Origin of the sequence: Desulfovibrio sp. SGI.133, from assembly GCF_050313955.1 — a bacterium.
Classification (GTDB): domain Bacteria; phylum Desulfobacterota; class Desulfovibrionia; order Desulfovibrionales; family Desulfovibrionaceae; genus Desulfovibrio.
The window spans coordinates 55,016-112,686 of record NZ_JBNPMK010000004.1 but is presented as its reverse complement, the minus strand read 5'-3'; the positions used below and the strand labels follow the sequence as shown (position 1 = coordinate 112,686).

General features: G+C 62.9%; 43 protein-coding genes (2 of these 43 running past the window's edge). 21 read left to right on the top strand and 22 right to left on the bottom strand.

Features of this window, described 5'->3' with window-relative positions:
* A protein-coding gene (locus ACQRBR_RS07375; protein WP_427812674.1) for a DUF6056 family protein crosses the window boundary here: on the top strand, window positions 1-193 show its 3' end. It extends 1,154 nt beyond the left edge of the window; the window shows 193 of its 1,347 coding nt (coding positions 1,155-1,347); its start codon lies beyond the left edge, outside the window; the stop codon is at window positions 191-193.
* Window positions 194-321: 128 nt separating this feature from the next.
* On the opposite strand, the gene ahbC is transcribed toward ACQRBR_RS07375, so the two are convergent.
* From ahbC to recA, 3 genes are all read right to left on the bottom strand, one after another.
* The gene (ahbC, locus tag ACQRBR_RS07370; RefSeq protein ID WP_168934661.1) at window positions 322-1,503 is read right to left on the bottom strand and encodes a 12,18-didecarboxysiroheme deacetylase; all 1,182 of its coding nucleotides are present in this window, start codon (window positions 1,501-1,503) and stop codon (window positions 322-324) included.
* Window positions 1,504-1,759: 256 nt separating this feature from the next.
* Window positions 1,760-4,429 (bottom strand): alanine--tRNA ligase, encoded by a 2,670-nt coding sequence (gene alaS / locus ACQRBR_RS07365; protein ID WP_427812673.1) that lies wholly within the window; start codon window positions 4,427-4,429, stop codon window positions 1,760-1,762.
* 75 nt (window positions 4,430-4,504) lie between these two features.
* Window positions 4,505-5,587, bottom strand: a complete 1,083-nt coding sequence (gene recA, locus ACQRBR_RS07360) for a recombinase RecA (protein WP_006008777.1) — start codon at window positions 5,585-5,587, stop codon at window positions 4,505-4,507.
* A gap of 567 nt (window positions 5,588-6,154) precedes the next feature.
* Between recA and ACQRBR_RS07355 the strand changes: the two genes are divergently transcribed.
* From ACQRBR_RS07355 to ACQRBR_RS07345, 3 genes are all read left to right on the top strand, one after another.
* A complete protein-coding gene (locus ACQRBR_RS07355) occupies window positions 6,155-7,303 on the top strand; it encodes a tRNA(5-methylaminomethyl-2-thiouridylate) methyltransferase (RefSeq protein ID WP_321128141.1) in 1,149 nt (382 codons plus the stop codon).
* 109 nt (window positions 7,304-7,412) lie between these two features.
* The gene (dksA, locus tag ACQRBR_RS07350) at window positions 7,413-7,775 is read left to right on the top strand and encodes an RNA polymerase-binding protein DksA (RefSeq protein WP_168934659.1); all 363 of its coding nucleotides are present in this window, start codon (window positions 7,413-7,415) and stop codon (window positions 7,773-7,775) included.
* A gap of 127 nt (window positions 7,776-7,902) precedes the next feature.
* Window positions 7,903-9,717, top strand: coding sequence for an NFACT RNA binding domain-containing protein (locus ACQRBR_RS07345; RefSeq protein ID WP_427812672.1), 1,815 nt, complete (start codon window positions 7,903-7,905; stop codon window positions 9,715-9,717).
* Window positions 9,718-9,968: 251 nt separating this feature from the next.
* Here ACQRBR_RS07345 and ACQRBR_RS07340 read toward each other — a convergent pair whose 3' ends face one another.
* From ACQRBR_RS07340 to ACQRBR_RS07330, 3 genes are all read right to left on the bottom strand, one after another.
* Window positions 9,969-10,340: a WG repeat-containing protein gene (locus tag ACQRBR_RS07340; RefSeq protein WP_303879957.1), complete on the bottom strand. Its 372-nt coding sequence runs from the start codon at window positions 10,338-10,340 to the stop codon at window positions 9,969-9,971.
* 201 nt (window positions 10,341-10,541) lie between these two features.
* Complete coding sequence (locus tag ACQRBR_RS07335; protein WP_006008791.1) at window positions 10,542-10,889, bottom strand: cupin domain-containing protein; 348 nt, start codon at window positions 10,887-10,889, stop codon at window positions 10,542-10,544.
* A gap of 52 nt (window positions 10,890-10,941) precedes the next feature.
* On the bottom strand, window positions 10,942-13,611 hold the full coding sequence (locus ACQRBR_RS07330; protein ID WP_427812671.1) for a mechanosensitive ion channel family protein: 2,670 nt from the start codon (window positions 13,609-13,611) through the stop codon (window positions 10,942-10,944).
* A gap of 187 nt (window positions 13,612-13,798) precedes the next feature.
* Between ACQRBR_RS07330 and ACQRBR_RS07325 the strand changes: the two genes are divergently transcribed.
* From ACQRBR_RS07325 to ACQRBR_RS07315, 3 genes are all read left to right on the top strand, one after another.
* Window positions 13,799-14,794, top strand: coding sequence for a DUF362 domain-containing protein (locus ACQRBR_RS07325; RefSeq protein WP_427812670.1), 996 nt, complete (start codon window positions 13,799-13,801; stop codon window positions 14,792-14,794).
* 37 nt (window positions 14,795-14,831) lie between these two features.
* Complete coding sequence (gene thiE, locus ACQRBR_RS07320) at window positions 14,832-15,473, top strand: thiamine phosphate synthase (protein ID WP_303954202.1); 642 nt, start codon at window positions 14,832-14,834, stop codon at window positions 15,471-15,473.
* Between the two features lie 74 nt (window positions 15,474-15,547).
* Window positions 15,548-16,222: a hypothetical protein gene (locus tag ACQRBR_RS07315; protein ID WP_427812669.1), complete on the top strand. Its 675-nt coding sequence runs from the start codon at window positions 15,548-15,550 to the stop codon at window positions 16,220-16,222.
* Window positions 16,223-16,326: 104 nt separating this feature from the next.
* On the opposite strand, the gene ACQRBR_RS07310 is transcribed toward ACQRBR_RS07315, so the two are convergent.
* From ACQRBR_RS07310 to ACQRBR_RS07295, 4 genes are all read right to left on the bottom strand, one after another.
* Window positions 16,327-17,937: a glycosyltransferase family 9 protein gene (locus ACQRBR_RS07310; RefSeq protein ID WP_303880600.1), complete on the bottom strand. Its 1,611-nt coding sequence runs from the start codon at window positions 17,935-17,937 to the stop codon at window positions 16,327-16,329.
* A 316-nt stretch (window positions 17,938-18,253) separates the two neighbouring features.
* The gene (gene traT, locus ACQRBR_RS07305) at window positions 18,254-18,889 is read right to left on the bottom strand and encodes a complement resistance protein TraT (RefSeq protein ID WP_303880602.1); all 636 of its coding nucleotides are present in this window, start codon (window positions 18,887-18,889) and stop codon (window positions 18,254-18,256) included.
* Between the two features lie 171 nt (window positions 18,890-19,060).
* Window positions 19,061-19,336 carry a hypothetical protein gene (locus tag ACQRBR_RS07300; protein ID WP_303880603.1) on the bottom strand — a complete coding sequence of 92 codons (276 nt, stop codon included), beginning with the start codon at window positions 19,334-19,336 and terminating at the stop codon, window positions 19,061-19,063.
* Window positions 19,337-19,365: 29 nt separating this feature from the next.
* On the bottom strand, window positions 19,366-20,013 hold the full coding sequence (locus ACQRBR_RS07295) for a hypothetical protein (protein WP_303880604.1): 648 nt from the start codon (window positions 20,011-20,013) through the stop codon (window positions 19,366-19,368).
* Window positions 20,014-20,331: 318 nt separating this feature from the next.
* On the opposite strand from ACQRBR_RS07295, the gene topA reads away from it, so the two are divergent.
* The 6 genes from topA to ACQRBR_RS07265 all read left to right on the top strand — a co-directional run bounded on the left by topA (window position 20,332) and on the right by ACQRBR_RS07265 (window position 30,620).
* Window positions 20,332-22,584, top strand: a complete 2,253-nt coding sequence (topA, locus tag ACQRBR_RS07290) for a type I DNA topoisomerase (protein ID WP_303880605.1) — start codon at window positions 20,332-20,334, stop codon at window positions 22,582-22,584.
* A complete protein-coding gene (locus ACQRBR_RS07285; RefSeq protein WP_427812668.1) occupies window positions 22,568-23,686 on the top strand; it encodes an XdhC family protein in 1,119 nt (372 codons plus the stop codon). The genes topA and ACQRBR_RS07285 overlap by 17 nt, the downstream gene beginning before the upstream one ends.
* A 252-nt stretch (window positions 23,687-23,938) precedes the next feature.
* A complete protein-coding gene (locus ACQRBR_RS07280) occupies window positions 23,939-25,063 on the top strand; it encodes an efflux RND transporter periplasmic adaptor subunit (protein ID WP_204626396.1) in 1,125 nt (374 codons plus the stop codon).
* 10 nt (window positions 25,064-25,073) lie between these two features.
* Window positions 25,074-28,274, top strand: a complete 3,201-nt coding sequence (locus tag ACQRBR_RS07275) for an efflux RND transporter permease subunit (RefSeq protein ID WP_427812667.1) — start codon at window positions 25,074-25,076, stop codon at window positions 28,272-28,274.
* Window positions 28,271-29,806: an efflux transporter outer membrane subunit gene (locus ACQRBR_RS07270; RefSeq protein ID WP_427812666.1), complete on the top strand. Its 1,536-nt coding sequence runs from the start codon at window positions 28,271-28,273 to the stop codon at window positions 29,804-29,806. The genes ACQRBR_RS07275 and ACQRBR_RS07270 overlap by 4 nt, the downstream gene beginning before the upstream one ends.
* Before the next feature lie 208 nt (window positions 29,807-30,014).
* Window positions 30,015-30,620, top strand: coding sequence for a hypothetical protein (locus ACQRBR_RS07265; protein ID WP_303880613.1), 606 nt, complete (start codon window positions 30,015-30,017; stop codon window positions 30,618-30,620).
* Between the two features lie 221 nt (window positions 30,621-30,841).
* On the opposite strand, the gene ACQRBR_RS07260 is transcribed toward ACQRBR_RS07265, so the two are convergent.
* From ACQRBR_RS07260 to ACQRBR_RS07240, 5 genes are all read right to left on the bottom strand, one after another.
* Entirely contained in the window at window positions 30,842-32,176 is a 1,335-nt protein-coding gene (locus ACQRBR_RS07260; protein ID WP_427812665.1) for an MFS transporter, read from the bottom strand.
* A 24-nt stretch (window positions 32,177-32,200) separates the two neighbouring features.
* Window positions 32,201-33,034 (bottom strand): amidohydrolase family protein, encoded by an 834-nt coding sequence (locus ACQRBR_RS07255; RefSeq protein WP_427812664.1) that lies wholly within the window; start codon window positions 33,032-33,034, stop codon window positions 32,201-32,203.
* A gap of 537 nt (window positions 33,035-33,571) precedes the next feature.
* Window positions 33,572-34,405, bottom strand: coding sequence for an amidohydrolase family protein (locus ACQRBR_RS07250; protein WP_279135918.1), 834 nt, complete (start codon window positions 34,403-34,405; stop codon window positions 33,572-33,574).
* A gap of 66 nt (window positions 34,406-34,471) precedes the next feature.
* Window positions 34,472-36,328, bottom strand: a complete 1,857-nt coding sequence (locus tag ACQRBR_RS07245; RefSeq protein WP_427812663.1) for a TRAP transporter large permease subunit — start codon at window positions 36,326-36,328, stop codon at window positions 34,472-34,474.
* Between the two features lie 76 nt (window positions 36,329-36,404).
* A complete protein-coding gene (locus ACQRBR_RS07240) occupies window positions 36,405-37,403 on the bottom strand; it encodes a TRAP transporter substrate-binding protein (protein WP_289616469.1) in 999 nt (332 codons plus the stop codon).
* A gap of 503 nt (window positions 37,404-37,906) precedes the next feature.
* Between ACQRBR_RS07240 and hpsG the strand changes: the two genes are divergently transcribed.
* From hpsG to ACQRBR_RS07225, 3 genes are all read left to right on the top strand, one after another.
* Window positions 37,907-40,402 carry a (2S)-3-sulfopropanediol dehydratase gene (gene hpsG / locus ACQRBR_RS07235; RefSeq protein WP_303880616.1) on the top strand — a complete coding sequence of 832 codons (2,496 nt, stop codon included), beginning with the start codon at window positions 37,907-37,909 and terminating at the stop codon, window positions 40,400-40,402.
* A 135-nt stretch (window positions 40,403-40,537) separates the two neighbouring features.
* Entirely contained in the window at window positions 40,538-41,479 is a 942-nt protein-coding gene (gene hpsH / locus ACQRBR_RS07230) for a (2S)-3-sulfopropanediol dehydratase activating enzyme (protein ID WP_303740429.1), read from the top strand.
* 81 nt (window positions 41,480-41,560) lie between these two features.
* A complete protein-coding gene (locus ACQRBR_RS07225) occupies window positions 41,561-42,973 on the top strand; it encodes a sigma-54 interaction domain-containing protein (RefSeq protein ID WP_427812662.1) in 1,413 nt (470 codons plus the stop codon).
* A gap of 91 nt (window positions 42,974-43,064) precedes the next feature.
* Here ACQRBR_RS07225 and ACQRBR_RS07220 read toward each other — a convergent pair whose 3' ends face one another.
* The 4 genes from ACQRBR_RS07220 to ACQRBR_RS07205 form a co-directional block, all read right to left on the bottom strand.
* A complete protein-coding gene (locus tag ACQRBR_RS07220; RefSeq protein WP_427812661.1) occupies window positions 43,065-44,603 on the bottom strand; it encodes a Na+/H+ antiporter NhaC family protein in 1,539 nt (512 codons plus the stop codon).
* 274 nt (window positions 44,604-44,877) lie between these two features.
* Complete coding sequence (locus ACQRBR_RS07215) at window positions 44,878-45,198, bottom strand: DUF3467 domain-containing protein (RefSeq protein ID WP_297230551.1); 321 nt, start codon at window positions 45,196-45,198, stop codon at window positions 44,878-44,880.
* Window positions 45,199-45,207: 9 nt separating this feature from the next.
* A complete protein-coding gene (locus ACQRBR_RS07210; RefSeq protein WP_427812660.1) occupies window positions 45,208-45,768 on the bottom strand; it encodes an OmpH family outer membrane protein in 561 nt (186 codons plus the stop codon).
* Between the two features lie 217 nt (window positions 45,769-45,985).
* On the bottom strand, window positions 45,986-50,089 hold the full coding sequence (locus tag ACQRBR_RS07205) for an autotransporter domain-containing protein (RefSeq protein WP_427812659.1): 4,104 nt from the start codon (window positions 50,087-50,089) through the stop codon (window positions 45,986-45,988).
* A gap of 370 nt (window positions 50,090-50,459) precedes the next feature.
* Here ACQRBR_RS07205 and ACQRBR_RS07200 point away from each other — a divergent pair, with 370 nt between their 5' ends.
* The 3 genes from ACQRBR_RS07200 to ACQRBR_RS07190 all read left to right on the top strand — a co-directional run bounded on the left by ACQRBR_RS07200 (window position 50,460) and on the right by ACQRBR_RS07190 (window position 53,045).
* Window positions 50,460-50,801 (top strand): hypothetical protein, encoded by a 342-nt coding sequence (locus tag ACQRBR_RS07200; RefSeq protein WP_427812658.1) that lies wholly within the window; start codon window positions 50,460-50,462, stop codon window positions 50,799-50,801.
* Between the two features lie 498 nt (window positions 50,802-51,299).
* A complete protein-coding gene (locus ACQRBR_RS07195; protein WP_427812657.1) occupies window positions 51,300-51,896 on the top strand; it encodes a helix-turn-helix domain-containing protein in 597 nt (198 codons plus the stop codon).
* A 336-nt stretch (window positions 51,897-52,232) separates the two neighbouring features.
* A complete protein-coding gene (locus tag ACQRBR_RS07190; protein ID WP_427812656.1) occupies window positions 52,233-53,045 on the top strand; it encodes a MinD/ParA family protein in 813 nt (270 codons plus the stop codon).
* A gap of 118 nt (window positions 53,046-53,163) precedes the next feature.
* Here the strand turns inward: ACQRBR_RS07190 and ACQRBR_RS07185 are convergent, their stop codons facing one another.
* From ACQRBR_RS07185 to ACQRBR_RS07175, 3 genes are all read right to left on the bottom strand, one after another.
* Window positions 53,164-54,276, bottom strand: a complete 1,113-nt coding sequence (locus ACQRBR_RS07185) for a DUF362 domain-containing protein (RefSeq protein ID WP_427812655.1) — start codon at window positions 54,274-54,276, stop codon at window positions 53,164-53,166.
* Between the two features lie 66 nt (window positions 54,277-54,342).
* Complete coding sequence (locus ACQRBR_RS07180; RefSeq protein ID WP_427812654.1) at window positions 54,343-54,915, bottom strand: flavin reductase family protein; 573 nt, start codon at window positions 54,913-54,915, stop codon at window positions 54,343-54,345.
* A gap of 165 nt (window positions 54,916-55,080) precedes the next feature.
* On the bottom strand, window positions 55,081-56,358 hold the full coding sequence (locus ACQRBR_RS07175) for an MFS transporter (protein ID WP_297230750.1): 1,278 nt from the start codon (window positions 56,356-56,358) through the stop codon (window positions 55,081-55,083).
* A 274-nt stretch (window positions 56,359-56,632) separates the two neighbouring features.
* Between ACQRBR_RS07175 and ACQRBR_RS07170 the strand changes: the two genes are divergently transcribed.
* Window positions 56,633-57,349, top strand: coding sequence for an AzlC family ABC transporter permease (locus tag ACQRBR_RS07170; RefSeq protein ID WP_278882185.1), 717 nt, complete (start codon window positions 56,633-56,635; stop codon window positions 57,347-57,349).
* A protein-coding gene (locus ACQRBR_RS07165) for an AzlD domain-containing protein (protein ID WP_303880628.1) crosses the window boundary here: on the top strand, window positions 57,346-57,671 show its 5' portion. It continues 16 nt past the right edge of the window; 326 of the gene's 342 nt are visible here — the first part of the coding sequence; the start codon lies at window positions 57,346-57,348; the stop codon falls past the right edge of the window. Before ACQRBR_RS07170 ends, ACQRBR_RS07165 begins: the two co-directional genes overlap by 4 nt.

Genomic DNA, 57,671 nt, shown 5'->3' with positions numbered 1-57,671 from the left:
TGAAAATGACTTGAATTTAAAAAAGGCAGCTAAAAATAATGCGACTGAAGTTGTTTTTTATAAACTTCCAATGCGCTGGTATCATGAATGTATGCCCTATGATAATAGAGGGTATATTGAAAAATGGATAAAACAGTATTATAAACTCGATATGGATACAAAAATAATATATAAAGAGTATGAAAATAGATGAAAAAATAAGTAAGCGTAAGAGATTTTTTACCTAATCTTGTGAATAAATATTCAGACGAGGTTCATTGATGTAAAAATGCCCCGGCATCCTGGGATGTCGGGGCATTTTTTGTCTTTTGAGAAAAGGGCCTACAGGCCGATCTCTTCGTCAGTGAGGTAGCAGGCGGGGTCCTGGGCCCATTCGTCGCCGTAGTAGGCTTCGGCACGGGCGCGGAAGTTGCCGCCGCAGATGTTCAGGAAGCGGCACTTGGCGCAGCGGCCGCCCACATGGGCCTTCTTGTCCTTGAGCTTGTGCAGCAGCTCGATGTTGGGGTCGTCCCAGATCTCGGAGAAGGGGCGCTCCAGCACGTTGCCGAAGGTGTGGTTACGCCAGAACTGGTCGGCATGCACCTTGCCGTCCCAGGAGATGCAGCCGATGCCGCGGCCGGAGTTGTTGCCTTCGTTGTACTGCAAAAGCTCGAAGATCTCTTCAGCGCGCTTGGGGTCCTCACGCTTCATGCGCATCCACACATAGGGGCCGTCGGCGTGGTTGTCCACGGTAAGGATCTCTTTGGGCTTGCCGGCGTCGAACAGGGCGCGGGTCTCGTCCATGATGAGGTCCAGCACCTGACGGGTCTCGGCGTGATCCAGGTCTTCCTTGATGAGCTCGGAACCGCGGCCCGAGTACACCAGGTGGTAGAAACAGGCGCGGGGCACTTCCAGGTCGGCCAGCAGACGGAAGATGCCGGGGATCTCGCCCACGTTACGCTTGTTGATGGTGAAGCGCAGGCCCACCTTCAGGCCTTCGGCCTGGCAGTTGGCCACGCCTTCCAGGGCTTTACGGAAGGCACCGGGCACACCGCGGAAACGGTCGTGCACTTCTTCCATGCCGTCCAGGGAGATGCCCACGTAGGAGAGGCCCACGCCCTTGAGTTCACGGGCCTTTTCCTTGGTGATGAGGGTGCCGTTGGTGGAGATGACGGCGCGCATGCCCTTGGAGGTGGCGTGGCTGGCCAGTTCCACCAGGTCCTTGCGCACCAGGGGCTCGCCGCCCGAGAAGAGCATGACCGGCGCGCCGTAGGCGGCCAGGTCGTCGATCATGGTCTTGGCCTGTTCGGTGCTGATGTCGTCGGCGCCGTCCACGGGCACGGCCTGGGCGTAGCAGTGCACGCACTTCAGGTTGCAGCGCTTGGTCATGTTCCAGACCACCACGGGCTTCTTGTCCTTGGAGAACTGGAGCAGGTGCGAGGGCAGGTTGCCGGATTCACGGCCGTAACGCAGGGCGTCGGAGGGCTCCACCTGACCGCAATACAGTTTGGAAATACCGATCATCGTACGATCCTTTACAGCGAGTCGCCGTTTGTGCCCCGCCGGGATAGCGGACACGGGGCGGGGGAGTATGGCGCGGGGAAGCCCGGAGGAACACCCGGCCGGAGTGTCTGGGGACGGGACAGGATGATCCTGCCGTCATGGTGCCTGTCTGCCAGGAAGGCCGCGGGGCCTGCCGGAAGCAGAGGGAAAAACGGTGGCTGCGGGGCCGGAATGGGGAGGGGCGCCCATGCGGCGGCCCCTCCCGGCAGTCACGAAGTTAGCCGGCGATCTTGGCGCGCAGCACGTCGAACGCGGCTTCCACGCCGTCGGCCTTGGTGCCGCCGGCCTGGGCCAGGTCGGGACGGCCGCCGCCGGAACCGCCGCAGGGCGCGGCCACGTCCTTGATGAGGGCGGGCGCGGTGAAGCGGCCGTGCAGGTCCTTGGAGACGTAGAGCAGCAGGCCCACCTTCTCGCCTTCCACCGTGGCCAGACAGGCCACGCCGGAGGGGATGCGGGAGCGCACGTCGTCCATGATGTCGCGCAGGGCCTTGACCGGCACGCCGTCCAGCTTGGCGGTGAGCAGCTTCACGCCGTTGACCTCGGTGGCCTTCTGCACCAGGTCGGCGCCGGTGGCCGGGCTGGCGGCCGCCTTTTCGGAGGCCTTGCGCAGCTTCTTCACATCGCTGTGCAGGGCCTGCACGCGTTCGGCCAGCTGACCGGGCTTGGCCTTGAGCAGAGCCGAAAGGTCGTGCAGTTCGGCACGCTGGGCCACGGCCAGGTCATAGGCGTTCCAGCCGGTGACGGCTTCGATGCGGCGCACGCCGGCGGCCACGCCGCTTTCGGACACGATGAGGAAGCTGCCCGCCTGGCCGGTGTGGCTCAGGTGGGTGCCGCCGCACAGTTCCACGGATTCGGTATGGGCGTCGTCGCCCATGCTGACCACGCGCACGGTGTCGCCGTATTTTTCGTTGAACAGGGCCATGGCGCCGCTGGCCACGGCCTCGTCATGCTTCATTTCCTTGGTGCAGACAGGGTAGTCGGCCATGATGGCGCGGTTGACCTGACGTTCCACGGCGGCCAGTTCCTCGGGGGTCAGGGCCGCGATGTGGGAGAAGTCGAAGCGCAGGCGCTGGCTGTTGACCAGCGAACCGGCCTGCTTCACATGGGTGCCCAGCACGGAGCGCAGGGCGGCGTGCAGCAGATGGGTGCAGCTGTGGTTGCGGGCCGTGGCCATGCGGGCGTCTTCTTCCACGCTCAGGGCCACTTCCTGGTCGATGCGCAGCAGGCCCTGTTCCACTTCGATGTTGTGGACGATGAGGGTGGGCGCGGGCTTCTGGGTATCCAGCACGCGGGCGGCGCCGTCGGGGCCTTCCATGCGGCCGGTATCACCGGCCTGGCCGCCGGACTCGCCGTAGAAGGGGGTCTGGTTGGTGACCACATAGCCCTTCTGGCCGGCGGGCAGTTCTTCCACGCTCAGGCCGCTCTCGTCCAGCAGGGCCACGATGCGGCCCTGGCCGTTCAGGCCGCTGTAGCCGGTGAAGACGCTCTGCAGGCCGTCGTCGGCCAGCTGCTGGAACAGGGAGGAGCCGCTGCCGTCCTGGCCCAGCAGGCCGGATTTCTTCTGGCTTTCGCGGGCGCGGCGGCGCTGTTCGGCCATGTGGGCTTCGAAACCGGCCACGTCCACGCTGAAGCCGCGCTTTTCGGACACGTCGGTGATGATGTCCAGCGGGAAGCCGTAGGTGTCGGACAGCTTGAAGCAGAACTCGCCGGGGATGACCTTGTCGCCGGCCTTTTCCAGTTCGGCCAGCTGGTCTTCCAGCAGGGCCAGGCCCTTGCCCAGGGTGAGGGAGAAGCGCTGTTCTTCCTCATGCACGGCGCGGGCGATGAAATCGGCGTGTTCGGTCAGTTCGGGGTAATCCTCGCCCATGATTTCGGTGACCTTGCGGGCCACCTTGTACAGGAAGGGCTCGTGCACGCCCATGAGCGTGGCGAAGCGCAGGGCGCGGCGGATGAGGCGGCGCAGCACGTAGCCGCGGCTCTCGTTGGAGGGCAGGGTGCCGTCGGCGATGAGGAAGGCGGCGGCGCGGGCGTGGTCGGCGATGACGCGCAGGGCCGTGTCCACGTCATTGGTGTCGGGCGCGCTGAAGCTGTACTTCACGCCGGCCAGTTCGGCGGCGTACTGGATGATGTCCTGGAACAGGTCGCAGTCGAAGTTGGAGCGCTTGCCCTGGCAGACGGCGGCGATACGTTCCAGGCCCATGCCGGTATCGATGTTGGGACGGGCCAGACGGTCACGGGTGCCGTCGGCGTGCTGGTCGAACTGGGTGAAGACCAGGTTCCAGATCTCCAAGAAGCGGTCGCAGTCGCACTTGCCGATGCCGCAATCCGGGCCGCAGGCCATGTCTTCGCCCTGGTCGATGTAGATTTCGGAACAGGGGCCGCAGGGGCCGGTATCGCCCATGGTCCAGAAGTTGTCCTTCTCGCCCATGCGCACGATACGCTCGGCGGGCAGACCGGCCACTTCCTGCCAAATGGCGGCGGCTTCGTCGTCCTCGCGGAAGACGGTCACCCACAGGCGGTCCTTGGGCAGTTCCAGTTCTTCGGTCACGAACTTCCAGGCCCAGGTGATGGCCTCGCGCTTGAAGTAATCGCCAAAGGAGAAGTTGCCCAGCATTTCAAAGAAGGTGTGGTGGCGCGCGGTGCGGCCCACGTTTTCGAGGTCATTGTGCTTGCCGGACACGCGCAGGCACTTCTGCGAGGTGGTCACGCGCGGCACGTCGCGCACTTCTTCGCCCAGGAAGAACTTCTTGAACTGCACCATGCCCGCGTTGGTGAAGAGCAGGGTGGGGTCGTTGGGCGGGATCAGGGGCCCGGAGGGCAGGATGTCATGCCCGTTGCGGGCGAAGAATTCCAGATAACGGCGACGAATCTCTTTGGCGGTGAGCATAGGGGCTCCATGTTGCTGCCCGGAAGGGCGATAAAAAAACGGGCGGCCCCGCAGGGCCGCGTTGCACACAAAAAACTAGTCCAGATCGGACATGGCGGCGCTGCCGTCGTCCAGATCCTCTTCGCTGGGGATGAACTCCTGCGGATGCATGCCCAGGAATTCCGTGACCTTGGCTTCGATCTGGCGGCGCAGTTCCGGATCCTCGTCCAGCAGGGCACGGACCTTTTCGCGGCCCTGACCCAGCTTTTCGGAGCCGAAAGCGAACCACGAGCCGCTCTGCTCGATGATCTTGGCTTCCAGGCCCAGGTCGATGAGCTCGCCCGAGCGGGAGATGCCCTGACCGTAGAGGATGTCGAAGGTGGCGCTGCGGAACGGCGGGGCCACCTTGTTCTTGACCACCTTCACGCGGGTGCGGGAACCGAAGGACTCTTCCTTGTCCTTGAGGGTCTGGATGCGACGGATGTCCATGCGCACCGAGGAGTAGAACTTGAGGGCGTTACCGCCGGTGGTGGTCTCGGGGCTGCCGTAGCCGGTGACGCCGATCTTCATGCGGATCTGGTTGATGAAGATCACGGACGTGCGCGACTTGTGGATGGTGCCGGTAAGGCGGCGCATGGCGTGGGACATGAGGCGGGCATGACCGCCCACCTGGCTTTCGCCCATGTCGCCTTCCAGTTCGGCCTGCGGGATGAGGGCGGCCACGGAGTCCACCACCACCAGGTCCACGGCGCCGGAACGCACCAGCATGTCGGCGATGTCCAGGGCCTGCTCGCCGTAGTCGGGCTGGGAGATGAGCAGTTCGTCGGTGTTGACGCCCAGGCGCCGGGCGTAGTTCACGTCCAGGGCGTGTTCGGCGTCCACGAAGGCACAGGTGCCGCCCATTTTCTGGCATTCGGCGATGATGTGCAGGGTAAGGGTGGTCTTGCCCGAAGATTCGGGGCCGAAGATCTCCGTGATACGGCCGCGCGGGATACCGCCCACGCCCAGGGCCAGGTCGAGACCGATGGAACCCGTGGGGATGACGGGGATATTGACATGGGCTTCGTCGGAAAGCTTCATGACCGCGCCTTTGCCGTACTTGCGTTCGATGGTGGCAAGTGCGGTGCCCAGGGCTTCGGCGCGGGCTTCTTCAGGAGAAAGGGCCGGTTTTTTGGCCATAGAGACGCTCCCTGTAGGAAATTTAAGCAACGCAGTATAGCAAAGCGCGCACGGCAAGGCAAGGAAGGCGGCAGGCCTCCCGGGACGGGCCCTTGCGGGCTGCGGGGATGCCGCCTTCGTCACGGCACGGGCCCCTGCCGTATGCCGGGCATCACAGGATACGCCTTGGGCAGGGGGACGGCTGTGCGGGCGCGCACAAAAACTGTGTTATTCAGGAATAAATCTCAATAATTGTCAAGGGGAGAAAGGAGGGGACACGGCGGCAGGAGCGGGGCGCGCTGTTACGGTGCTCTGCTCCCCGCATCCCGCTCCAGATCCCCGATACCGTGCAGGCGCGCCGGAGCGGACGGCGCAGCGCCTTCGGTCCACGCCGTCAAACGGTACGCTCATCCGACGGGAAAGGAGCGCCGCGGCAGGTGATGCGGCACGCGTGCGGCTCCTCAAGAACTCCCCCAGCCTGCGTGGCCCGCAGCGGTGCGGCAGAGCGAAAAAAATCCTATCCAAAAGCTGCGAAAATCCGGGCCGGGCTCTTGCCTCCTGCCCCCGCTTTCGCGTAGAAGGCGGGCCATGATGAACACTCCCTCCGATTTCCAGACCCCCGCCGCGCCCGGCATGGTCAATGCTGACCAGCGGCCGGTGGATGTGGTCGTACTTTTTTCCGGCGGCCTGGACAGCATCCTGGCGGCCAAGGTCCTGGAGGAACAGGGCCTGCGGGTCTGCTGCCTGCACTGCCATTCCCCCTTCTTCGGTGATCCCGGCGCCGTGGAGCGCTGGAGCAGCCTGTACGGGCTGGACATCCGCACCCTGGACGTGAGCGACGATTTTTGCGCCATGCTGCGCGCCCGCCCGGCCCACGGCTTCGGCAAGGTCATGAACCCCTGCGTGGACTGCAAGATCCTGCTCCTGCGCCATGCCCGCCTCTACATGGAAAGCATCGGCGCGCGCCTGCTGGCCACGGGCGAGGTCATGGGGCAGCGTCCCATGTCGCAGCGCCGGGACGTGCTCAACGCCATCCGCCGCGATGCCGGGGTGCAGGACATCCTGCTGCGTCCCCTGAGCGCCCTGCACCTGGCGCCCACCCCCGCCGAGGAGGAAGGCTTCGTGGACCGTTCCCGTCTGCTGGGCATCAGCGGGCGCGGCCGCAAGGACCAGCTGGAACTGGCCAAAAAGTACCAGCTGCCCGAGATTCCCACGCCCGGCGGCGGCTGCCGTCTGGCGGACAAGGAGAACGCCCGTCGCTACTGGCCCGTGCTCTCCCGCTGGCCCGAGCCCGATACGCGGGCCTTCAAGCTCTCCAATCTGGGGCGGCAGTTCTGGGCGCAGCAGGACGGCCGGGACTACTGGCTGGCCATCGGCCGCACCAGCGCCGACAACCAGGCCCTGCACACGGTGCTGGGCAAGGACGATGCCAAGATCCATCTGGCCGACATCCCCGGCCCTCTGGCCGTGGCCTGTGGCGGCCGTACCTGGCCGGAAGAGGTGCTGCGCGCGGCGGCGGCCCTGATGGCCTCTTACTCCGGCAAGGCCGTGCGCCTGGGCGCTCCCGTGGGCGTGCGGGCCAGCTGGTTGGGCGGCGGCTGGCAGGGCGAGGTGCTGCCCTCGCGTGAGGGCATCTGGCAGGAACCGGCCTGGGTCCCGGCGCGTGAGGAACTGCGTGCCGAGCAGAAAGCACGCCTGCACGGCATCCCGCCGCAGGAGGACGAGGCGGGGGAATAGGCGCGTACCGCTTTACAAGATGACTTTTTCCGGGTAATGAGGAGCGATTCCTCATTATGGGGCAACAATGCCAAAATCGTGCCTACAGGGCCAGTTTTGGGAGGCTTATATGGACCAGAAGGATATAGAGTATTTCCGCAAGCTCCTCACCAGCATGCTGGAGGAAGCCAAGCAGAAGGGCGACTCCACCATCGAAGAGCTCACGGACAGCAATGAAGTCTTTGCCGACCCTGCTGACCGGGCCACCGCTGAATCCGACCGCGCCTTTACCCTGCGCATCCGTGACCGCGAACGCCGCCTGATCCGCAAGATCCAGTCCGCGTTGCAGCGCATCGACGACGGCACCTACGGTATTTGCGACGAATGCGGCGAAGAGATCGCCATCCCCCGTCTCAAGGCCCGTCCCGTCACCCGTCTGTGCATCAACTGCAAGGCCAAGCAGGAAGAGGACGAACATCTGCGCGGCGACTAGCGCGCATCCCTGACCTGTGCCGCCGGAGCGCGGCATCCTTTGACCTTTTCACAAAAAACGGGCTCCGGCCCGTTTTTCTGTTTTTTGCCCCGGCTTCGCGCCGGTAAGGACATCCCCGGCAGTATCTATGGACGCCCATCTTTTTTCCCGTTTTTGCGAGGAGCTCGCCCCGCGCATCATCGGCGGCTGGCTGGAAAAGGTGCAGGAACCGGCCCCCGGCCTGCTGGCTTTCAACATCAATCTGGCCACGCGCGGCCAGACCTACGGTCAGGCAGGCGGCAGCCGCAAGTGCCAGCTGTGCCTGCGCGCGGCACGCAAGGAACCCTTCCTCTTCCTTTCCCGCAGCCGTCTGGCCGCCGGACGGGCCCCCTCGGCCCCGGTCATGCGCCTGCGCAAATATCTGGCCGGGCACCGCATCCTGGCCACGGTCTGCTGCTTCAGCCGCCGCCGGCTCTGGTTGCTGGTAGGCGGAGAGGCCGCGGCTGAAGAGGCCCTGCGCCGCCAGATGGTGCTTTGGAGCCCGGCGGAAGGCGAAGAGGACGGCCTTTCCCCGGAAAGTGGGGCGCAGCCGGACATGGCGGACATGACACCGGAGAGCGGCGAGGCCGCGGAGCGTGAGCCCCTGGCCACCTGGCTGCTGCTGGACTTGCGCGAAGGGGCCTCGGTGCGCTTCTTGCCCGTGAGCCGCAGCCCGCAGGAAGAATCCCTGCGCTGGCCGGAGCCCGGAGAGCTGGAAGAAGCCCTGGCGCACTGGCGGGACTGGCCGGTACTGACCCCGGCCCTGCGCCGCGCCCTGCCCCTGTATGACGAGCTGGACCGGCAGGCCCTGCTGGAAGACCTGCGCCTGGGCGGCGGGGACGTGTTCTACTACACGCCGCCGGATGGAGAGGCGGAGGAGAAGGCCGGGAGCGAGCGGCCCTCCTGCCGCATCGCGGCCTGGCCCCTGCCGGATGCCCTGGCCCAGGGCTGGCATGAGGAACAGGGGGAAGACATCCTCGGCCTGGTGGAGAAGGCCGGGCAGAAGCTGGTGCTGGAAAAGGCCGCACGCGACGCTGCCGGTGCCGCGGCCCTGCCCCTGTCGCGCCGTCTGCGCAAGCTGGAACAGCTGCTGGCCAAACTGGACGAGGAAGAGCAGCGCCTGCTGGGCATGTGCGCCGCCCGTGAGGACGGCCTGCTGTTGCAGGCCTGGCTGTGGCGCTGGCCTGCGGATTTCCGCGCACCGGAGCTGGTGCTGCCGCCGCCGGAGGAAGGCGACGGGGACACGCCGCGCAAGACCGTGAAGCTGGATATGCGGCGCAGCGTGCGGGACAACATGGAGCGCCTGTTCCATACGGCCCGGCGCGGCCAGCGTGGCCTTGAGCATCTGGCGGAACGGCGTGCCGTGCTGCGGGCCGAACTGGCCACCGTGCAGGCGGCCCGGCAGGAAGCCCTGCTGGGCGGTATCGGGCACGCCGCCGGAGAGGCCGGGAAGCCCGACAGGAACACGGTGGCGCTGGGGGCCCTGCGCGGTGCGGCCCTGCCGCGCAACGTGCAGCTCTTCGTCAGTGATGACGGTTTTGCCCTGCTGCGCGGCCGTGACGCCAAGGGCAACATAGCGGCCCGCAAGCTGGCCGCAGCCCATGACATCTGGCTGCATACCGACGGCGGCCCCGGCTCGCACGTCATCATCCGCCGGGCCCATGCCGGGCAGGAAGTGCCGGAACGCACCCTGGACCAGGCCGGGGCGCTGGCGGCCTGCAAGAGCTGGCAGAAGGACGCGGCCCGGGCGCGCATCCTCTACGCCGAGGTGCGCCACATCCGCAGCATGCGCGGCGCGGGCACAGGCACCGTGCGCATGGACAAGATCCTCTACAGCCGCGAGGTGCCGGTGGATGCCAGTCTGGAGACCCGTCTGCTGCCGGAAAGCCCTGCGGGGAAGACGGACGGGACGGGCAGGGACTGAGCCTGCCGCGCGCCTTCTAGCGCTTTGGCTGCTGTGTTCCCGGCTATCTGGAGGATGATGGGCCCTGTGCGTGCGACCTGGGCGGACTGCTGCCTGACGGGGCCTGTGTGGTTTGCGTTCTGCTGCTGCCGGCAGGAAGGGGTACGCTGTCCCGGGCAGACCGGCGGGCACGGGCAGATCTGGGGATGCGCGCAGGACCGGGCCTGCCGGTAAAAGGGCCCGCTGGCGGCAACGGGCGGTCGTGCCTGCCTTTACGGCAGTGGGGTATCGTCGCGCGCCTGGGGCTCGTCCGTCTTTCGGCCCGTTGTGTCGATATAGTACCAGGCATCGCTTTCCCAGGACCAGTGCTCGCCGCCGGAGCCCGGGATTTCCTTGCGTTGTCCCGTGTCCGTGACTTTCGCCTTGCCGCCTTCGAAGGGGAAGGCAAAGGCGAAACGGGGCGCTATCACCACCCGGCCGCTCTCGTCCGCATAGCCCATGCGGCCCTTATCATCCACGATGCGGTACAGGCCTTCGCGGACGTAGTCGGGGCCGTTGTCATAGCGGAAGGGGACGACAGCTGGTGACGCGGCGCAGCCGCACAGGAGCAGGGCCAGCAGCAGGGAACAGCCTGTATGTTTCATGGGGCTCCTTGATGGGTGCCGGTGAGCGCTGACAGACGGGGATGGTCCCGGGCTCCGGCCCCGCCATCATGACGATGGAACAGCGTGTGTCCGGGATGGCCACCGGGCAGACAGCGGCGGCATCTTGTAGATAAACGGTATGGAAAAGCCACCCTTGCGGGTGGCTTTTTTTGTCGGGATACAAACAGGTGTTCTGCCGCCCTATTTGGTGAACAGGATCAGGCAGACCATCTCCATGTCGCCGGGGCCGTCGTTATAGACGGCATGCCATTCCCCGTCGGGACAGACGGCCGTGTCTCCGGCCTGGAGCATGACCTCGGTACCGTTGTCGTCATAGCGGCACTGGCCCTTGAGGATGTGGTAAACCTCCATGTCGCCCACATGCTGGTGACGGCCCACGGCCTCGCCGGGCCCCAGGCGCACGATGTTGAACAGGCGTCCCTTGTCGTAGAACTCGCCTTCGTTGAGGAGCTGGGTGGCGTGGATCAGGCCCGGGCCTCCGGCGATCTGTTTGTCGAAGCGGATGTGGTCTTCCTTGCGGCGGATCATGGTTCCCTCCTGGAGGTTGGACGGGGCTTGTGCCCCGTCATGGGCGCACGGATCAGGCCGTCAGCTGACGGTCCTCATCAGTAGGCATGTCGTCATCGACCGCAGGCCGGGGCCGCGACACCAGCTTGCCGCCGGGACGGGGCTTGCGGTTGCGCAGGGGACGCTGGGGCCGGGCGCTGCCGCGCGGGGCGCGACGGTCGGCAGGCGAGTCGGGCAGGGCCGCCGTGGGGCGCGTGGCCATGTCACGCGGGCTCCGGGCACGGGGCGGCATGTCCTTGATATGCACGTCCATCTGCGGGAAAGCAATCTCGATGTTGTGCTTGCGGAACAGCTGATCGATCTCGAACAGCAGTTCCGAAGCCGTCTTGACGCTGACATCGTAGTCCCGCACCCAGAAACGCAGGGTGAAGTCCAGGGTGCTGGCGCCGAAGTTGGAGAACAGCACCACCGGTGCGGGGTACTTGAGGATGTCGCTGTGTCCGTTGGCCACGGAGGCCAGCAGTTTCATGACCAGGCTGGTATCGCTGCCGTAGGCCACGCCCACCACCACGTCACGGCGCACCGTACGGCTGTTGCGTGTCCAGTTGATGAGGCGCGTGGACACGAACTCGGAGTTGGGCACGTAGATGACGGCGTTATCGTAGGTCTCCACGATGGTGGCGCGCACGCTGATCTTGCGCACGCGACCCGTGGTGGTACCCACTTCCACCACGTCGCCCACCTGCATGGTTCGGCTGAAGATGAGGATCAGGCCGGAGAGGAAGTTGTTGATGATGGTCTGCATGCCGAAACCGATACCGACGGACAGACCACCGGCAACCATGGCCAGGTTGCTCAGTTCCATGCCCAGCGAGCGCAGGGTGAACAGGCCGAAGAACGCCCACAGGGCGTAGGTGAAGGCCGTCTGCAGAGGCTGGATGAGCGTGGGGTCGATGCGCAGACCGCGGCTGGGCATGCGCGAGAGGAAGAGCGTGCCCATGCGTACGGCGGTACGGGTCAGGAAGAAGACGCTGATGATGAGCAGCACCTGCACCATGTTGAAGCGCGTCTCACCCACATTGACACCCTGGAGCACGAAGTCCTGCAACAGGGAAAGGCCGCCGGGCAGGGTGCAGACCCACAGGGACATGCCGCCGATGGCCAGCAGCAGGATGACCGGCGCGGCCAGGGCCAGCATGAGGCTGGAGAAGGCCGCCGAGCCGCCCTCGTCGGGCAGCTGGTCATTGTAGCGGTTGATGGCCGACATGCTGGCCACACTGATCTGCAGGGCCAGCGAGCAGGAAACGTAGAACAGGTACAGGCCCATACTGAAGATGTGCAGGCCCATGATGGCCAGCACCAGGGTCACCCAAAAGATGAAGGCGCTGCCCGACAGGAGGGTGGACTCGAGCTGGGTGCTGGCTTCCAGGGTGTGGCTCTTGGCGCGCCACAGACGGTGCAGGAGCATGAGCACCACCCAGGCGATGAGGGTCACCACCGGCGGCAGGGGCAGATAGATCAAAATGTAGGAAAAGAGCGTCAGGGGGATAAGCTGCCACAGGGGGTTGTTGACGGCGGCCTTGTCCGGGTGCTGCAAGCGGCGCAGGTCCCAGGCCAGGAAGACTTCGCCGATGATGATGCTCAGGTTGCCCAGGGCCAGGAAGCAGCGGAACACATCGCCGTGGGCGGACAGCGACGAGGCCAGCAGGGACAGGCCCAGGCCGATCCAGGGCAGGCTCACATGGAACATGTGGCGGCCCACCTCGCCGTGGGTCTCGGAATTGCGCCAGCGGCGGTAGAGCACCATGCCGGTGAACAGCACCAGCAAGAGGCAGATGGTGAAGCGCAGGCCGGCCGTATGCCAGTCATCGGCGCTGACGGGGATCTCCACGGGCAGGCGCAGCTGGATGCCCTGCCAGACATATTGCAGGCGCTTGGGCACGGTCTCCCAGGTCTCAAGGCTGAGATAGGGCACCGGGCTTTGCAGGTAGTAGTCCCGCCACAGCTGGGGCAGCATGGTGGCGATGTCCTTCTGCGCTTTTTTCAGGTCGGCCATCATGTCCTGGGTGGGCGACAGCACGGAATCATAGCGCTTGATGACATCGGTCAGGCTTTTCTGAGCCTTGGTGACCTGACGCGAGTACTCGCGGATCTCGGCGTTGGACGGCAGATCCTTGGTCTCGGGCAGGCTCTCGGCCAGATGATTGACGCGCTCCAGCAGGGAATTGACGCTGTTGCGGGCCAGCAGCACGGGATCGATGACCTGCTGCATCTGCTGCACGGTGAAGGAAATACGGCGGTCCAGGGCTTCCAGCGGGTTGGGCCAGTTCTTGAACGTGTTGATGAGCAGGAGCAGGCGGCGGGCCTCCTCGACGATGGGCCGCGCCTGCTTGGACATGGTCTCCGCCTGCTTGTTGATGTCACGCACCAGGCCGCGCGTGCTGCTGTTGATGTCGTCCAGCATGTCCTTCTGGCCGGCCCAGATGTTCTCCAGCGGGTCCACCGTGGGAGCGGCGTCGGCTTCGGCAGGGGCGCTGGAAGCGGCTTTTTTGTCCTGGGCCTTGTCGTCCTTTTTGGTGTCGGCTTTGCCGTCGTTTTTCTGGGGCGCTTCATCGGCCAGGGCACAGGTCGGGCCGACGAGGGAGGTCAGCTCCCGGCAGGCGTCTCCGGAGAGAGCCGGCACGAGGCTGAGGACGGTCAGCAGCATGAGAACGGGCAGGGAACGGAGCAGGCAGCGATACATGGTCCACCTCAGGGAAAGGCCCCTGCCGGAAAGGGACAGGGGCATCATGGCATTGAAAAGCCAGCAATAGCGCAAGATGTGCTGGTTGAAAAGAGCATCTGCCCGGTAAAAGCGGCTTTTTTCCCTTTCCGGGAACAGGCGGATGGCCCGGCTTTACAAGCCCTTCCGTGCCCGGCATAGTGGGCGCATGTCCCAGAGCCTCTCTTCTTCCCCCCATCTGGATGTCCCGGCCTCTGCCCCCAGGGTAGCTGTTGCCCTGCAACGCTTTTCCCCCGCCGACAGCGGAGCCGTGCCCCAGGCCCTGCCCCTCCTTCTCGACCGCGCGGGCCTGGCCTCGTCCTTTTCCCTGCGTTCGGCTCATGTGCTGGTCAAACCCAATCTGCTGACGGCCACGCCCCTGGCCTGCACCAGCCCCATGGTGGTGGCCGCCGTTTGTCGCTGGCTGCTGGACCAGGGGGCCCGCGTGCGGGTGGGGGATTCGCCCGGTTTCGGGACGGCCACGGCCGTGGCCCGGCAGACAGGCGTGGAAGAGGCCCTGCGGCCGCTGGGCCTGCGGGTGGAGTCCCTGGCCGATCCCCGTCCCCTGGAGCTGCCCCTGCGCCGGGGCGGGCCCGTTTCCTTCGGGGTGGCCCGGGTGGCGCTGGAAAGCGACGTCATCTTTTCCCTGCCCCGGGTCAAGGCCCATTCCCAGATGCGTCTGACTCTGGCGGTCAAGAACCTGTTCGGCTGCGTCTGCGGTCTGCGCAAGGCCCTCATCCATACGCGGCAGGGACAGGAGCCCGACTTTTTCGCCGACTGCATCGCCGCCCTCTGGGCCGGTCTGCCGTCGGTGGCCGCCGTGGCCGACGGCCTGACCGCCATGCATGTGACGGGCCCCAGCAAGGGGCAGCCCTTCCCCCTGGGGCTGCTGGGGGCCAGCCCCTCGGCCGTGGCCCTGGACGAGGCCCTGTGCGCGGTGCTGGGACTGCCCCTGGCCGGCACGCCCCTGGGCGCGGCCCTGGAACGCCGGGAAGCGCCGGGGTGCCGCCGTGCTGGCTGGCAGCCCGACTATGTGCTGGCCCGGCCCGAAGATTTCGACAGTACGGGCTTCATCCTGCCGGACGAGCTGATGCACACCTCGTTCCGGCCCTGGCGCCTGTTCAAGAGTTGCCTGCGCCGCCTGTGGCTGGCGCGCCGAAAATAACGAAAGCTGCTCCCCCACGGGGAGCGAGGAGTTGACCATGCCTGTGATCCTGCCGGGCCAGACCGACATCTACGCCCTGACCGATGCCCGCCTTTCCTGCGGCCGCACGCTGGAGACCGTGGTCTCCGCCCTGCTGGGGGCCGGGGTCAAGATCATCCAGTATCGTGAAAAGCATATGAAATCCGGTGAGATGCTGGAAGAATGCCGTCTGATGCGCCGCCTGACCCGCGAGGCCGGGGCCTGCTTCATCGTGGACGACCATGTGGACCTTGCCATCCTGGCCGAAGCCGACGGCGTGCACATCGGACAGGAGGACTTCCCCCTGCCTGCGGTGCGCCAGCTTGTGGGTCCCAACATGTGCATAGGCCTGTCCACCCACAGCCCGGAACAGGCCAAGGCCGCCGTGGCCGTGGGGGCCGACTACATCGGCGTGGGGCCCATCTTCGCCACCAAGACCAAGGAAGACGTGGTGGCCCCGGTGGGCTTCGATTATCTGGACTGGGTGGCCGCCAACATCAGCATTCCCTTTGTGGCCATCGGCGGCATCAAGGAACACAACATCACGGATGTGGCCCGGCACGGGGCCCGCTGCTGCGCCCTGGTCTCCGAACTGGTGGGCGCCCCCGACATCGCCGCCAAGGTGCAGGCCGTACGCGCCGCCATGCAGCGGGGGATGTAGGATATGATTTCTTGAGGGGCGGGGGACCCCCTCCCCAGCGCGCTTTATTCCGTCTTTCCTGAGCGAGGAGATGTATGGATAATCCGTGGTGTCTTCTTCCAGAAGCGCGGCCTTTCGTCTTGCAGGCCGATGCGGCAGTGGTCTCTGCATTCAACCAGAAATATGCCGGGACTCCCTATGAGCTGCATACCGAATTGCCCCCGGAACCCTTTTCAGGCCGTCTGGACGCACCTGTCGTCCTACTGAACTTGAATCCGGGATACAGCGAAGATGATGCGGCTATCATGCTTGGCAATGCAAAATTTCAGCAAGCCATGAAAAATACGCGTGGATTTTCCGCACAGGACTATCCATTCTACCACTTGAATCCTTGTTTTAAACAAGGGAACAAGGGATATGATTATTGGGTGGATAAATTTAGGAAACTCTTTGAAATTGATTTTGATTTAAAGAAATGCGCCAATAGTTTTTTACTCTTGCAGGCATATCCATATAAGTCAAAAGAATTTAAGAAGATGCCACTCTTACCTTCTTTCGACTTCACGCGGCGCATCCTGCTCGCTGCAATGAACAGAAGGGCGTTAGTCGTTCAATTGCGGAGCAAAAAAATATGGGAAGAGGCTGTTCCGGGGCTGGCGACATATCCCCGGCGGATCGAGTGTCGTAATCCAAGGCGTCCAACGCTCAGTCCCGGGAATCTGGGCAGTGAAGGCTGGCGGATTCTGCTCTCTGCCCTTGATGCAGGATGATCGAAAAGAAAAAAGAAAGAGGCGACTGTCAATGACGGTCGCCTCTTTCGTTTCAGCTAGATAATGGAATAACGCGCGTCCCCGGCGAAGTCCGATGACAGGCCTTAATCGAAGCTCTTGGCCCAGCGCAGGATATGAGCGTGCAGCAGGCGCACGGCCTGAAGGAAGCGGGGGCCGCGGCCCTGGTAGTGCTGGCAGAGCTGGTGCCAGAAAAAGGCCATGCTGGCCAGCTCCGGGCAGGACTGCATGTGCTGGAGGATGGTCATGCACAGGGGGTGGCCCGTGGGATCGAAGCTCTCCGGCAGGGGGGCGCATTCCTGCAGCAGGGTCTGGAGCAGGTGGGCGCAATGGCTCAGGGCTTTGCCCACGCGGGCCGCGAACTGGCTGGAATAGTTGGGGCAGGCCATGCTCAGGGGCACATTGGTCAGGGGCGTGGGCTCCGTGGCCCCGGAGGTCAGGTCATCCAGGATGCGGCGCCAGTAGACGCGCTGCTGGCAGAGCCAGAGGGTGCGGTCATCGGCCTTGTGGTCGGACAGGCAGGTGGTGGTGATGAAGCCGCGCGAGTCGGTGGCCGTCTGCCAGATGCGGGCCTCACGGCAGGCCGAGATGGTGATGCCTTCGCTCCACTGGCCGCTGGTGAGCTTGGCCAGCACCAGGTCGGCCACGATGGAGGCGCTGATGTGGTGACGGCACTTCTCGCCCAGGACGCAGTCGTGGTCATGCGGGCAGGGATGGCAGGGCAGGGTGGGCTCCAGGCAGCAGCTGCCGGGCAGGTAGGGGCCGGTATCGCAGGGCTGGGCCGTGGCCAGGAAGATGGAGAGCAGGGGCAGGCCAAGACCGGCAGCCAGATGCATGGTACCGGTATTGTTGGTGACCAGCATGGCCATCTCGCGCAGGACGGCGCCCAGCTCGAAGATATTGGTCTGCCCCACCACGTCCACGAAGGGGGTGCTGGTCAGGCGGGCGTATTCGTCGGCCAGGGGGCGTTCCGAGGCCTCGCCCAGCAGGACGGGGCAGATGCCCTCTTCCTGCCAGATGCGCTTGCCCAGCTCCACGAAGTGACTCACCGGCCACTGGCGGCGTTTTTCGCTGGCGCCCAGCTGCATGCCGATGAAGCCGTGCCGGATCACCGGCGCGTGGGCCAGCAGGCGGCGGGCCGTCTCGCGGGCCTCGGTGCCCAGTTCGCTGAGCAGGCCGGAGCCGGGCTGGGAGAGCAGCTGGCTGGAAAGGCCGCCCAGCAGGGGAGCGCCGGTCATGCGGAACATGTCGGCCAGGTTGAAGGGCGCGTTGCTCTGGCGCAGCTCGGCGGCATGGAGGAAGGCGGGCCAGAGGCCGTCCACGCGCGGACGCCCCTTGTGATCCAGACCGAAGCCCAGCACGGCCTCGGGCGCGGGGGCCAGGGCGGTGGCCAGCAGACGGGCGGGCATGCTGGGCGTCAGGTTGATGATGTGGTCGGCCTGCACGGTGGCGCGCAGGTTTTCGGCCCACGCCTGCAGTTCGTGGCGGGTGGCGTCGGCCTGTTCGGGGCTGACCAGGTGATCAGGCACGGTGAGCAGAGGGCTGGCAAATTGCAGCAGGCCCTCGGTGTCCGCGTATTTTTCCAGACAAAGCAGCGTGGTGCTGCGCCCGGCCTTGTGCAGGTCGTGCAGCAGGGGCTGGCTGAGCAGCAGATCCCCGAAGCGGTTCAGATTGATGACAAGAGCATCCAGACGCATGACAGTTTCCTTGCGGAGGGTGAAGATTCCCGTGGTGCGGGGCACGCTGACGGGGGGAGCTTTCTAGCAGAACTGGGCGCGGACGTCCAGACGGGGACGGGGATCGGAAAGGGATCAGCGGGAAAAGCGGCAGCGCGGCAGGGGACCGGGGAGGCCGCCCTATCTCGACACGCCGTCCATACCCGGCGGCCGTCAGGCACGCACGGATCGTCCGTTGCCGGACGGACGCAAAAGATGGCCCCGCCTCTCCGGAAGGTACCGGGGCGGACCAAGGTCAGCGCTGCGGGCCAGCGCCGGCGCCGGATGCAGGTGCCTGTCAGGGACGCCGTTCGTCCTGCGGCTGTGCCGGGGCCTGTTCCTGGGGGGCCGTGCTGAAGGGCGAGGTGATCTCCCTGGCCAGCAGGGTCACGAAGAGGGCCGGGATCCCGGAATCCACGCTGAACTCACGGCGGGCCAGCAGGCCTGTGCGCATCTGGCTGCTGCCGCGGGCATTACGGCTGCCCACGTTCTGGAGCATGAAGCGCTTGGGGCGTTTGTCGCTGGGGACGCGGCGCTGCACCAGCAGGATGTCCGAAAGGACGAGGGTCGCGCCCTTGCCGGAAAGTTCCGACGGTGCCCCGTAGCCGCCTTCGACCATGCGATGGGCCGATGCGGCGTCGGTGATGCCGGCTTCCAGCACGCTGGCCTGGATGATGAACCCGGCCTGGCTGGGGTTGTCGGTGATGTCGTACTTTTCGGCGCGCAGCAGGCGCTCCACTTCGGCGCGCAGGCCGAAGACATGGCGGCTCTGGTCGCGGACGCTGACGTAGACCACAGGCGTGGTGTCATCGTCGGCCGGGGCCAGAGAGCCCTGGCGCAGGACCTGGATGTCGGTGGGGGCGGGCTGCCGGTGCTTGCAGCCCGGAAGCAGCAGCAACAGCAGCGCGAGGAGGAGAAAAAGCGTTTTTTTCATGCGTCTCCGGGACGGCGACAGGGCTTGCGGCCCCTGCGGGAGAGCTGCCCACGCCACGCGGCAGCGGGCACGATGGCAGGGGGACCGGCGCGTCCGGAGCGGACGCGGTACTGTCTCCGAGGTCAGCCCTATACCGCAGAAATCACAGGCATGTCCAGCAGGGCCGGAAAGCTATGGTTCGACACAGTGGAAGACGATGGCCGCGGTTGTATAGGTATTGCTGCTGTGGAGGTCGATGGTGTCGACAGACAGGGCCTGTCCTTTGCTGCGGCAGAATGCTTGAGCTTCTTCAAAGGCCTGCTTGCGTGCTGAGGTCGGTCCATAGAATTCGCTATCGACATCGACGGAAAGGGAATACCGGTTGGGGGAAAATTCCATAACCCCGGATGATGAGGTGCAGGCGGTGAGGAAAAGGCAGATGATGGCGATAAGATGGCCAGGTTTCATAAAGGTTCCTTGTCAAGCAGGTATCCGGATCACAGGACCCTGATGGATTCCAGGATGGTACGGCACAGGGCGTCTTCCAGTCCGGCAAAGGCCTCTTCCTTGCTGCGGGGATTGCCGCGGCTGGTCACGGCAACGGTATGCAGGCTGTCCTTGTCGGGGATGCGGCGGGCAGCCGTGCCCACGGCGGCTTCCATGGCCCAGCTGGTGTAGCTGTCGCCCGCGTCGTGCAGGGTGGCGCCCACGCCCACCGTGGCGCCGATGCCGGCCCCCACGATGGCGCCGCCGCGCCCGTCCACCAGGCCGCCCAGCAGTACGCCCAGCATGGTGCCGGTGCCTACGTTGCCCAACGTACGTCCGGCGCTCACCCGGCTGCCGTCGCTGGTGGCCCAGACATCGCGGATCTCCACCAGGATCACCAGGTCGGCTTCCTTGACGTCCGAGGCCGGGTTCAGGCCGCGTTCGCTCTGCAGGTAGGCCGTGAGCATGGAGTGCAGGTCTTCCGTCATGCTCTTGCCGTTTTCGATCTTGACGAAGACTCTGTCGCCTCGTTCCAGGGTGACGGCGGGCAGGGGGGCGCCGGGTTCCGGTGCCGGGCGGGCATCGTGCGAGGCGCAGGCCCCCAGGGCCAGGGACAGAAGCAGGAGGAAAAGCAGGCTCAGGATACGGTGCGGATGCATGGCGGCTCCTTGGAGGAGAAGGACGATCCCGGTCATTTATATGTTGTATCCCAGGCCGGTAGGCCTGTCCAGACGTCGGAAAAGGCGCGTCCGAAGCCCTTGCGGCGGCGTAGCGGGCTTGACGTGGCTGCATTTTGCCGTATCCTCCGCGCACACGGCAGGCCTGAGGGCCCTTGCCGCGGACCTGGCAGCCCGGCTTTTCCTCTGCTTCTTTTTCCTTCCGGGCAGCCTCAAGGCAGCATGAACGGTCCACAGGACCGTCTTTTTTCATTCAACTCCTGCCACTGCCGTCCGGCAGTCGGATGGACAAGGGACATCATGGGCAAGCAGCTGATCATCGTGGAATCGCCGGCCAAGGTGAAGACCATCAAGAAATTTCTGGGACCGCAGTACATGGTGCAGGCCAGCGTGGGCCATGTGCGCGACCTGCCGTCCAGCAGTCTGGGCGTGGACGAAGCCAACGATTTTGCCCCCCAGTACGAGATCATCGACAATAAGAAGAACGTGGTCAGCGAGCTGCGCAGCGCCGCAGCCAAGGCCGACACCGTCTATCTGGCCCCCGACCCGGACCGCGAAGGGGAGGCCATCGCCTGGCATGTGGCGGAGCTGATCCGCGACAAGGCCAAGGACATCAAGCGCATCCAGTTCAACGAGATCACCGCCCGCGCCGTCAAGGAGGCCCTGGCCCATCCGCGCGAGCTCAACCAGCATCTTTTCGATGCCCAGCAGGCCCGGCGCGTGCTGGACCGTCTGGTGGGCTACAAGATCTCGCCCCTGCTCTGGAAGACCATCAAGCGCGGCATCTCCGCCGGGCGCGTACAGTCCGTGGCCCTGCGCCTCATCGTGGAGCGCGAGGCCGAGCGTGCCGCCTTCAAGCCGGAAGAATACTGGCTGTTCAAGGCCCTGCTGGGCGCCGAGGTGCCGCCCTCCGTGCGTGCGGAACTGGCACGCATCGGCGGCAAGAAGGCCGTGATCCGCAATGCCGAGGAGGCCAACGCCCTGGAGGCCGAGCTCAAGGGCCAGCCCTTCGTGGTGGAGAGCGTGGAGCAGAAGGAGCGCGAGCGCGCGCCGCAGCCGCCCTTCATCACCTCCACCCTGCAGCAGGCCGCCAACCAGCGCCTTTCCTACACGGCCAAGCGCACCATGAACATCGCCCAGCGCCTCTACGAAGGCGTGGAGATGGAAGACGGCAGCATCACGGCCCTCATCACCTACATGCGTACCGACTCCACCCGCATCGCCGACGAGGCCCGGCAGGCGGCGCACGACTTCATCCAGCGCGAGTTCGGCAACGATTATTTGCCGGCCAAAAAGCGCGTTTACAAGACCAAGAGCGGCGCGCAGGACGCCCACGAAGCCATCCGGCCCGTGGATGTGAACATCACGCCCGAGATGGTCAAGGCGGCCCTGCCCCCGGACCAGTACAACCTGTACCGCCTGATCTGGTCGCGCTTCGTGGCCTCGCAGATGGCCGGGGCCCGCTTCCACGACACCACGGTGACCGTGGCCTGCGGCCGCACCCAGTGGAAGGCCAAGGGCGAGCGCCTGCTCTTCCCCGGCTTTTTGGCCGTGCTGCCCCGCGGCAAGGACGAAGGCGATGCCGAGCTGCCGCCCCTGGAGCCCGGCCAGACCCTGAAGCTGGAGAAGCTGGACAAGGAACAGAAGTTCACCCAGCCCCCGGCCCGCTACAGCGAAGCCAGCCTGGTGCGCGAGCTGGAAGAGCAGGGCATCGGCCGTCCCTCCACCTACGCCAGCATCATTTCCACCCTGCAGGACCGCGAATACGTGAGCCTGCAGGACCGCCACTTCATCCCCACGGATCTGGGGCGCGTGGTCTGCGAGCAGTTGGTGCAGCATTTCCCGCATCTCATGGACGTGGGCTTCACGGCCGAGATGGAAAGCCTGCTGGACAAGGTGGCCGACGGAGACCAGCAGTGGGTGGACCTGATGCATGCCTTTGCCGCGGATTTCAACCCCACGCTGGCGGCTGCCGCCAAGAACATGCAGAGCGTCAAAGGCGGCCTGCCTACCGATCTGGCCTGCCCCGACTGCGGCAAACCCCTGATGATCAAGTTCGGCAAGGCCGGGCCCTTCCTGGCCTGCAGCGGCTATCCCGACTGCCGTTTCACCAGCAATTTCCAGCGCACCGAGGACGGCCGTCTGGAGATCGTGGCCCCGCAGAAGCCCGAACTGGAAAAGGTGGGCGAATGTCCGCGCTGCGGCAAGGATCTGGTCATCAAGCACGCCCGTACGGGCAGCCGCTTCATCGCTTGCACGGGCTACCCGGACTGCAACTATACCGCGCCCATGGCCACGGGCGTCATGTGTCCGCGCTGCGGCGAAGGCCGCATGGTGGAAAAGAGCACCAAGCGCGGCAAGCTTTTCTATTCCTGCGACCGCTACCCGCAATGTGATTTCGCCCTGTGGGACAAGCCCGTGCCCGGTCCCTGCCCGCGCTGTGATTCCTCCTATCTGGTGGAGAAGCGCGGTCGCGACGGCAGCGTCAAGATCATGTGCCCCACCAAGGGCTGCGGCTATGTGAAAGGAGGCGACGATGGACAGGATGCCTAACGCGCCGGCCTCGCCGGTGCTGGTGAGCGCCCCGGTGGATGGCCTGGGCGTACCGCTGAATCTGGAGGCCCGTGCGGCCCGGCTGCTGGACGAAGGGCAGGCCGTGGTCCTGCTGACCGTGGTGGAGCGCGAAGGCTCGGCCCCGCGTGCCGCCGGTACCCGTGCCCTGCTGACCGCTGCCGGTCTGGAAGGCACCGTGGGCGGCGGTCTGCTGGAGGCCCGCGCCGTGGAGGCGGCCAACGTCTGCCTGAAGGAAGGACGCTCCGCCCGGGTGCGTTGCGACCTCACCGGTCTTGGCCCCGACAGCGACATGATCTGCGGCGGCAGCATGGATCTGCTCTGTGAATATCTGATGCCTGCGCAGGCGCCCCTGTTCCGTGCGGCGGACGCGGCCCTGAAAGCCGGGCTTACCGGCATCTGGCTGCTGGACGTGAGCCGTGCCGACGCGCCCGTGCGCGACCTGTATCTGGATGCCCTGCCCGAAGGCCGGCCCCTGGTGGCGGGCCTGCATGAAGGCGCGGAGGATGTCCGCCCCCTGCTGGCCGGTCGTAAGGGTCGTCCCGGCCTGGTGCGGGAAGGCCTGGTGGAACGCTATGTGGAGGCCCTGGATGCGCCGCCGGTGCTGCTGCTCTGCGGCGGCGGCCATGTGTCGCTGGAGACGGCCCGTCTGGCCCATGCCGCCGGTTTCGTGGTGGACGTGGTGGACGACCGCGCGGAGTTCGCCGATCCCCGGCGTTTCCCCATGGCCCGGCGTTGCCTGACCCTGCCTGCCTTTGAGGATCTGGCCGCCCGCTGCGGCATCGGCCGGCACCATTATGTGGCCATCATGACCCGCGGCCACAGCTTCGACCGTGAGGTCCTGGCCCAGGCCCTGGAAACGGATGCCTTCTATATTGGTATGATCGGCAGCAGCAGCAAAAAAGCCTCGGTCTACAAGGCGCTGCGTGCGCAGGGCGTCAGCGATGCGGCCCTGGACAAGGTCTGCTGCCCCATCGGTCTGGGCATCGGCGCGGACACGCCGCAGCAGATCGCCGTCTCCGTGGTGGCCGAGCTCATGGCCGCCAGGGCAGGGACGCTGGGCGCTCTTCGGGCGGCCCGCTGAGGCCCGGAAGGCCCCTAAAAAAGTGGTGTAAAAAATTAGTTAATCATTTCAATTGGTTACAAGAAAAAAGTACGGTTCGTTAACCCATTGGAATAAAAGGATTTTTCTTTATTGAACTTTAAGAGCAAGATAAGCCTGCATTTCTTGACGCATTTTGCAAAAAATGTTTAGCAGGGGATTCAAAGCCCGCTCGCTTTGCGGGCGGGCTTTCCACGTATCGGCAGTTCGCTGCTGTCCCAGGAGTAAGATATCATGACCGGAAAACAGACCATTCTGGCAACGTTGCTGTTGCTTCTCTGTTTCAGCCTTGCGGCATGCAAGGATGAAGGTGCTCAAAAAGGTCAGATGCCCGCCCCGCCGGTGGGCGTCTTCCAGGTGGAAGCCAAGGACGTGCCCTGGCCTTCCGAATTCCAGGCCCAGGCCTCCGGCTCCCGGTCCGTCGAAGTGCGTGCCCGTGTGCAGGGCATCATCGAGAAGCGTCTGTACCGTGAAGGCGAGTTCGTCAAGGCCGGCCAGCTCATGTTCCAGATCGAGCGCGACCAGTACGAGGCCGCCGTCCAGCAGGCCGAGGCCCAGTACGACAGCGCCAAGCGCGAATGGAACCGTGTGCGTCCCTTGTTCGCCAAGAACGCCGTTTCCCAGAAGGATCGCGACAACGCCAAGGCCGCCTATGACAACGCCAAGGCTGCCCTGCGTGCCGCCAAGATCAATCTGGACTACTGCCAGGTGGTGGCCCCTGTGTCCGGTTACAGCTCCAAGGAAAGCTTCACGCCCGGCAACCTGGTCAGCAACAACTCCCTGCTGACCTACGTGGATCAGACCGATCCCATGTACATCGATTTCTCCATCGCCGCGCCGCAGCACATGCGCCGTCAGCAGCTGGCCGCCGAAGGCCGCCTGCGCTTCCCCGAAGGAAATATCTACAAGGCCCGTCTGCGTCTGCTGGACGGCAGCATGTACCAGGGCGAAGGCCAGGTGGACTTCATCGACAGCCGCGTGCAGCCCGAGACCGGCGTGGTGCAGGCCCGTGCCTCCTTCGCCAACAGCGACGGCCAGATCATGCCCGGCCAGTATGTGCGCATCTTCATGGACGGCGACGTGCTGGTCAACGCCGTGCTCATCCCCCAGAAGGCCGTGCTCATCACCCAGAAGGGTTCCTTCGTCATGACCCTGGACAAGGACAACGTGGTCGGCACCCAGAAGGTGGAGGTCAGCGAGACCATCGGTGATATGTACCTTGTGGACTCCGGCCTCAAGGGCGGGGAACGCATCATCTGTGAAGGCATGGTCAAGGCCCGCCCCGGTGCCAAGGTCAGCGTCATGGGTGACGGACAGGCCCAGAAGGGACAGGCCGCCCAGAAGACCGCTCAGAAGTAGGTGATGGTCTATGGCAGCTTCGGCAAAACCAAATATCTTTTTGCGCAGACCGATCCTTTCGTCGGTCATCTCCATCGTGATCACGCTGGTGGGCGCGCTGGCCATGAAGGCCCTGCCCATCGCCCAGTATCCTGAACTGGTGCCGCCCACGGTCAACGTGACGGTCTTCTATCCCGGCGCCTCGGCCGAGACCATCGCCGGTACCGTGCTGGCCCCCCTGGAAGTGAACATCAACGGCGTGGAAAACATGCTCTACATGACGTCCACGGCCTCCTCGGGTTCCGGTTCGGGTTCCATCAACGTCTATTTCAGTCTGGGCACCGACCCGGACATGGCTCTGGTCAACGTCAACAACAAGGTCAACCTGGCCCAGACCACACTGCCCGAGACCGTGCGTCTGCAGGGCGTGCAGGTGACCAAACGTTCACCGGCCATGCTGCAGATCATCGCCCTGTTCTCGCCTGACGGGCGTTATGACGCCGTGTACCTGCACAACTACATGCAGGTGAACGTGGCCGACGAACTCAAGCGTGTGCCCGGCGTGGGCGACGTGACCGTGTTCGGCTACATGGACTACTCCATGCGCATCTGGCTCGTCCCGGACAAGCTGGCCAAGTACGGCGTCACCGTGGGCGAGATCGCCGCGGCCATCCAGGAGCAGAACTCGCAGTTCTCGCCCGGCCGTCTGGGCGACGCGCCCATGCCCGATAACGCCCAGCTTTCCTGGCAGATCGATACCAAGGGCCGTCTGGCCACGCCGCAGGAGTTCGGCGAGATCATCATCCGTACCGGTGAGGACAGCGCCATGCTGCGCCTCAAGGACGTGGCCCGCATCGAGATGGGCGGCAAGGACTACAGCGTCAGCAGCGAATACAACGGCATGGTGGCCCGTGCCATGGGTATCTACCTGCTGCCCGGCGCCAACGCCATCTCCACCGGCGAGGCCGTCACCGCCCGCATGCAGGAACTGTCCAAGAACTTCCCCGAGGGCATCGACTACAAGATCATCGTGGACACCAACGACTTCGTTATGGAGTCCATCAACGAAGTGGTCCACACCCTGGTGGAAGCCATGATCCTGGTGTTCCTGGTGGTGTTCATCTTCCTGCAGAACTGGCGCGCCACCCTCATTCCCTGCATCGCCGTGCCCGTGTCCATCATCGGTACCTTTGCGGGCATGTTCGCCCTGGGCTACACCATCAATACCCTGACCCTGTTCGGTATGGTGCTGGCCATCGGTATCGTGGTGGACGACGCCATCGTGGTGCTGGAGAACGTGGAACGCATCATGAGCACCGAGCACCTGCCGCCCAAGGAAGCCACGGCCAAGGCCATGAGCGAAGTGACGGCCCCCGTTATCGCCATCGTGCTGGTGCTCTGCGCCGTGTTCATCCCCGTGTCCTTCATGGGCGGCCTGGCGGGCCAGATGTACAAGCAGTTCGCCATCACCATCTCGGTGTCCGTGGTGCTTTCGGGCATCGTGGCCCTGACGCTGACCCCGGCCCTGTGCTCCCTGCTGCTCAAGCCGCACGCGCATGACCATCAGCCGGCCAAGCCCTTCGTCGTCTTCAACTACTTCTTCGGCAAGACCACGCACCGCTATGTGCGTACGGTGCGTTTCATCAAGGACCACGGCCTGATCTCCATGGCCCTCTTCGGCTGCATGATCGCCAGCCTGGTCTTCCTGTTCCGGGTGGTCCCCGGCGGCCTGGTGCCCAACGAAGACCAGGGCTACATCCTGGGCATGACCATCCTGGACGACGGTGCCGTGCAGAACCGCACCCGTGACGTGACCCGCGTGGTCATGGACGTGCTGCGCAAGAACCCGGCCGTGGATACGGTCATGACCCTGAACGGCCTGGACATCACCTCCATGTCGTCCAAGAGCAACTACGGTACCTTCTTTGCCGTGCTCAAGCCCTGGAGCGAACGTACCACGCCGGAAAGCAGCGCCTCGGCCATCAGTACCAAGGTGCTGGGCGTGACCATGATGCAGCCCGAAGCCGTGACCATCGGCTTCACGCCGCCGCCCATCAGCGGCATGTCCACCACGGGCGGTTTTGAAGGCTTCATCCAGATGCGCGGTGCCGGCACCAGCCAGGATCTGGAAGCCACGGCCAATGCCTTCGTGGCGGAAGCCACGTCCCGTGACGAGAACGGCCAGCCCAAGTATCCGGCCATCGGTACCCTGCGCAGCCTGTTCTCCACCGGCGCCCCGCAGCTCTACGCCAACCTGGACCGTGAGCGCTGCAAGGACATGGGCATCAGCATCAGCGATGTCTTCACGGCCATGAACGCCACCTTCGGTGCGCTCTACGTCAACGACTTCAACTACCTGGGCCGTACCTTCCAGGTGCGCATGCAGGCTGAAGCCGATTACCGCCTGCTGCCCGAGTCCCTGCACGACATCTTCGTGCGGACCAACAAGGGCGGCATGGTGCCCCTGGACGCCATCATGACTCTGGAACGCCGCACGGCGCCCCAGACCATGGAACGTTACAACGTGTTCCCCGCCGCCCACCTCATGGGTGAACCGGCCCCCGGCTATTCTTCCGGTCAGGCCCTGGAAGCCATGGAAAAGGTGGCGGAAAAGATGCTGTCCAGCGACTACGGCCTGGGCTGGGTCGGTTCGGCCCTGCAGGAAAAGCTGGCCAGCGCCGACACCACCGTCATCTTCGTGCTGGCGCTCGTCATGGTCTTCCTGATCCTGGCCGCCCAGTACGAAAGCTGGTCGCTGCCGCTGGCCGTTCTTACGGCCGTGCCCTTCGGTGTGTTCGGCGCCCTGGTGGCCACCTGGCTGCGCGATCTGTCCAATGACGTGTACTTCCAGGTGGCTCTGGTCACCCTGGTGGGCCTGGCCGCCAAAAACGCCATCCTGATCGTGGAATTCGCCGTCGAGGCCTGGCGCGGCGGGCGCAGTCTGGACGTGGCCGCCATGCATGCGGCGCGCCTGCGCTTCCGTCCCATCGTCATGACCTCGCTGGCCTTCATCCTGGGCTGCGTGCCGCTGGCCATCAGCTCCGGCGCCGGTGCCAACAGCCGTCACGCCATCGGCACCGCCGTGGTGGGCGGCATGCTGGCCGCAACCTGCATCGCCACGCTCTTCGTTCCCTACTTCTTCCGCACCATCATGCGGATCTCCCTGAAGCTGCAGGGCAAGAAGGATCCCAACGAAGGCAAGAAAAGCTTCGATGAGGAGGAGGATATATGACCCCCCTGCTGAAAGCGGGCCTGACGCTGGTGCTGTGCCTGGCCGTCACGGGCTGCTCCCTGGCTCCCGACTATAAACGTCCCGAGCAGGACATCCCCAAGGAGTGGCGTTCCGTGGATCTGGGGCCCAGTCCGCTGAACACCGACTGGTGGACCCGCTTCAATGATCCGGTGCTCAATGCCCTGGTGGAAGAAGCCCTGAAGAACAACCAGGATCTGGCGGAAAGCCTGGCCAAGATCGACTCCGCCGCGGCCAAGCTGGGCGTAGGCACCAGCCAGCTCGCCCCCTCGGTGAGCGGCGCCGGTGCGGCGACCTCGCAGAGCAATTCCACCAAGATCGCCAACTACAACAACGTGGCGGACCGTTCCTATGTGAACTACCAGGGCCAGCTCTCGGCCAGCTGGGAACTGGACTTCTGGGGCAAGTACCGCAACAACTACACCATGTTGTCGGACGTGCTGCTGAATACCGTGGTCAGCCACGAGGCCCTGCGCCTTTCGGTGGCCAGCCAGACGGCCCAGAGCTACTTTGCCCTGCTGGCCCTGGACATGCAGCTGGCCACGGCCAAGCGCACCCTGCGCACGCGTGAGGACGCGTTCGGCATCTACACCAGCCGTTACCGTCAGGGCGACATCACGGAGCTTGACTGGCAGCGTGCCCGCGCCGAAGTGGAAACGGCCCGCTCCCAGGTGCACAGCTCCACGGTGGCCGTGGACAGCGCCGAAGCCAGCCTGGCCGTGCTGCTGGGCCGCTCGCCCCGTGACATCATGAGCGCCGTCATGCCGCGCGGCGGCGACATCAGCAAGCTGCCGGCCCCGCCCGTGCTGCCCGCGGGCCTGCCGTCCGAGCTGCTGGAGCGCCGTCCCGACGTGCGCGCCGCCGAGTATATGATCATGGCCTACAACGCCAATATCGGCGTGGCCCGTGCCGAGTTCTTCCCGTCCATCTCTCTGACGGGCATGCTGGGCACCCTCAGCGCCAGCGTGGTGAACCTGTTCAGCGGGCCTGCGGGCGCCTGGAGCTACGGCGTGACCGGCTCCATGCCGCTGCTGGACTTCGGCCGTACCTGGTATAACGTCAAGGACGCCGAGGCCCAGAAGGAAGCGGTCATCGCCGTGTACCGCAAGACGGTGCAGAACGCCTTCAAGGACGTGCGTACCTCCCTGACCTCCCAGCGTGAGGCCGACGCTATCGTGGCGGCCAGCCAGGCCCAGGTGGACAGCCTGCGCCGCGCCGCGGAGATCGCCCGCCTGCAGTACGATAACGGTTACACCGACTACCTGACCGTGCTGGATGCCGAACGTCAGCTGTTCAGCGCCGAACTGAGCCTGGCCAATGCCCTGCGTGACCGCCTCAATGCCGTGGTCAGTGTGTGCATGGCCCTGGGTGGCGGCTGGCAGGATCCCAACGTCAAGCCTTCCTTCCCGGTGGCTGACGCGGAAGAGTTGGTCAAGGCCCATGACACTGCCGGCCAGAAGGCCTCTCAGCCTGCGACCGCTCCTGCGAAGGAACAGCCTGCCGCCAAGCAGTAGGCACGATCTTACCTCTGAAAAGACACAGGAAGGACGCTTTCGGGCGTCCTTCCTTTTTTTGTGTCCCATGTATGCAGGCCATCCCCAAAAGGGCCGAGAGACCGCATTCCGGGGCAGCATGCGGGCACAGAGGGTGTCCTGCGTCGGGGATGCCTTTACAATCCGGCGGGATGACGGCTATCCTGCGTCCATGCTGCATAGAGTACATTTGTTTTTGGCTGGTCTGGCCCTGTCTGCCCTGACGGTCTCCCTTGCTCCCCTGCCGGTGTTGGCGGTGGAGAAGGGCAAGGCGGTGCAGGCCCCGGCGGGCAAGGCCGCTGCGGGCAACAGCAAGGGGGGGCAGGCCTGGAGTTTCGGCACCTCCCGCGACAGGAACAATGCCCTGTGGCATGACGGCGTGGAGACGGAGTCCCTGCGCAAGCGGGCCCTGGGCCGGGACAGGGGCAATTCTTCCAGCATTGAGCATGCCCTGCGCGAGGCCGACCGTCAGGCCAAGGCCGAGTCCCGCAAAGCCAAGGAGGCGGAACGAGAGGCGGAGGAAAAAAGCCGTCTCGGCATGAACATCCGGCGCGATGACTCCGTCTGGCGTGCCGAGCTGCCGTCGAGCGAGGCCCGTCCTGACGAGCTGAGGCCTCTGGAGCGGCGGCATGTGGTCCGGGCCTATGCCGACTTCATGGACAGCGATGATGCCTCGCTGACCATCGGTCCGGAGCTGATGCTCAAGGACGAGCATAACGAATGGGGCAAGAAGTCCCGGCCTGAGGAGAACGATCCTTCTGTGGGGCTCGGTATGCAGTTCAGTCTTGATTTTTGATGCCGTCCGGGATGTCCCGCTCCGGCCACGCCTGTGTCTAGGGAGTATGCGCGGGGGCGGGGGGACGTTTTCTGTCGGATGCAGTATGTGCTGTAAAAGAAAAGGGGGACAGCCTGTCAGGCTGTCCCCCTTTGGTGTCCGATGCCCGGGGTGTGGTCCGGGCGCTGTCTCCGTCTGTCTCCTGATGAAGAAGCGAGGGAGGAGGCAGGAAGGCAGACGGACTACCGGGCGGAGGTTTCCGGCTCGTGCGGCAATTCTTCCTTGCCCTGGAGACGGGTGATACAGATGGTGCTCAGGCTGCTGATGACCGCCGCGACCAGCAGGTAACCGCAAAGGTACCAGGGCTGGCCGTCATTGCTGCTGACCAGCATGGTGGCGATCATGGGGGTCAGGCCCGAAGCGAAGATCCCGGAGAACTGGTAGATGAAGGACACGGCGGAGTAACGCACCGTGGGTTCGAAGCTGCCGGAGAACAGGCTGGACATGGTGGCGTAGGCCGCGCCGTAGATGATCCCGAAGGGCAGGGCAATGGCCAGGAAGACCAGCAGCACGTTATGGCTGAAGTTGTGCAGCACCCAGAAGGTGGGGTAAGCCGTGATGCCCAGCAGGATGGCGGCGATGCCGAAGATGCGGGCACGGCCCCAGGTATCGGCACGCATGCCCCAGAAGGGGATGGCCACGGCCATGACCGCGGCGGCGCCCACGATGACGAACAGGCTCACGGTCTTGTCCAGGCCGCAGGAGTTGGTCAGGTAGGTCAGGGAGAACACGCCGAACACGTTGAAGGCGATACCTTCCACGAAACGGGCGCCCACGCAGGCCGTCAGAGTGCGGGGGTAATGCTTGAAGGCGGCCAGGATGGGGTACTTGACCTGCTCGGTCTTCTTCTTGGCGGAGGAGAAGTCCTGGGTCTCCTGGACGGAGATACGAATGTAGGCACCCACGCCCACCAGAATGGCGCTGAGGATGAAGGCCACACGCCAGCCCCAGGCCAGGAAGGCTTCGTCGCTGAGGAAGAAAGACAGCAGACCGATGACGCCGGAGGCCAGCATCAGGCCGAGGGCCAGACCCACCTGGGGCAGGCTGCCGTAGAAGGCGCGCTTGTGAGGCGGCGCGGATTCGAAGGCCATGAGCACGGCGCCACCCCATTCACCACCGATGCCGATGCCCTGGGCCAGGCGGCAGAGGACCAGCAGGATGGGGGCCCAGATGCCGATGGTGTCATAGGAGGGCACCAGGCCGATACCCACGGTGGCCACGCCCATGATTTCCAGGGTCAGGACCAGCATCTTCTTGCGGCCCAGTTTGTCGCCGAAGTGGCCGAAGACGATACCCCCAAGCGGACGGGCCACAAAACCCACGGCAAAGGTGGCGAAGGCCAGGACCGTACCCACCGTCGGGTCGAAGTCAGGGAAGTAGATCTTGTTGAAGACGATGCCGGCCACGACACCGTACAGGAAAAAGTCATACCATTCGATGACCGCGCCGATGAGGGAGGAAATGACCACGCGGCGCAGGTTCTGCTGGCAGTGTCCGTTGTTGGGAGTATCGCTCATTCTCGTTGCTCCTTGGGGGTGCTGCTAGGCCAGTTTCAAGACCTTGCGGGCGTTTTCGTACATGATCTTGTTGCGCACTTCGTCGGTGAAGGGGAAGGCGGCATAGGCGTCCAGAGCGTCACGCAGCTCGATGAAAGGGTGGGCGCTGGCAAAGAGCACCTTGTCGCTGATGGTGGTGCACATGGCCTTCACATAGGTCTCGACCTGGGGAGAACGCTCGTATTCGGAGATGTCCATGTAGACATTGGCGTTGCGCTGGCAGGTGTAGATGGCCGCATCCACGAAGGGGTAGCCGCCGTGGCTCATGATCAGGGTCAGTTCGGGGAAGTCGCGGGCGACCTTGTCCACGTCGCGGGGGTCGGCGTATTCCAGGATGGCACCGGGCACGCACGGCGGAGGAGCCATGGTGATGAAGACGGGCACATCCAGTTCGCAGCACTTGGTGTACAGGGGGTAGAAGCGGGCGTCGCTGGCGGGCATGTGGGCCAGATAGGGGTCAATGGCGATACCCTTCATGCCGTATCCCTTGACGACCTTCTCGATCTCGCGCACGGCGGCCATCTTTTTGTGGGGGTCGATGCCCCACAGGCCCACGAACTTGTTGGGGTAGGCGCGGCAGAATTCGAGCACGCTGTTGTTGTTGGCCGGGAAGCCGTAGGTGGTCTCGGCGTCGCGGCCGGTGATCACGCCCAGTTCCACGCCCATGGCGTCGAGGTCGGCCACGATCTCGTCCAGGGGCTGGGGCTTACGCTGGTCGAAGCCGATGACTTCGCAGGCAGCCTTGAACATGGTGCTGTTCTTGATGCCGTTGATGATCTCCGGCGTGTTGGGCCGGAAGCGGAAGTCGATAACTTTCATATCTGTCTCCATGCGATCCTTCGGGAAGAAGGGGTTTTTGATACGAACCTGGAGGACTGCCAGCATCAGCCATGCTGTGGAGCGCAGCCCCATGTGATTTCTTTCCCTTGCAGGAGGCGTGCCAAAATAATTCCTTGATTATTCAGTGAATTATGAGAATCCGTCATGGATTTTATGAGGAAGTTGTAACAATTTGCAAAAAAAGAGATGCATTTTTGCATCCCCCTCTATGGGGTCGCAAAAATGCAAGAAAATGAAATTTTTATATTTTTATTAAAAAAATCAAATTGATATATACAAAATAGGCCCAAAGTCATCGCAAAATGCTAACCAGAATTGTTAGTTGAGATGCAAAAATGCGACGCTTTTTAACCAGTTGGCATAAAAGGATATTTTAAATGATGCAAATATGCATCATTTGAGAGACACGGGTTGCAGGGAGAAAAATCACAAGCTCGACAGGCCAAAAAAAAGCGGAGGAACACGGGGTTCCTCCGCAGTTGTGAAGCGTGCCCGCATGAGGCGGACACATGCCATTTAGGCCAGTTTCAGGACCTTGCGGGCGTTTTCGTACATGATCTTGTTGCGCACTTCGTCAGTGAAGGGGAAGGCGGCATAGGCGTCCAGAGCGTCACGCAGCTCGATGAAGGGGTGGGCGCTGGCAAAGAGCACCTTGTCGCTGATGGTGGTGCACATGGCCTTCACATAGGTCTCGACCTGGGGAGAACGCTCGTATTCGGAGATGTCCATGTAGACATTGGCGTTGCGCTGGCAGGTGTAGATGGCCGCATCCACGAAGGGGTAGCCGCCGTGGCTCATGATCAGGGTCAGTTCGGGGAAGTCGCGGGCGACCTTGTCCACATCGCGGGGGTCGGCGTATTCCAGGATGGCACCGGGCACGCACGGCGGAGGAGCCATGGTGATGAAGACGGGCACATCCAGTTCGCAGCACTTGGTGTACAGAGGGTAGAAGCGGGCGTCGCTGGCGGGCATGTGGGCCAGATAGGGGTCGATGGCGATACCCTTCATGCCGTATTCCTTGACGACCTTCTCGATCTCGCGCACGGCGGCCATCTTCTTGTGGGGGTCGATGCCCCAGAGGCCCACGAACTTGTTGGGGTAGGCGCGGCAGAATTCGAGCACGCTGTTGTTGTTGGCCGGGAAGCCGTAGGTGGTCTCGGCGTCGCGGCCGGTGATCACGCCCAGTTCCACGCCCATGGCGTCGAGGTCGGCCACGATCTCGTCCAGGGGCTGGGGCTTGCGCTGGTCGAAGCCGATGACTTCACAGGCAGCCTTGAACATGGTGCTGTTCTTGATGCCGTTGATGATCTCCGGCGTGTTGGGCCGGAAGCGGAAGTCGATGACTTTCATGAGAGAACTCCTTGGATGGGGCCCGCGGCAGAAGGCTGCCGCGGGCGGTATATCTCGCGGGTACCGTTAATGCACCAGCATCAGCGGCACGGACGGGCAGTAAGTGATGATGGCCAGGACGATGAGCATCAGGGCGATCATGGGCAGCACGGCCACGGCGATCTTTTCGATCTTGGCCTGGGCCACGCCCGACGCCACGAAGAGGTTGACGCCCACCGGCGGGGTCAGGAAGCCGATGGCCAGGTTGACCACCATGATGATGCCGAAGTGCAGGGGCGAGACGCCCACGCCGGTGACCACGGGCAGCAGGATGGGAGTCAGGATGACGATGGCCGCCAGGGCTTCCATGAACACGCCCACGATGAGCAGCAGCACGTTGATGAGCAGCAGGATGATGATCTTGCTCTCGGTGATGCTGAGCATCCAGCGGGCGATGGTGCCGGGCACGTCTTCGATGGTCATGATGTTGCCGAACAGGGTGGCCATGGCCATGAGCACGATGATGATGGACGAGGTCTCGCACGAGGCTACGCACGACGAGCAGACGGTCTTGAAGTCCATCTCGCGGTACAGGAACACGCCCACGATGAGGCCGTAGAAGGCGGCCACGGCCGCGGCTTCGGTGGGAGTCATGATGCCGCCGTAGATGCCGCCCAGCACGATGACCGGCACGACCAGGGCCCACTTGGCTTCCCAGAAGGCCTCGCCCAGGGTGCGCCAGTTGCGTTCCTTCTGCTCACCGCGCCAGCCGCGCTTTTTGGAGTAGAAGTAGCAGTAGAGCATGAGCACGATACCGGTCATGATGCCGGGGATGATGCCGCCCATGAACAGGTCGCCGATGGAGACCTGGGAGGAGACACCGTAGACCACGAAGGGGTTGCTGGGCGGGATCATGACGCCCACGCAGCCGGCGGCGGCCACGAGAGCGGCGGAGAAGAACTTGTCGTAGCCGCGCTCGATCATGGCCGGGATGGTCAGGGCACCGATGGCGGCCACGGTGGCGGGGCCGGAACCGGAGATGGCACCGAAGAACATGCAGGTCACGACGGCGGTCAGGCCGATGCCGCCGTAAAGGCCGCCCACGATCTCGTCAGCCAGGTTCAGCAGGCGTTTGCTCAGGCCACCGGCGCCCATGTATTCCCCGGCCGCGATGAAGAAGGGGATGGCCATGATGGGGAAGCTGTCGATGGACGTGAAGCAGACCTGGGCCATGTATTCGATGGGCAGGGTCTGGGAACAGATGATGGTGGCCAGGGTGGACAGGCCCAGGCTGATGGCGATGGGCACCCCGATGACGCAGAGCAAGGCGAAATAGCCGAACAGCACCGGCAGGGGATCGATGTAATCCACCAGGTACCAGGGGCTAAGGATGACCAGGGCAAGGGCGAAGCCCAGCAGGGAGTCCAACGCACCGCAGACGCGCACCTGGCCCCAGATGCGCTGCAGCAGGCGCAGACACATGAGGCCGAAGCCCAGGGGCAGGATCAGATACGGCACCAGGAAGGGGATGCGCAGGGCCGTGGTGTGCTGGGGGAAGGTCAGCAGGCGCTCGATCTGGCCCCAGCCGAAATAGGTGATGACGCCGGTCAGGACGAGGAAGAGAGTCTCGACGATGATCCAGCTGATGTTCTGCAGGCGCTCCGGCAGTTTGTCATAAATGATGTCGACGCGGATGGAAGACCGCTTCCTGATGGCGACGGAAAGGGCCAGATAGGAGATCCAGATAAAGATATAGCGGGAAAGCTCTTCGGTCCAGACAGCGGCGCCGGCGCGCTCGATGAACTGTGTAATGATATAGCGGTAAATGACCTGCCACGTGATGAACAGGATGATGGCGAGCAGGCCCGTCACCATGAAAATTTTTTCAAAATTTTCGTTGAGCCAGGAAAAGAGCCCGCTTTTGCCTTGCACATTTTCACTCATGACAAACCTCGGTGTAAGCGCAAAAGGAGTCCTGCGCGCGGCCGGGCCGCGCGCAGGAGGGATAGGTCAGGAAGGATTACTTCTGGGTTTCTTCCAGAAGCTGCAGGATGTCGGCCGGCACTTCCTTGGCGAACTTTTCGTAGGCAGGACGGGTCTTGGCCTTGAGCTCGGCGCGCTCGGCGTCGGTCAGCATGTGGATCTTGATGCCGCGGTCACGGAAGGCCTGCCAGGCCTTTTCTTCCAGCACCACGCTTTCCTTGCGCTGCCAGTCGTTGGCTTCCTTGGCGGCTTCACGCAGGATCTTCTGCTGTTCGGGGGTCAGGCTGTCCCACTTCTTCTTGTTCATCAGCAGCACATGCATGGAGTAGTTGTGCTCGGAGTTGACGGCGTACTTCAGCACTTCGGTGTGCTTGGCGTCGTTGAGCAGGGAGAAGGTGTTGCCTTCGGCGTCCACGGTGCCCTGCTGCAGGGCGGTGTAGGTCTCACCCCAGGCGATGGGGGCGGGGTTCATGCCCAGTTCGGTGGCCACGGCCACTTCCACGGGGGAGTCGGTGGTACGCACCTTGAGGTTCATCAGGGACTTGGCATCGGTCAGCGGCTTGTTGGCAGCCACGAAGTTGCGGTAGCCGAACTCGGAGAACATCAGGGTCTCGAGGCCGATCTTGCGGGAGGCTTCACGCAGGGCTTCGCCCAGCTTGCCTTCGTCCAGGGCCTTGTACAGGGCCTGCTGGTGAACCGGAGAGGTCACATAGGGCAGGTCGATGGCCATGTACGCCTTGGAGAAGCTGGCCAGGTTGGGGGTGGAGCTGGAGGAAAGGTCCAGCGTACCGGCCTGGGCGGCTTCGGTGGTTACACGGTCACTGCCCAGCTGGCAGTTGGGGAACAGCTGGATACGGATCTTGCGATGGCTTTTTTCTTCCACCAGCTGCTTGAACTTTTCATAACCCACGGTGACGTTGTTGCCGGGAGCCATGGGATGACCAAGACGCAGGACCAGCGGACGTTCCGCATTGGCGGCGACGCTGAAGCCGAGAACCATGGCCAGGGCCAGAGCCAGAACAGTAAGTTTACGCATGCCACACCTCACATGTGTTTATGGGGACACAAGACGGATGTCTTGTGCATAATTTCTCAAATGCGAGAATGCTTCTTCACCTCCGAATCTAAACGAGCAAAATTTTTTTTCAACAAGCGCCAGTCTTTTTAGGGGTTTACGGGGATGTTATGATAACTGTTATTACATTTTTGATGCAAAAATGCATCATTTGGGGCGGGGGAAAATTCGGGAGGAAATTTTTTTTGATATATCTGGCAATCAAGACTTCACAGTCAGAATATCGCATTTGATGCGACTTTCATGGGTATAAAAATGATGCATTTTAGCATCATTGGCCTCTGAAAAGGCTGTGAAAAAAATTTTTAGGCGCAAATTTGCATCATTTTGATATATCTGCTGGGGGGCTAAAAAAAATATATTAAAAAAACAATATGTTACCAAAATGGCACAGGCATTGCTATTTATTTCGCAAGCGATTCGTCGCGAAATATGTCAAACACCCTTTCAAGAGGAGAACAGATATGTCTCAGACCGTTTGCGAATGCAGATCCCCCCAGGAACAGCGCCTGCTCGATAAGATCGAAGGCAAGGTTGACCGTTTCCGCGCCACCCACGAGCGCGTGTTCCGCATGCTGGAACGCTTCGACGGCATGAAGCCCCGCATCGACATCGAACGTGCCCTGTACTTCACCCAGTCCATGCAGGAAACCGAAGGCCAGCCCCTGGTGCTGCGCTGGGCCAAGGCTCTGATGCACATCGCCAAGAACATCACCGTGTACGTGCAGGACGACCAGCTGCTGCTGGGCCGCGCCGGCTGCGACGGTCGTTACGGCATCCTGTACCCCGAACTGGACGGCGACTTCCTGGACATGGCCGTGAAAGACCTGCCCACCCGCGCCACCTCTCCTGCCACCATCACCGCTGAAGACGCCAAGCGCGTGATCGAAGAGATCGCTCCTTACTGGAAGGGCAAGACCTACCACGAAGCTCTGGCCGCCGCTCTGCCTCCGGAAATCCATAAGCTGACCTACGACGATCCCAAGGGCCTGATCTCCCGCTTCATCGTCAACGAAACCTCTTCTTTCCGTTCCTCCATCCAGTGGGTGCATGACTACGGCAAGATCCTGAAGCGCGGCTTCAACGACATCAAGCGCGAAGCCCAGGAAAAGCTGGCCGCCCTCGATCCCGCCAGCGCCAAGGACATGTGCGAAAAGAAGCCCTTCCTGGATGCCGTCGTGATCGTGTGCGACGCCATCGTGCTGTGGGCCAAGCGTCACGCTGACGAAGCCCGCAAGGTGGCCGAAAAGACCGACGATCCCGTCCGCAAGGCCGAACTGCTGCGCATGGCCGCCAACGCTGAGCGCGTGCCCGGCGAACCCGCCCGCGACTTCTGGGAAGCCTGCCAGAGCCAGTGGTTCGTGCAGATGTTCTCCCGTATCGAACAGAAGACCGGTACCACCATCTCCAACGGTCGTATGGACCAGTACCTGTACCCCTACTACCAGCAGGACATCGAAAACGGCAGCCTGGACAACAAGAAGGCCATCGAACTGCTGGAATGCATGTGGGTGGGCATGGCCGAATTCATCGACATGTACATCTCTCCCTGCGGCGGCGCCTTCAACGAAGGTTACGCTCACTGGGAAGCCGTGACCGTGGGTGGCCAGACCCCCGACGGCCGCGACGCCACCAACGAACTGACCCACCTGATCCTGAAGTCCAAGCGCGAATTCCCGCTGCACTACCCCGACCTGGCCGCCCGTATCCACAGCCGCTCGCCTGAAAGCTACCTGTGGGACGTGGCCGAGACCATCAAGGACGGCTCCGGCTTCCCCAAACTGATCAACGACGAAGAAGTCGTGCCCCTGTACGTGGCCAAGGGGGCCACCTTCGAAGAAGCTCTGGACTACGCCGTGTCCGGCTGCACCGAAGCCCGTATGCCCAACCGCGACACCTTCACCTCCGGCGGTGCCTACATCAACTTCGCCGCTGCTGTGGAAATGGTGCTGCGTAACGGCCGCATGAAGAAGTACGGCGACATCGTGCTGGGCGAAGAAACCGGCGATCCTCGCAACTTCAAGACCTGGGACGAATTCTGGAACGCCTATGTGAAGCAGCACATGCTGTTCCTGCGTACCGCCTTCACCCAGCAGTACATCGTCAACAACCTGCGTGCCCAGCACTTCGCCCAGCCCATGGGCTCCGCCATGCATGACCTGTGCATGAAGCACTGCATCGACCTGCACCAGACCCACATCCCCGAAGGTATCGACTTCGGTTACTTCGAATACATGGGCCTGGGCACCGTGGTGGACTCCCTGTCCGCCATCAAGAAGCTGGTGTTTGAAGACAAGAAGCTGACCATGGACGAAGTCATCAAGGCCATCGACGCCAACTTCGAAGGCTACGAAGACGTGAAGGCCCTGCTGAAGTCCGCTCCTTGCTACGGCAACAACGATCCTTACGCCGACAGCATCGGTCACGAAATCGACCGCCTGTCCGTGGAATTCGCCGCCAAGTACAGCCAGAAGGACCTGGGCATGTTCTACAACGTGCGCTACGTGCCCTTCACCTCTCACGTGCCCTTCGGTAAGGTGGTGTCCGCCACTCCCAACGGCCGCGTGGACTGGTTCCCGCTGTCTGACGGTTCCTCCGCTTCCCACGGCGCCGACGTCAACGGTCCTACCGCCGTCCTGCTGTCCAACTACAACACCAAGAACATGGGCATGCGCGACCGCTTCGCCCGTATGCTGAACATCAAGTTCACGCCCAAGTGCGTGGAAGGCGAACAGGGCACCGAAAAGCTCGTGTCCTTCATCCGCACCTTCTGCGACCTGAAGCTGTGGCACGTGCAGTTCAACGTGGTGAACAAGAGCACCCTGCTGGCCGCCCAGAAGGATCCCCAGAAGTACCGCAACCTGATCGTGCGTATCGCCGGTTACAGCGCCTACTTCGTGGACCTGTCTCCCGACCTGCAGAACGACCTCATCGCCCGTACCGAACACGACACCATCTAGTTCCGGTTACCAACGGCGGCGGCCTTGTGCCGCCGCCGGCCTGCACCGCCTCCGGCTGCCCTGCGGGGAGGCCGGAGGCCTTGGCGTTTTTCAGCTCTCCCTTTGTCAACCTTCAACATCTCCGGCGGTGACCCCGTGATCGAAAACAACAACGCGCGCGGCCTCGTTTTCAATATCCAGAAATATTCCGTGCATGATGGTCCCGGCATCCGTACCATCGTCTTCACCAAGGGCTGCGGTCTGCGCTGCCGCTGGTGCAGCAACCCGGAATCCCAGCACAGGGAACCGGAGCTGGCCTACAACCAGGGCCGCTGCCTGGGGACGGACAAATGCACCCGCTGCTTCAAGGCCTGCCCCAATGGCGCCCTGTCCCGTCGTGAGGACGGTTTCGTGGCCATCGACCGCAGCAAATGCGTGGGCTGCAAGGACATGCCCTGTGCCGAAGCCTGTCCGGCCCAGGGGATCATCGTCTACGGCAAGCCCTACACCGTGGCCGAGGCCCTCAAGGTTGCGCAGGAAGATGCCATGTTTTATGCTCGCTCCGGTGGCGGCATGACCATCTCCGGCGGCGAGCCCCTGTTGCAGAGCGAATTTGCCCTCAACCTGTTGCGCCTGGCCCGTGAGCGCCGTGTGAAGACCTGCATCGAAACCTGTGGTCTCGTCCCCACCGATGTGGTGCGTGAGGCGGCCCAGTACCTCAACTATGTGCTGTTCGACATCAAGCACATGGATCCCGAAGTGCACAAAAAGCACACCGGCATGCCCAACGACCTCATTCTGAAGAATTTCCAGACCCTGGTGACGGAGTTCCCGAATCTGCCTATCACGGCTCGTACGCCCGTCATTCCCGGGTTCAACGATCATGGCCCGGACATCAAGGCCATCTGCGACTTCCTCAAGCCTTTCGAGCATGTGAAGTACGAGATGCTGCCCTATCACCGTCTGGGCACGCAGAAGTACACCTTCCTGGACCGTGTCCCCCCCATGGGCGACGTGACGCTGGACGACAAAAAGTTTGCCGCCCTGCAGAAGATCGCCGTTGCCACTCTGGGGGACCGTGTCGTCATCCCCCGTTAGGCCGGGCTTTCCGCAACCGTAAGGGTCCGTCTTTCGGGGACGGGCCCTTTTTTTGCCCCTTTGCCTTCTCAAGGAGCGGATATGGTCAACTGGCACAAATTTTTCACTTCCATCCTCGATACCATTTCCGACGGTGTTTTCATTTCCGATGCCATGGGTACCACCCTCTATGTGAACCAGATGTATGCCGATCTGGTGGGGGTGCCTGCCCGGGATCTGCGGGGCAAGAACGTGCGCGACCTGGTCAGCGAAGGCTTTTTCGACCTGGCTCTGAACCCCGAGGTGGTGCGTACGGGCAAGCCCGCCACCTATATGCAGAAGCTCAAGGACGGCAAGAACGTGGTCATCTCCGGGGCGCCCGTTTTTGATGACAAGGGGCACGTCTGTCTGGTGGTTACCTTCGTGCGCGACGAGACCCGTCTTGCCGAGCTTAACGAGCAGACCGGCGAGCAGCGCAAGCTCATCAAGGAGATCAATGACAAGCTGGCCTTTGTGGCCCAGTCCCAGGGACGCGACCTGGAACCGGTCTTCGCCAGCAGCGCCATGCAGTCGGTGGCCATGGAGCTCAAGCGTTACGCCAGCACGGATGCCACCGTGCTCATCATGGGCGAGACCGGCGTGGGCAAGGACGTGTTCGCCCGTCTGACCCACCGCTGGAGCCGCCGCAAGGACAAGATCCTGCTCAAGGTGGACTGCGGCGGCATCTCCGAGACCCTGACGGAATCGGAAATCTTCGGTTATGTGCCCGGCGCCTTTACCGGTGCTTCCAGCAAGGGCAAGCCCGGCTATTTCGAAATCGCCGACGGCAGTACCATCTTCCTTGATGAAGTGGGCGAGCTGCCCCTTTCCATGCAGACCCGCCTGCTGCGCGTGCTGCAGGACAACGAGATCGTGCGCGTGGGTAGCTCCCAGCCCCGCAAGGTGGACGTGCGCATCATCGCCGCCACCAACCGCAACCTTGAGGAATGCGTGGAGGCCGGTACCTTTCGCCGTGACCTGTTCTACCGTCTCAATGTGGGCACGGTACGCATTCCTCCCCTGCGCGAGCGGCCCGAGGACGTGCGCGTACTGGCGGAGCTCTTCCTGCGCCAGTATACCACCAAGTACCGCAAGAAGCTGGCCTTCATGGACATCACGCTGGACATGCTGGCCCAGTACCGTTGGCCGGGCAATGTGCGCGAATTGCAGAATCTGGTCCACAGCCTGGTCATCACCCGGCAGGGGCCCCGCATCTCGCCCCGCGACCTGCCGTCCAACATCAGCGGTCTGCACGACGAGAGCGGCGGGCATCTGGATGCCGTGCTCATGCAGGCCCGGCCCCTGCGTGAGATCATCGCCGACATGGAGCGGGACTTTTTGCGCCGGGCCATCGAGGTGCACGGTTCCGTGCGCCGGGTCTCGGAGCTGTTCCAGGTCAACCGCAGCACCATCTTCCGCAAGCTGCAGGGCAGCAAGGGGCACGACAAGGACGAGGATGGCGGCCCGGCTTCCTGATCCCCTGTCTTTTACGGTCGTTCGCATGACGAAAAAAAGGCGCTTCCCTTCGGGGAAGCGCCTTTTTTGTCAGTATCGGGAAAAGCCCGGATTAGGCCTGGACCTCATCCTTTTGCTTGTTGCGCTGACGCAGCACCAGCATGGTCACCACCATGAAGGCCAGACCAGCGACAAAGCCGGGCCACAGGCTGCCGTGGGTGAGGCCGGAGACCACATAGCCCACCGTGCTGCTGGCCGCCACCACACAGGCATAGAGCATTTGTGTGGAGACGTGTTCCAGATGGGCGCAACCGGCGCCGGCACTGGACAGAATGGTGGTGTCGGAGATGGGAGAGCAGTGGTCGCCGAACACGCTGCCGGCCAGGGTGGCGGACAGGCAGACCAGCACCAGGTTGGGATCAACGGCCTGGGCAACGGGCACCACGATGGGGATCAGGATACCGAAGGTACCCCAGGCGGTACCGGTGGAGAAGCTCAGGAAGCCGGCCACCACGAAGATGATGGCGGGCAGCAGACCGCCGGAGATGCCGCCGTCGGCCACCATGGTCTTGACGAAGAGCGGGGTCTGCAGCAGGTCACGGCACACGCCGCTGATGGTCCAGGCCAGCACCAGGATGGTGTTGGCGGGCATCATGGCCTTCATGCCTTCGCCGGCGCAGTCCATGAAGGACTTGAGGCTCATGAGGCCGCGCGGCACGAAGAGGAAGAAGGCCACGGTGATGGCACCGAAGGAGGCCCAGACCAGGGCCTTGGAGGCGCTGCTGTTACCGAAGGCGGCCGCCAGGGTGTGGTAGGCGGGATCGCTGCCCCAGTAGCCGCCGCTGTAGAGCAGGGCCACCACGGCGAAGAAGATCAGGCTGCCGATGGGCAGGAGCATGTCGATGAGGCTGCCCTTGGCGCTGGTGCCCAGCTCGGCCTGTTCGGCATCCACATTGCCCAGTTCGCCCTGCTGGGCGCGCAGTTCGGCCTTGCGCATGGGGCCGAAGTCGAAGTTGCCCAGGCAGACCATGACCACCATGATGATGGAGAACAGGGCGTAGAAGTTGTAGGGGATGGTGGCCACGAAGGCGGCAAAGTCGCTCTCAAAGGCGCCGGTGGCTTTCAGGTTGCTGCCCACGGCGGCGGCCCAGCTGGAGATGGGCGCGATGATGCAGATGGGGGCGGCGGTGGCGTCGATGATGTAGGCCAGCTTGGCGCGGGAGATCTTGTAACGGTCCGTCACCGGGCGCATGACCGTGCCCACGGTGAGGCAGTTGAAATAGTCGTCGATGAAGATGAAGGCGCCCAGGCCGCCGGTGGAGAGCATGGCCACGCGTTTGCTCTTGATGCGCTTGGTGGCCCAGTTGCCGTAGGCACGGGTACCGCCGGCACGCGAGATGGTGAACACCAGCGCGCCCAGCAGGGTACAGAAGATGATGATGTTGAAATCGACCTTGCTCACCATGGTGTTGAAGGCGATTTCCACGGGCTTGATGATCAGGTCGCCCGTGCCCATGCCCAGGCAATAGATGACGGTGCCGCTGAGAATACCAAGGAAGAGGGAGGAAATGACTTCCTTGGTGATCAGGGCCAGGGTGATGGCGATGATGGGCGGCAGCAGAGAGAGCCAACCCGCGTCAAACGGATCCATGAACATGCTCCTGTCTTGAAGGTCTGGAAGGCGCAGCGCCGCATACGGCTTACCGGCATCCCCCGCCGGCGCGTGATCTTCCCGGTCGCGCTGGACTGCGTGCGCGGAAGTATATCATGCGCGCCTTGGAGCGGCAATACAAAAGGGCCGGGAAAACCGGGACAGGTAGGGCATCAGGCCGGGCCGTCGCAACGTCTGTCCACGAAAAAACGCCTGTGGACTGTCCACAGGCGTTTTCTATCCGGCGTATCAAAAAAGATGCGGAAGGCGCGGGTTACAGGCTGATCTCGCCGTACTGGGCTTCGTATTGCTGGATGGCCTGTACCAGGGCGGCAGCCAGGCGCTTGGCACTCTCAGGGCTCATGCCGATGGCCTGCTGGGGCCGGACGGCCAGTACCGGGCCCTGCTGGTCGTTTTCCTGGCGGCTCACGCAGGCCGTGAGCAGGATCTCGCCACGGGCAAAGGTGGTCTGGAAGGCATTGGCATAGATGGTGCCCATACCGGGGGCGGGCAGCATGGCCACACGCATCTGCGGCTGTTCGGGCTGCTGTTCCGGAGCGTGACTGTTGGCAGGCGTCTTTTTCAGGGCGGGCATGGTCTCCTCCTATTTCTTGTTCGGGGTTTGGGCGGGCTTTGCCTTTTCCGCCGGAGCCGTCTCCTCGGGGCCGTCAGCGTGGGTACGGATGCTGACCTTGGGCAGTTCGGCAAATTGGACGCTGCCGGCATCCATGCGGCTGATGATCTCGGCGGTGATGTCCATGGAAGCAGGAACAGAAAGGACGTTCTGACGGGCCATGACGGCCACGTCGCCCTTGTCGGCGCGCCAGGCTTCGATCTGGGCCAGCATATGCTTGCTGACCACGTCGCGGGCGGCGGCCTGCTCCAGAGCCATCTGGCGCTGCAGCAGGGTCAGTCCCTGGCGCAGCTCCTGCTGGCGCTTTTCTTCAGGGCTTTTTTTCAGCTCTTCCTGATAGGCGGCCAGGCCGTTCTGCAGGATGGTCTGGACTTTTCCCAGGTGCTCGTTGGCCTGCTGGGCGGCTTTGGACTGGCTGAGGACGCGCTCCACGTCCACGCAGACCACGTCAGGGCCGGTGTCCAGGCAGCCGGACAAGGGCAGGGTCAGCATGAGGGCAAGACCGGATAAAAAACGGGAAAGATGGGGCATGGTTCTCTTCCTTGGAATGTGTTTCTATCCACCTGGGTAACTCTTGTGTATTCCATAAGATGGATCAGTTGCCGGTGGAAATGTTGTGAGGAAAGCGAAGAGGAAGATCCATTGCGGACCGAAAACCAGCAGGGCCGGTCCCCCGGAAGGTGCGGAGACCGGCCCTGTTGAAGCGCGGCGGCCGTGACTCTCGACGGCCGCCGCGCAGGCTGGATGTTTAGAACTCGTAACGGAAGCTGCCGAACACACCGTGGCCGGTGGTGTGCTGACCGGCCTGCAGGGTGTAGTTGACGCCGAAGCTCATGGTGTCGTTACCCAGTTCCAGACCAACGCCACCCTGCCAGGTGAGGTAGTCCATCATCTGGGTTTCCACTTCGTAGGTACCGGGCAGACCGGTGAAGGCCACGTCCTGCTTGGCCTTGATGTCGCCGGCGGCCGGGATCACGCTGAAGTCGATGCTGGGCTTGAAGGACCAGCCGCTGTCCAGAGTGAAGTCCTTGGTAAAGGTCAGGCCCACCGGGAAGGTCCAGATATCCTGATGGAAGCCGTCGCCTTCCAGCACGGTGCCGCCGTTGCTTTCCGCATCGAAGCCCCAGGTATTAAGGCTCATGTAGCGCACACCGATATGCGGGATGACGTCGAGGACACTGGTCTCCAGCTTGTATTCGGCACGCAGACCGGCGCTGATGGCGCTGGCTTGCACGTCGGCTTCCAGATCGCCCATGCCCATACGGCTGTCCATGTCCTGCTGGAGGTCGTTCCAGGTGCTGGTATAGGAGACGTCGGCCATGAGACCGAAGTTCTCGTAGTTCCAGCCGGCGTAAGCGCCCAAGCCCCAGAAGCTCATGCGGTTTTCAGTGCTGTTGAGGTCGCCGCCGCTGGATTCGGCATAGCCGCCACCGATGTTGAAGGTGATACCGGCGCGGATGGCGTTCTCGAAGGTGTAGTCGGCACCCAGGGAGACGCCGCCCAGATTGCCGTTGAAGCCGTAATCGAGGTTGTCGGCTTCCATGCCCCAGCCGTGCTGGCTCTGCCACAGGGGAGCGATCCACAGGGCAAAACCGGTGGTGTTGCGGTCCACGATCTTGCCTTCGGCGTTCATGGCCTGCGCGCCGTCAGCGGGATTGGCGAAGCCCAGACGGTTGACAACGGCATTGCTGCCCGCGTCGGAAGCCATCTTGGTCATCTGCGGCACGGCACCGGCAAAGGCGATGCGGGCCGCACTTTCGATGGTGGAAGCGGCGGCGTCCTTGTCAGAGCCGAGGAAGCGGTTGTCCGTGGCGCGGCTCAGGAAGCGCACGCCCATGGCGTCGGCGTCAACGTCGTTGAGCTTCTGGCCGTACAGCGTATTGACCGCGGTGGCCAGCTCATGACTCAGCTTGGGGAAGACGGTATGGGCGTCTTCGCTCTTTGCCATGAAGACCGTGCCGTCTGTGGAGGTCAGGGTGAGCATGTCGGAGCTGGTCAGCAGGTTGGAGCCCTTCCAGCCGGTGGAGTTGTCGCTGTTATAGGTACCGCCGTTGAAGGCGTTACCCGTCGCTGCATCAGCATTGGTTGCACCGCTGATGACCGTATACTTTTGCCCGGCAACAGCGTCAGTGATGAGCAGCTTGGCGCCGTTCTCGACGTTGAGGGTCTTGGTTGTGGCACCAGAAAGGTCAATGGCCGCCGTAGCGCCGTTGATGGTATTGCCGTTGACCACCAGCAGGGAGTCTCGACCGAAGTAGGCGCCATCACTCACAGGCGTACCGTTGATGCTGCCGGAAGCATCGACACCGGCATCCACGACGATCTGTCCACCCGATATCAGTTGAATGGGTTGTCCCACGGCCAGCATGGACTGGCCAGCTCCCAGCGTGAATTTATCGCTCGCGATGGGGGTAGTCGTGAAGCCAGCTTTCCGCGCCATCTCCTGCAAATCTTCCAGGTTGAAGGCCACATTGACGACGGAGCCGTCGCTCACCAGAAGTTTGGAACCAAGCTTATTGTTGGCCAGGCTTTTGATTGTGCCGTACGACGGGTCGAAGAAAAGCACGCCGCCGGTGGCCTTCACCGTACCCAGATCAGCAACAGCATTGGTGATGTTCAGCAGACCATGCTCGACGACCGCATTTTCTACAGTCAGGCTGGCGCTGTCCACGGCGACGCTACCGTTTGCATCCACTACTTCCAGCGTGTTGGCGGCGACCTGCGTGGTATCCAGGCCATTGCCTGCCACCTCGAAGCTACCGTCGGCCACCTCAACTGCGTTCAGGACAAGGTTTTGGGCCTTTTCATTGCCCTCAAGGCCCACGGTCAGAGTCGCGTCGCCTTCAACCTTCACGTTGGTGGCCACAGCTTCGTTCTCGGCGTTGACGACACCGGTGAAACCAGCTTCGCCACCGGTCAGGGTGACGTTGGAGCCGGCCGTTACAGCGAGAGTGACGGCTGCGGCACTCTCGGTATCATCAATCTGCAGACCCTGGGCGGTGAACTCGCTGCCTTGGACAGTAATGGTATCGGCCTTCAAGGGCTCCTTGGTAGCGTCATCGGCTTTGACGACCGAGACGATTCGATTCGGTACAGAGGGGATCGTGCCATCTGCAATAGCATCCACGGGGGCCTCACCTGCATCCACAACAACGGGAGTCATGGTGATGGTGACTTCAGTTTCCTCCTTGTCCGCTCCCACGACCAGGTCCTTGCCTTCCGTGTCAAGCGTGGCATTGAGGAAGTTCAGGGCCGCATTTTCTTCGCCCTGCTCCAGCAGAGCATCCTTGGCCGCGTTATAGTCCTCCAGCGTATAGTCCCCGCCATCCAGGCGCAGATTCAGATTGCCCGCGGTACCGATGATGCTGGTGCCGTCAGTAATGCCGTTATCCTTGTTGGTGGTGGCATAGTCCGTAAGCAGCTGGCCAAAGTCCGCCACAAAGGTGCCGCCGTCGATGGTCAGCTTGCTGTCCTTATCAAAAGAAAGCGAGCTGCCGCTGGCCATGTCCAGCGTACCGCCGTTGACGGTGATGTTACCGCCAACCTGCGTCAGGCCGCTGTTCAGCGTGGTGGTGCCGTCTTTCACCGTGATGGTGCCGGCGTTGTAGATGTCGTTGGCCTTGCCGGCAGCGGTGTTGTTGGTGAAGGTGTTGGTACCCTTGAAGTTCAGCTCGCCGCTGGCGGCATTGAAGATGGCGCCACCGATCTTGCCGGCCTGGTTGCCTTCGAAGGTGGAACCCGTGATGGTCATCTGGTCGGCGTTGGTGATGGCGCCGCCCTGTCCGATACCGGCCACAGCCGTGTTGCCCTTGAAGGTGCTGCCGGTGATATTGACCGTACCGTTAAAGCCGTTCCACACAGCGCCGCCGTTACCGGCCTTGTTGCCTTCGAAGGTGGAACCGGTGATGGTGATGGTGCCGAGTTTGCTGGTATCACCGGATTCGTTCAGCACGGCACCGCCGGCGCTCGTCGGCACGGAGTTGCCCCTGAAGGTGCTGCTGGTGATGGTGACGTTGCCGTCGCGGTTGAAGATGGCGCCGCCCTTCAGCGAGCTGGTATTGCCGGTGAAGGTGGCATTTTTGACGTCCAGCTTGGCGTTAGTGTCGTTGAAGATGGCACCACCGGCGATGTTGTCATTTTTAGTCGCATTGAAGTCGGCCGTCACGGAGTTGCCGGTGAAGGTGGTTCCGTCGATCGTCAGAGAGGTTTGTCCGGGCGCCGCATGAGCACCATTGTAGATGGCGCCACCGCTGTAGTTCGCGGTATTGTTGGCGAAGCTGCCGTCCGTGATGGTCATCTGGTCGGCGTTGGTGATGGCGCCGCCCTGTCCGAGGCCACCCTCAGCCAGAGCCATGTTGCCCTTGAAGGTGCTGTCGGCGATTTCGACCTTGCCGTCGGAGCCGTTCCACACAGCGCCGCCGTTACCGGCCTTGTTGCCTTCAAAGGTGGAACCCTTGATGGTGATGGTGCCGAGTTTGCTGGTATCACCGGATTCGTTCAGCACGGCACCGCCGGCGCTCGTCGGCACGGAGTTGCCCCTGAAGGTGCTGCTGGTGATGGTGACGTTGCCGTCGCGGTTGAAGATGGCGCCGCCCTTCAGCGAGCTGGTATTGCCGGTGAAGGTGGCATTTTTGACGTCCAGCTTGGCGTTAGTGTCGTTGAAGATGGCACCACCGGCGATTTTGTCATTGTTGTCAGCTTTGGCAGCACCCTTTTCAAACGTGATGGGGCCTTCAATGGTACCCTTTTCGATGGTCACACTGCCAGCGTTGGTAATGGCGCCCTTACCGTTGATATTTTCGATAGTGATCGCGACGCCCTTAGTGACATCCACGATACCGCCATCGAGCATGAGTTTGTTGAGGGCAGTGTATTTTTGACTGCCTGAATCGCTAATTGCGGTCGGCGTCCAGGTGGCTCCGTCTTTGACGGTCAGCGTCATTTCGGAAACTTTAAGCTTCGAAGGATCCTTGGGCGTGCCATTCCAGGAAATAAGCGTGTTACCGTTCCAGTAGGAGTCAGCACCATTCAGAGTAATATCTATTGTTGCATTTACACCGGTACCAGATGTTGGGTCATCATAGTTAAAATTGATATTTCCATCAATTCCAACAGTAGATTCTCCAGATTTATTAAGGGAAATAATAGCATCTCCTCTGGCAAGGAGAGCATTTTGTGCTTCTACATGAAGATTTCCATTAATTTCTATGATGCCATTAGACATGGCAACAATAGCGCTGTTTTCTGCTTTGATATTAGTATTTTCTGCATTTATTGTTATGCTAGCGCGTTGTTCGACAGGAATTCCATCAGTATCTGTTGAATTGTTTTGTGCCCACAGAGCTGAATATGACCCTGATGTGTCTGTGCTTATAAGAGTAACTTCTTTTGAAGTTAGGGTAATATGTCCACTTTCTAAAGAAAATATACCACCACCAGCATTAATAGCTATGCTTTGTGTGTCACTATTACCTATATTAATTTGTGGATTATTACGCGTATCTGTACCATTCGCAGTAATAGCATCACCACTCGCAGTATATGAAATATTCTCTCCAAGATAATCATGAACGCCTGAAGTATGCTGGATAGCCGCCCCCGCGGCCGCCGCACCGCCCATGACCAGCATACCGGCCACAGCCAGGCTGCCGAAAGTGTTCATCAGGTGGCACTTTTTGAGCACCGCCTTGTACCGGTTGATGAGGTTCCCGATGGCTCCCTTGGTAAGTTGCATAACAGCATCTCCCGAATTTGCGACGTCCGGCCAACAACGGGCGTCAGGTGTACAGGCAGGCTGTCAGGGCGCGAGACAAAGAACCGCTGCAAGTAATGATAATGAATACAATACATTGCACGTGGACTGCCCATAACAGCATTGCGTTCGCAAATGTGGGCGGATATGATGTTCTTAATGATGATGGAGAATGGAACAAAATATCGCCCACACTCTTTTGTTAGAACAGAATTCAGGTCGAGTAAACAAAAAAATGTTCTTTAATATCTATTTTTTTGTTAACAGCTGATTTTCTATTCTTTTTTGGGTGGGTCAAGGATGAAAACATATGCAGAAACTTGGAGAACGCATCCGTCATGTACGGGGCAGAATGTCCCAGGAGGCTTTTGCCGGCCTGCTGGGCATCAGCAAGGGCGCTCTCGGCGGTTATGAACGTGGGGAAAATTGTCCCAATGCTGATGTGATCTTAACCATTTGTAATAAATGCCGGATCAATGTCTCCTGGCTGATGTCGGGAGTGGGGGACATGCAGGCCCGGGACGACACCGGGGAGGACAGGCTGCAGGAAAATGGAGCGGAGTTTCTGGAGGACAGAATTCCGGCGGTCGAAGAATTGGCCTGCCAGATGGCGCCCGGCCAGGATTGCAAGGCAGAGAACAACGCCTTGCGGGCTCATTGCCGCTGGTTGCGGGAGCGCCTGGACCAGCTGGAAGCGGAGCGCCGGGATCTGAACAGGGAAAACAGGCTGTTATGGCAAAAAAATGCCGATCTTGGCGAACGGCTTGCCCGACTGGAACAGTCTCAGGAGATGGCCAGGGGGAATGCCTATGCAGCAGGAGAAGATACAACGGCTGCACTGACTGTTTCCCGTCATGGCATGCGCTGTAATCGTCTGCAGGAAAGCTGCAAGGCGGACAGGAGCTAGGCAGAAGATCTCTGTTATGCGGCCGTTGCTGCAGGGATAACAGGGACGGCATCCATATCGCTTTTCTTTCGGTGTCTTTTCTGTCCGTTATAGAGTCGTATGCTGGATGTCCCGGGATCCGGGGCATCCGGAGAGGCGGATGAGAGAGTTCCTGGCCTGCGGCAATCCCTAACTTCCCTGATGCCCTTTGCCGGTAGTGCGGATCTTTTCCGCTACCGGGTCTGGGGCACGCCCGCTTTCCTGCAGGCCTGCTCACGGGCCGGCCCTCCCCATGCTCTTGACGGGACAGGCAGATATCGTACTCTGTCAGGGCAAGACCTGACATCTGGAGCGCGCATGAACAGCAGTTATCCTCTGGTATTTTCCGTCACCTCGGGCAAGGGGGGCGTGGGCAAGACCAATATCTCGGTCAATCTGGCCCTGACCCTGGCGGCGCGCGGCAAGCGCGTGCTGCTTCTGGACGCGGACCTGGGGCTGGCCAATGTGGACGTGCTGCTGGGCCTGCATCCCGAAAAGAACATCTTCCACCTGTTCCATGAGGGGGCGTCCTTGCGGGACATCCTGCTGCCCACGGAATACGGCTTCTCCATCCTGCCCGCCTCGTCGGGTGTCAGCGAGATGCTGGCGCTCAATTCGGGGCAGAAGCTGGAGCTGCTGGATGCCATGGACGAGCTGGAGGACGATCTGGATTTCCTCATCGTGGACACGGGCGCGGGCATCAACGACAGCGTGCTCTATTTCAATGTGGCGGCGCAGGAACGGCTCCTCGTCCTGACCCCCGAGCCCACCTCGCTGACGGACGCCTATGCCCTGATTAAGGTGCTGAAGACGCAGCACGGCGTGGACCGCTTCCAGGTCTGCGTGAACATGGCGCAGGACATGAAGAGCGCCCGTGAGATGTTCGTGCGGCTCACGGACGTCTGCGACCACTTCCTGGGCGGGGTCTCGCTGGATCTGGCCGGTGTGCTGCCCCGCGACCCCGGCGTGCACGAGGCCGTGGTGCGCCAGCAGCCTTTCTGCCGCTGCCTGCCGGAAAGCCAGGTCTGCCGGGGGCTGGAAAAGATGGCGGACACCATTCTGCGCTGGGAGCCCGCCCCCAGTGCCGACGGCAACATCAAATTCTTCTGGAAAAAACTGCTCTACCGCTGAGACGTCCCTTGCGGGGACGGACGGCGGCCGGACGGAAGGCCAACAAAAAACGGCGTCGAAAGACGCCGTTTTTTTGTTGTGCATGAACTGTCCCCGGGTGCGGGGCAGGGGGCCGTCCCTACTTCACGGTCACCAGCTCGTAATCCACGTTGCCGATGCCGATCTTCTGGGCATGCTCGATCTGGCTGCGCCAGTTGGTCCTGGGATGGATGTCGGTGAAGTGGTCGTTGTGCTCGTGGGCGCACTGGCCCAGCACGCTGGTGCTGATGGCGGGCGCGGCGTTGACCGCGTCGATACAGGCGTGGTCCAGGGCCACGGGGTCGAAGCTGGCGAACATGCCGATGTCGGGCACCACGGCGGCGTCGTTTTCGGCGTGGCAGTCGCAGTAGGGCGAGACCTGGTTGACGATGCTCACATGGAAGTGCGGGCGGTTCTGGATGACGGCCTTGGTGTATTCAGCCATGCGTTCGTTGAGGATGGTGCTCTCGGCGTCGAAGGCGTTGCTGATGGCGTCGAAGTTGCACACGCCGATGCAGCGGCCGCAGCCGGCGCACAGGTCATGGTCGATGCGGGCCTTGTGGTCTTCGCCGATGCTGATGGCCGACTGGGCGCAGTAGTGCGTACAGGTCTTGCAGCCGCGGCACTTTTCGGCGTCGATGCTGGGCTTGCCGATGCTGTGCATGGCCATCTTGCCCGCACGGCTGCCGCAGCCCATGCCGATGTTCTTGATGGCGCCGCCGAAGCCGGTCAGCTCGTGGCCCTTGAAGTGGGTCAGGCTGATGAAGATGTCGGCGTCCATGATGGCGCGGCCGATGAAGGCGCTCTGGAAGTGATCACAGCCTTCCAGGGGCACTTCCATCTCGTCGGTGCCCTTGAGGCCGTCGGCAATGATCATCTGGCAGCCGGTGCTCAGGGGCGAGAAGCCGTTTTCCTGCGCGGCGGCCAGGTGTTCCAGGGCGTGCTTGCGGCGGCCCACATACAGGGTGTTGCAGTCGGTCAGGAAGGGGCGCCCGCCAAGGGAAGTCACCTTGTCGGCCACCACCTTGGCAAAGTTGGGACGCAGGAAGGACAGGTTGCCCGGCTCACCGAAATGGATCTTGATGGCCACGAACTTGCTGTCCATGTCGATGCTGTCGATGCCGGCCTTTTCGATCAGTTTTTTCAGCTTGTCCAGCAGGCCGGTGCCCACGGGGCAGCGCATGTCGGTGAAATAGACTTTGGAAGCGCTCATTGTCGTCTGTTCTCCAGCGTAGAGGTGTTGAGCGCCGCCCCGGAGGACGGCGCGGACATTCGGATGTTACAGGCCGTACTGGCGGCCCAGGGAAAAGGCTTTGCCCAGCGGCTCGCCCACGCGGCAGTACTGCTTCTGGCCGCCGTCGTAGAGCAGGGGATCGATGCGGTACATGTCGGGCTGGCCGTTTTCGTTGAGGCAGTCGGTCTCGATGCCCACGTTGAGGATGCGGCCCACGAACTGGGTATGGCTGCCCAGTTCCAGCGTGGCCTGCAGTTCGCACTCCAGCACCAGCGGGCATTCGTCCACATAGGGGGCATCCACCACCTTGCTGCGCACGGCGGTCAGGCCGGTGGCGGAGAATTTGTCCTCCTTGGCACCGGAGACCATGCCCGCAAAGTCCACCATGGCGGCCTGGGCCGCCGAGGGCACGCAGACCGTGAACGCCTTGCGCGCCACGATGGCCTTGTGCGTCCAGCGTTCGGGCCGCACGGAAACGGCGATGCAGGGCGGGTTGGAGCAGCAGATGCCGCCCCAGGCGGCGGTCATGATATTGGCTTTGCCTTCTTCATCATAGGCGGCCACCAGAAAGGCCGGCATGGGGTAGGCCAGGGTGACGGGACCAAGAGCTTTTTTCATGGTGTGACCTCCTTGTCATGCATGATGTGTTCCGCGCAACCGCTTGTGAAGGATGGCTGTATAGCATCGCCTGCGGCCTGTAGCAACATGTGGTGAGTAACATGTTTGCTGCAAAGGTGTCATTGTCTTTTCCTCTCGACATGCATCGCCGGGAGGGCCGCGGGGCTAGCTGTCCTCCAGGGGTTGCAGGGCGTGGTGCAGGCGCGGCAGCCGGCGTACGCCCGCCAGCAGGATGCCCAGGGCCACGCAGGGGGCGGCCGCCAGGGCCAGGAAGGCGGGGCCGTAGCCCAGCAGATGGGCCACCAGCCCGCCGTAGGAAGCGCTGCACGAAGCGCCGATGCCCTGCAGGGTCATGATGACGCCCAGGCCCAGGTTGACGTGGCCGGTGCCGTTGAGCAGCCGGGCGGCAAGGCCGGGCGTGACCACGCCCAGGATGCCCGCACCCACGCCGTCCAGCATCTGGACGGGGATGATGCTCCACGGGCTGTGCCAGAAGCCCGCGATGCAGCCGCGCAGGGGCAGGGCCAGCAGCGCGCACCAGAGCAGGATGCCGTAGCCGCGCCTGCGGGCCAGACGGGCGGCCCAGAGGGCCACGAGGATCATGGTGCCCTGGGCGATGACCACGGTGGCGGCGGTATAGGCCGCGCCGTTGATGGCAAAGCGGGCCACGGCGGACTGGCCCAGCAGGGGCAGCATGTGGGCGTTGCCCAGATGGAAAAAGAGCATGACCAGCCCCACGCAGAGCACGGGCAGGGCCGCGGGGCCGTGCCAGAGGGCCGCGCGCTGTGCGGGCGTGGCGTGTTCCGCTTCAGGGGCGAGCCCCCGCGCCTGGGCATGGTCGATGTCGCGGGGCGCGATGCCGTGCAGGGCATAGAGGCTGAGGAGCAGCATGCCGCTCATGACCACGAAGACGCCGGGTACTCCGTACCAGTAGCCGATGGCCCCGCCCAGCATGGCGGAAAGGCCGTTGCCCGCGTGGTTCCAGGCCTCGTTGCGTCCCAGCTGGGCGGGCAGGTGGGACTGGCCCGCCAGCCCCAGGGTCAGGCCGCTGATGGTGGGGGCCATGGCGGCCGCGCAGACGGCCTGGACGATCTGGGCACCGCCCACCAGCAAAGGATGCTGGCAAAGGAAGATCAGGGCCAGGGCGGCCACGATGCCCAGCGATGCCAGGGCCAGCAGCAGGCGCTTGCGGCGGGTGGCGTCGGCCAGGGCGCCCAGGGGCGCGGTGACGGCCATGCCCGCCAGACCGCCGATGGTCATGACGTAGCCGATGCTGTCCGGCGTCCAGCCGTGGCTTTGCAGGAAGATGCCCAGAAAGGGCCCCAGACCGTCACGGACGTCTGCCAGGGCGAAGCAGAGCAGGGAAAGACAGGTCAGGGAACGTGTCTTGGCCGCCAGATCCGGCGGCAGGGAGCGAGGAGCGAAGAACGACAGGGCGGACATGCGGCCTCGGGAAAAGACTGAAGGTTGGAAAACAAAAATTGTTCCGAAAAACTCCCGCTTTGGCAAGAGCAGGGGGCGCAGGGCGGCATGACGGGATCCGTCCGCAAAAAGGAGGGCGACGGTGACGGGCCGGGGGAGGCGCTGCCCCGGTCTCCGGCCGGTACGTGTGCCGGAGCGCTGGCCGGGCGGGGCCTTCTTTCATGCCGGGGACCCTTGCCAAAGGGGGAGGAAAAGGGCTAGGAAATCCCTTTCATTTTCAGGAGAGGAGGCTGCTGTGGCATCTCCCTATATGGATGGCGTGCGCCGGGCCCTGCCCATCGTGCTGGGCTATGTGCCGGTGGCGTTCGCCTTTGGTGTGCTGGCCGTCAAGAGCAACATCCCGCCCGCTCTGGTGGTGGCCATGTCGGTGTTCCATTTCGCCGGTTCCGGGCAGTTCGTCTGCGCCGGGTTGTGGGGGGCCGGTGTGGGGGCCATGTCCGTCATCGTGGCGGTCTTCGTGGTCAACCTGCGCCATCTGCTCATGTCCGCCGCCATGGCCGAGCCGCTGGCGCCGCTCAAGCGCTGGCAGCGTTTCCTGTTCGGCTGCGAGATGACGGACGAGACCTTCGGCGTGCATATCACGGCCTTCCAGCGCGGCTGGAAGCTGTGCACGGCCACGCTCTTTACCTGCAACCTCACGGCCCATGCCTCGTGGGTGCTGGGGACGGTCATCGGCGTGTTCTGCGGCGGCCTCGTCCATGACGTGAAGCCCCTGGGCCTGGACTATGCCCTTACGGCCATGTTCCTGGCCCTGCTGGTGCCGCAGTGCGTCAGCCGCCTGCATGTGCTGGTGGCCATCGTGACGGCCATCCTTTCCCTGAGCCTGAAGCTGGCCGGCATGGGCCAGTGGAACGTGGTGGTGGCCACGGTGCTGGGCGCCACGCTGGGCGTGGTCCTGCTGCACCGCAACAAGAGCGCCCTGCCGGAAAAGAAAGAGGAGGACGCGGCATGATCTGGATACAGCAGCACGCGGAACTGCTTTTTTGCCTGGTGGGTTGCATGCTGGTGACGGTCATCCCCCGTGTGGGGCCGGTCATGTATCTGCATGCCGAGAGCCTGCCCGACCTGCTGCGCCACTGGCTCTCCTTCGTGCCCGTGGCGGTCATGGCGGCCCTGCTGGGCCCGGACGTCTTCATCTATCAGGGAGAGTTCATGCCCACGCAGCACAACCTCTTCCTGATGACGGCCATCCCGGCCCTGCTGGTGGCCTGGTGGAGCAAGAGCTTTTTCGGCACCATCGCCTTTTCCATGGGCTTCGTGGCCCTGATGCGCTA

Excerpts from the sequence above, each read along its gene's own strand:
- ahbC (WP_168934661.1), bottom strand. The coding sequence starts at position 1,503 with ATGATCGGTATTTCCAAACTGTATTGCGGTCAGGTGGAGCCCTCCGAC.
- alaS (WP_427812673.1), bottom strand. The coding sequence starts at position 4,429 with ATGCTCACCGCCAAAGAGATTCGTCGCCGTTATCTGGAATTCTTCGCC.
- recA (WP_006008777.1), bottom strand. The coding sequence starts at position 5,587 with ATGGCCAAAAAACCGGCCCTTTCTCCTGAAGAAGCCCGCGCCGAAGCC.
- ACQRBR_RS07355 (WP_321128141.1), top strand. The coding sequence starts at position 6,155 with ATGATGAACACTCCCTCCGATTTCCAGACCCCCGCCGCGCCCGGCATG.
- dksA (WP_168934659.1), top strand. The coding sequence starts at position 7,413 with ATGGACCAGAAGGATATAGAGTATTTCCGCAAGCTCCTCACCAGCATG.
- ACQRBR_RS07345 (WP_427812672.1), top strand. The coding sequence starts at position 7,903 with ATGGACGCCCATCTTTTTTCCCGTTTTTGCGAGGAGCTCGCCCCGCGC.
- ACQRBR_RS07340 (WP_303879957.1), bottom strand. The coding sequence starts at position 10,340 with ATGAAACATACAGGCTGTTCCCTGCTGCTGGCCCTGCTCCTGTGCGGC.
- ACQRBR_RS07335 (WP_006008791.1), bottom strand. The coding sequence starts at position 10,889 with ATGATCCGCCGCAAGGAAGACCACATCCGCTTCGACAAACAGATCGCC.
- ACQRBR_RS07330 (WP_427812671.1), bottom strand. The coding sequence starts at position 13,611 with ATGTATCGCTGCCTGCTCCGTTCCCTGCCCGTTCTCATGCTGCTGACC.
- ACQRBR_RS07325 (WP_427812670.1), top strand. The coding sequence starts at position 13,799 with ATGTCCCAGAGCCTCTCTTCTTCCCCCCATCTGGATGTCCCGGCCTCT.
- thiE (WP_303954202.1), top strand. The coding sequence starts at position 14,832 with ATGCCTGTGATCCTGCCGGGCCAGACCGACATCTACGCCCTGACCGAT.
- ACQRBR_RS07315 (WP_427812669.1), top strand. The coding sequence starts at position 15,548 with ATGGATAATCCGTGGTGTCTTCTTCCAGAAGCGCGGCCTTTCGTCTTG.
- ACQRBR_RS07310 (WP_303880600.1), bottom strand. The coding sequence starts at position 17,937 with ATGCGTCTGGATGCTCTTGTCATCAATCTGAACCGCTTCGGGGATCTG.
- traT (WP_303880602.1), bottom strand. The coding sequence starts at position 18,889 with ATGAAAAAAACGCTTTTTCTCCTCCTCGCGCTGCTGTTGCTGCTGCTT.
- ACQRBR_RS07300 (WP_303880603.1), bottom strand. The coding sequence starts at position 19,336 with ATGAAACCTGGCCATCTTATCGCCATCATCTGCCTTTTCCTCACCGCC.
- ACQRBR_RS07295 (WP_303880604.1), bottom strand. The coding sequence starts at position 20,013 with ATGCATCCGCACCGTATCCTGAGCCTGCTTTTCCTCCTGCTTCTGTCC.
- topA (WP_303880605.1), top strand. The coding sequence starts at position 20,332 with ATGGGCAAGCAGCTGATCATCGTGGAATCGCCGGCCAAGGTGAAGACC.
- ACQRBR_RS07285 (WP_427812668.1), top strand. The coding sequence starts at position 22,568 with ATGGACAGGATGCCTAACGCGCCGGCCTCGCCGGTGCTGGTGAGCGCC.
- ACQRBR_RS07280 (WP_204626396.1), top strand. The coding sequence starts at position 23,939 with ATGACCGGAAAACAGACCATTCTGGCAACGTTGCTGTTGCTTCTCTGT.
- ACQRBR_RS07275 (WP_427812667.1), top strand. The coding sequence starts at position 25,074 with ATGGCAGCTTCGGCAAAACCAAATATCTTTTTGCGCAGACCGATCCTT.
- ACQRBR_RS07270 (WP_427812666.1), top strand. The coding sequence starts at position 28,271 with ATGACCCCCCTGCTGAAAGCGGGCCTGACGCTGGTGCTGTGCCTGGCC.
- ACQRBR_RS07260 (WP_427812665.1), bottom strand. The coding sequence starts at position 32,176 with ATGAGCGATACTCCCAACAACGGACACTGCCAGCAGAACCTGCGCCGC.
- ACQRBR_RS07255 (WP_427812664.1), bottom strand. The coding sequence starts at position 33,034 with ATGAAAGTTATCGACTTCCGCTTCCGGCCCAACACGCCGGAGATCATC.
- ACQRBR_RS07250 (WP_279135918.1), bottom strand. The coding sequence starts at position 34,405 with ATGAAAGTCATCGACTTCCGCTTCCGGCCCAACACGCCGGAGATCATC.
- ACQRBR_RS07245 (WP_427812663.1), bottom strand. The coding sequence starts at position 36,328 with ATGAGTGAAAATGTGCAAGGCAAAAGCGGGCTCTTTTCCTGGCTCAAC.
- ACQRBR_RS07240 (WP_289616469.1), bottom strand. The coding sequence starts at position 37,403 with ATGCGTAAACTTACTGTTCTGGCTCTGGCCCTGGCCATGGTTCTCGGC.
- hpsG (WP_303880616.1), top strand. The coding sequence starts at position 37,907 with ATGTCTCAGACCGTTTGCGAATGCAGATCCCCCCAGGAACAGCGCCTG.
- ACQRBR_RS07225 (WP_427812662.1), top strand. The coding sequence starts at position 41,561 with ATGGTCAACTGGCACAAATTTTTCACTTCCATCCTCGATACCATTTCC.
- ACQRBR_RS07220 (WP_427812661.1), bottom strand. The coding sequence starts at position 44,603 with ATGGATCCGTTTGACGCGGGTTGGCTCTCTCTGCTGCCGCCCATCATC.
- ACQRBR_RS07215 (WP_297230551.1), bottom strand. The coding sequence starts at position 45,198 with ATGCCCGCCCTGAAAAAGACGCCTGCCAACAGTCACGCTCCGGAACAG.
- ACQRBR_RS07210 (WP_427812660.1), bottom strand. The coding sequence starts at position 45,768 with ATGCCCCATCTTTCCCGTTTTTTATCCGGTCTTGCCCTCATGCTGACC.
- ACQRBR_RS07205 (WP_427812659.1), bottom strand. The coding sequence starts at position 50,089 with ATGCTCGATGGCGGTATCGTGGATGTCACTAAGGGCGTCGCGATCACT.
- ACQRBR_RS07200 (WP_427812658.1), top strand. The coding sequence starts at position 50,460 with ATGGCAACAATAGCGCTGTTTTCTGCTTTGATATTAGTATTTTCTGCA.
- ACQRBR_RS07195 (WP_427812657.1), top strand. The coding sequence starts at position 51,300 with ATGCAGAAACTTGGAGAACGCATCCGTCATGTACGGGGCAGAATGTCC.
- ACQRBR_RS07190 (WP_427812656.1), top strand. The coding sequence starts at position 52,233 with ATGAACAGCAGTTATCCTCTGGTATTTTCCGTCACCTCGGGCAAGGGG.
- ACQRBR_RS07185 (WP_427812655.1), bottom strand. The coding sequence starts at position 54,276 with ATGAGCGCTTCCAAAGTCTATTTCACCGACATGCGCTGCCCCGTGGGC.
- ACQRBR_RS07180 (WP_427812654.1), bottom strand. The coding sequence starts at position 54,915 with ATGAAAAAAGCTCTTGGTCCCGTCACCCTGGCCTACCCCATGCCGGCC.
- ACQRBR_RS07175 (WP_297230750.1), bottom strand. The coding sequence starts at position 56,358 with ATGTCCGCCCTGTCGTTCTTCGCTCCTCGCTCCCTGCCGCCGGATCTG.